The organism is Frigoribacterium faeni (assembly GCF_007988805.1).
Classification (GTDB): Bacteria; Actinomycetota; Actinomycetes; order Actinomycetales; family Microbacteriaceae; genus Frigoribacterium; species Frigoribacterium faeni.
Genome location: NZ_BJUV01000027.1, coordinates 1 through 40,990, shown reverse-complemented (window position 1 = coordinate 40,990; position 40,990 = coordinate 1). Strand labels below are relative to the sequence as shown.

Sequence of the window (40,990 nt, the reverse complement as noted above, 5' to 3'; positions counted from 1 at the left end):
GGGGCCGCACTCCCCAGTGCGGCTCCGCCAGGCCGTGATCGCTGACCGGCGATCGACGGCGCCCCCCGAAGGGCGCCGAGCGGCTGTGATCACTGTGCGGCCCCGACGCTCGAGATCGTCTCTCGCCGGGCCGATTCTCAGAAACTGCTTAAAAACGTGCGGTAATTGGATGAATCATTGCGCAATCCACCGGAACCACGTATATCTCAGGTAACGGGGAACATCCGCACGTCCGACACGTGCGTTCAGGTGCCTCCTCTCCTTAGTCAGGTGCCGCCATGGCCCGCTCGACGTCCACCCTCCCCCTCGCCCGTTCGGCGGTGGTGCTCGGCCTGGCCGCAGCGCTCACGCTGTCGACGGCCTTCTCGGCCCAGGCCGACACGATCATCGACGGGCCGGTGGACCTCGGCTCGGCCAGCACCTACGGCGTCCTCGCCGGTTCGACGGTCACCAACACCGGCACGAGCGTCGTCCGAGGCGACGTCGGCCTCAGCCCGGGGACGAGCGTGACCGGTTTCACCGGCGGGCCCGGGGTGATCGTCGGCGGCGTGCAGCACGTGAACGACGCCCCCGCCGCTCTCGCCAAGGCCGACCTGCGCACCGCCTACGGCGTCGCCGCGAGCCTCACCCCGCAGGAGAGCGGGATCACCGAGCTCAACGGCCGTTCGCTGAGCCCCGGGGTCTACTCCGGAGGCGCGGTGCAGCTCGCCGACACCGGCGCGCTGGCCTTCGCGGGCTCGGCCGACTCCGTCTGGGTGATCCAGGCCGCCAGCAGCCTGACCATCGGCTCCGCGACCCGCATGACCTTCTCGGGCGGCGCGAGCGCGTGCAACGTGTTCTGGCAGGTGGGCAGCTCGGCCACTCTCGGTGCGGCCGCCCAGTTCCAGGGCACGATCCTCGCGCAGCAGTCGATCACCGCCACGACCGGAGCCACCGTCGCCGGGCGTCTGCTCGCTCGCACCGGGGCCGTCACCCTCGACACGAACACCATCACGGTGCCCCAGAACTGCGCGCCTCCCGGCACCCCGTCGGGGACGACGTCGCCCACCATCACCTCGGGCACCCCCTCCGACGGCACCGTCGGCACGCCCTACTCGTACGAGGTGACGGCGACCGGCAACCCGGCCCCGACCTTCACGGTCACCGACGGCACCCTGCCCGCCGGCTTGGCCCTCGACTCCGACTCGGGCATCATCTCGGGCACGCCGACCACTCCCGGCGACACGACCGTGACCATCACGGCCGACAACGGCGCCGCCCCCTCCGACAGCGAGACCTACACGATCGGCGTGACCGACGTCGCGGTCGTGCCCACGCCCGGACCGACGCCCGCGCCGACGCCCGCTCCGACGCCCGCTCCCACCCCCGCGCCGTCGGACTCGCCCACCCCGGCACCGTCCGACTCGCCCACCCCGGCGCCCTCGGACTCGCCGACCGCGACGCCCACGCCGTCCGACTCGCCGACTCCGTCCGCGACGACTCCGATCTTCCCGGCCGGTGACGACTTCGGCGGCAACGGCAACGGCAACGGCAACGGCAACGGCGGCGGCAACGGCGGCGGCACCTCCGGCTCGGACTCCTCCGGTGCGCTGGCCTTCACCGGCAGCGAGTCGAGCGGTCCGCTCCTGGCCGGCGGGCTCGTCCTGCTCGCGGGTGTGGCCCTGGTGGTCGTCGGCGCGGTCCGTCGACGACGTGCGCTCCTCACCGAGAAGTGACCCGAACCTCCTGACGGCCACCTTCGTGTGCTTCGATGGTGACCTGCGGATGTTCAGACACGACTGACGGATGCTCGCGGACCGATTCGAGAGGTCCCTCATGAGCGACGCACCGGCAGCACCCGCCCTCCTCCCCGACGACGACTTCGTCTTCGAGGCCGACACCTCGTCGGGGAGGGTGGTCGCCGCCATCTACGCGATGCAGGACGCCGCCGCGCTGTTCCAGGCCAGGCTCAGGGCCCGGGTCGACATCGGCGCGAACGAGCTGGTGGCGGTGCAGTACCTCGCCCGGCTCGAGATGCAGGGCATCCAGGGTCGTCCCAAGGGGTTGGCCGCGGTGCTCGGAGTGACGAGTTCGGCCGCGTCGATCATCGTGACGCGGCTGGTGTCGCGCGGATACGTCACGCGCGAGGCGAACCCGCACGACGGCCGTGGCCAGGTGCTGGCCCTGACGCGGGCGCTGCACGACGACGTCCGGCGCGCGACCGGAGGGGGGAGGCTCGGAGCCCTCGGTCAGGTCACGGGCCTGTCGGAGCGCGAGTCGAACCGCGTCGTCCGACTGCTCGGGCAGGTGACGTCGGGGTACGCCGACTCGGCGGTCGGCCCGACGGCCTAGCGTCCTATCCGTCCTGCGGACGCGAGCATCCGCTGAGGTTTCGCCCGGAGGCGTAGCCGTGGCGCGCCTCCCTCGCTATGGTTAGGGTCACCTAACCGACTCATGGAACGGAGGGGCCCGCGATGTCCGTCGTCATCCCCTTCTCGCAGGCCCTGCGGGAGCGCACCTCGGCGTCGAGCGCCACCGGCGACATCGGCTGCACGTTCATGGCCGACCTGATGACCGGGCGCGGCACCCGCGACGACTACGTCCAGATGCTCGCCCAGCACTTCTTCGTCTACGAGGCGCTCGAGGAGGCGGCCGAGCGGTTCGCCGGCGACGAGGTCGCGGCACCCTTCCTCTCACCGGCCCTCACCCGGCTGCCCGCGATCACCTCCGACCTGGCCTTCCTGCTGGGCGACGACTGGCGGTCGCGGATCGAGCCGCTCGCCGTGACGAGCGACTATCGCGCCCGCATCCGGTCGGCGTCCGAGTGGGTCGGCGGCTTCATCGCGCACCACTACACGCGCTACCTCGGCGACCTGTCGGGCGGCCAGCTGATCCGCGGCATCATGCAGCGTCGGTTCGGCTTCGACACGAACGGCGTCGGGTTCTTCCTGTTCGCCGAGATCGCCGAGCCGAAGGAGTTCAAGTCGACCTACCGTCGGCAGCTCGACGCCGTCGACTGGAGTCCGGAGGCGCGTGAGAGCGTGCTCGACGAGGTGGCCGTCGCCTACCGCTTCAGCACCGAGCTGTTCGTCGAGCTCGCCGCCGCGAAGGCGGCGGCGTCCGCCGCCGCGTGATCGCGCCGCTCGCGCTCAGGCCCCGTCGCCCGCCATCGCCGTCGCGTCGGCGGCCGCCCGGATCGCCGGCACGCGCGTGGCCTGGCTCATGAACCGCCGCACGTCGAGGTCGACGATGATGTCGGCCGGCCGGAGGGGCCGAGAGAGGTAGAGGCCCTCGAGCGAGGTGATCCGGCTGAGGGCGACGTAGGTCTGCCCGGCGCTGAACACCCGCGAGCCGAGGTCGACGATGGCGCTGTCGTAGGTCTTGCCCTGGGACTTGTGGATCGTGACGGCCCAGGCCAGCCGCAGCGGGAACTGCGTGAACTCGGCCACGACGTCTTTGCGCAGCTGCTTGGTCGACTGGGAGTAGCTGTAGCTGTACTTCTCCCAGACGGCGGGCTGCACCTCGTGCTCCTCGCCGTCGACCTCGACGAACACGGTGTCGCGCACCTTCGTCACGGTGCCGGTGGTGCCATTGACCCAGCGCTGGTCGGAGTCGTTGCGCAGGAACATCACCCGGGCGCCCCGCTTGAGCTCGAGGGCCTCGTCGGCCGGGAAGGCCCGGCCGCCGAACTCGCCGCTGACCTCGGCCCGGGCGGTCAGCACCTTGCCCGGCAGCCGCTCGAGCTCGACCTTGTTGATGCGGTTGACGGTGTCGTTGCGGGTAGCGAGCGTGATCGCGTCGCCGTCGGCCGGCACGGGGCGGGCGCCGGCGGCGTTGAGGTGCCCGGCGATCTCGGCGGTGACGCGTCCGTGCCGGACGGCGTTGAGCATCTCCTTGAAGTCGCCCTCGGTCTGCCGGTGGATGAAGGCGAGCTCGTAGATGCGCAGCGCCGCGTCGTTCCAGACGTGGGCGTCGAAGAACCACATCGACCGGTAGTTGTCTCGGAAGTACGCGCGCTCCTCCGCGTCGCCCGGCACCGGCGGCAGCTGGTACGGGTCGCCGAAGAGCACCACCTGCACGCCGCCGAACGGCTCGGACCTGCGCTGCCGCGCCTGGCGGAGCGACCGGTCGATGGCGTCCATCAGGTCGGCGTTGACCATCGAGACCTCGTCGATCACCAGGGTGTCGATCGTGTTCAGCAGCTTGCGCAGCTCGGCGTTCTGGTCGATGTCGTGGTCGGCGATGAGCCCGATGGAGAGGCGGAAAAGGGAGTGGATGGTCTGCCCGCCGACGTTGAGCGCGGCGACCCCGGTGGGCGCGCAGATGACGACCTGCTTCTCGGTGTTCCAGGACAGGTGGTTCAGCAGGGTCGACTTGCCGGTGCCGGCCCGTCCGGTGACGAAGATGTGCTCGCGGGTGTTCTCGATGGCGTCGAACACGGCCTGCTGTTCGGCGGAGAGCGCGACGGACACGGAGGGGGCGACCTTTCGACGAGTCGGGAGGGGGAGGGCGAGGCGGTGACGGGCGCGTCCAATCTACCCGCGCCTCCTCGGATCCTCGGCGATCCGTGACCTCGGCCGACCTACACTGTGCAGATGTCTTCTGCTGTGGGGGAGAGAAGGGCCGCTCCACGCCGGTGGCCCTTAGTCGCCATCTGGGGAGGCGCGGCCGTCCTCGTCGTCGTCGCGTTCCTCGTGACCGTCGCCGCCCTCAACGCGACCGTCTACAGCGCGGGCGGCTTCGCGCGCGGCTACGTCGACGCCGTCGATCGCGGCGACGTCTCGAGCGCTCTCACGCTCGCCGGGGTCGAGGTCACCGACGACCTCGACGACAGCCTGCTCGACGTCCCCTCGCTGGGCGGGCTCGCCGACGTGCACCAGGTCTCCGAGCTCGAGCTCGGCGACGGCACCCGCACGGTGACCCTCGGCTACACGCTCGACGGGGTCGCGGGCGAGTCGCAGTTCGTGGTGCGCGAGGCCGGCACGCGGTTCGGGTTCTTCCGCCAGTGGAGCTTCGCTCAGTCGCCCACCGCCACGATCGACGTCACCCCGCGCAACGACCCGCGCTTCGAGGTCGACGGTCGCCGGGTGACGACGACCGGCGGCGACGTGACCACCCGGTTCACCGTGCTCGCCCCGTCGCGCTTCGAGCTCTCGCACGACAGCACCTATCTGCACGCCGAGCCGGTCGAGGTCAGCGCCGCGAGCGTCTCGTCGACGACGGCGGTGGCGGTCGACATCCGACCCCGGGCGTCGTTCGCCGAGGTGCTGCAGACGCAGCTCGACTCGCAGCTCGACCGGAGCTGCGTCACGCAGAAGGTGCTGCTGCCCGCGGGCTGCCCCTTCGGGCGCCAGGTCGACGACCGGGTGATCGGCGAGCCCGCCTGGTCGATGGTGACGCACCCCACGGTCGCCGTCGTGCCGTCCTCGACCCCCGGCCAGTGGCTCGTCGACGAGGCGCCGGGGACCGCCCATCTCGTGGTCGAGGCGCAGTCGCTCTTCGACGGCCGCGTCTACACGATCGACGAGGACGTCCCCTTCACCGTGAGCTACACGATGACGATCGCCCCCGACGACACCCTCAGCTTCCAGTAGCCGAGGAGGCGCGGGCCGGCTACCGGACGGACGCCCGGCGCAGGAACGCGAACGTCCCGCCGACCGACAGCACGATGAGCGCGGCGGCTCCGACGACGAGCCACCACGGTCGGAAGGCCGTAGTCAGCGCGTCGAACGACGGCACCGCGACGAGCAGGACCACGGCGAGCACGAGCACCGTCGCAAGACTGATGGCGAGCGGTCCGCGGGGCCCGAAGCGCAGCCAGGCGGCGCCGAAGACGCTGCCGATCGAGAGGCACAGCAGGCTGCTCACGGCGATCGTCGCGGCGAACGTCGCCGGGTCGCCCGCTCCGAGCAGACCGACGTCGAAGACGTAGAACCCGCCGAACCAGTGGTCGGTGAGCAGCTCGAGGCCGAGCAGCGCGGTGAAGACGGCGGTGAGGTAGAGCGAGGTCAGCAGGTGGGCGAGGGTCGTGCCGAGCGCGAAGTCACGGCGGGTGGTGCCGAGGGACGCGGCCAGGGGGAACGTCGACGCCACCGTCGAGACGCCGAGTGCGACGAAGTAGCCCGTCTGGGCCCAGGCGATGGCCGGGTTCAGACGCGCGCCGGCGGCGTAGTCCGCCGCGGTCGACCCACCCGCGGTGGCGCGTTGGATCGCGACCTGGATGACGATCGTCACGACGAACACGACGGCGGTGATGATCAGCGGCACGACGAGCACGTTGATCCGTCGGGCGAGGTGGAGGCGGGTGACCGCCGCCACCCTGCTCGACGTCGGCGTCGCGCCTCGTGCTGCTTCGGTCAACGGCAGGGCGGTCATGACCGGGCTCCTTCGCTGTCGGTGGTGGCAAGGGTGGTGTCCGCCCCCGCGTCGATCGGGTCGGGGTCGGCGTCCGCCCCGAGGGCTGCGACGACCTGCTGCAGGGTGACCCGCGAGAGCTCGACGCCGAGGCGGTCGGCGTCGGCGCGGACCGCCGCATCGGCCGCACCGTCGACCGTGGCCGTCATCAGACCGCCGATCGTGTGGGTCGACAGAGGTCGTCGGCCGGCCAGGAACCCCTGCACGGCGCGGGTGGTCCCGGCGACGGCGAAGGCCGAGGCGCGTGCCTCGTCGACGTCGCAGTCGAGGCGGACCCGACCTCGGTCGAGCACCACCACCTGCTCGAGCAGGGGCTCCATCTCGTCGATCAGATGGGTCGACAGCAGGATCGTCCGCGGGTGCTCGGCGTAGTCGGAGAGGAGGCGGTCGTAGAAGATCTGCCGCGCGGTCGCGTCGAGGCCCAGGTAGGGCTCGTCGAAGATCGTCAGGGGAGCGCGCGACGCCAGGCCCACGACGATCGAGACGGCCGAGGCCTGGCCTCGCGACATCTTCTTGATCGCGGTCCTCGGCGAGAGACGGAAGTCCGCGACGAGCGATGCGGCCAGCTCGGCATCCCACCCGCGGTGGAAGGCCGGTGCGGTCGAGAGCAGGTGCGTCAGACGGAAGTCGTCGGGGTAGCGCTGATCGTCCCGGATGAACGACGTCCGCGACAGCACCGTCGCGTCGTCGACCGGATCGTGTCCGAAGACGCGCACCGTGCCTCCCGACGGTCGCTCCTGACCGGCGATGTGGGCCATGACGGTGGTCTTGCCCGCGCCGTTGCGACCCAGGAGTCCGCAGACGGTGTTCTCGGCGACGGTGAACGTGACCCCGTCGAGGGCGAGGGTGGAGCCGTAGCGTCGGTGCAGATCGGTGATCTCGATCGCGGTGCTCATCAGGTGTTCTCCTGTTCGATCAGGCTCATGAGGGTCGGGAGGTCGATGCCGAGGGCTGCGGCCTCGCGCATCAGGGGGCGCACGTACCCGGCGGCGAAGGCGGCGCGCCGCTGCTCGCTCAGTCGATCGCGGGCGCCGGCGGCGACGAACATGCCGACGCCGCGACGCTTGTAGAGGATCCCGCGGTCGACGAGCAGGTTGACGGCCTTTCCGGCTGTGGCGGGGTTGATGCGGTAGAACGCGGCGAACTCGTTGGTCGAGGCCACCTGCTCGTCCTCGGGGTAGGTGCCGTCGAGCACACGCTGCTCGATCCGGTCGGCGAGCTGCTGGAAGATCGGAGTGGACTCGTCGAACATGCGCACCTCCTCACTGGTTCATTACTTGACTAATGAACCTAGGAGGTTCGTGTCGTGCTGTCAAGAGGGGCGGCAAGTCGTCTGCGGGCCTGGGCGCGGGCCCCGGTTCGCCAGCGGGCGGCGGTCGCGATGCAGGGGCGCGGCCCCGAGCCTGGGGCACGGCGCCAGGAAATGGGCACCGCGCCAGGAGAAAGCCTGGCGCTGTGCCCATCGCGTGGTGCTGTAGATCCGGCTCCGGCTGCGGCCCTGGCCGCGAAGCGAGTGGCGGGAGCGCCTGCGCACGGCCCTGCCGTCCGGCTCGACTACTGTCGTCGAGTCGTCACCCCCGTGACGCATCCCTCTTGTTGCTCTGGCAATCGACCGTGCGCGGCGCTTCCCCGGTGTCAACAATACATAGATCCTGCGAGAATGACAGAAGTCGAGCATGATCCGCTCGCGCCGCGTCGATCGCGTGCCCCCGACGTGGTGAGAGGAGGTGTGCATGTCCGTCCCCTCCTCCGAGTTCCGTGACTGGGCGCGCCTCGTCGGCCTCCCCACGGCCGCGCTGCCTCTCGCCCGCGCGCTCGGAGTGAGCCGCAGCACCCTCCAGGCGCAGCTGCTCCGGGGCCGGGTGCCCGAGGTCCAGGTGGTGACGGCCGCCCGCGCGGCCGGGGTCGCACCGGCGGCCGCGCTCACGGCCTTCGACCGGTACGCCGATCTCGCCGACCTGCCGATCGCTCCGTCGACCGCCGAGGTGCTCGCGCAGGTCGAGCTCGCCGACGCCCTCGTGGCTCTCGTCGGTCGCCAGATCGACGGCTCGCGCGAGGCGCTCGTCGGGGTGCACGAGTGGCGCGACCCGCCGCAGCCCGGGTCGGTCCGCAACTGGCTCGACGCGGTCGACCCGGGAGCCCTGCGCGCGACCCTCGCCGAACGCTGGCGGATCGCGCCCTCGAACCTGTCGGCGGCCATCACCTCGGCCCGCCTGCGCCCCTCGCAGCTGATCGAGATCAGCCGCATCGCGGGCACCTCGTGGACGGGCGGGCTCGCCGCCGCAGGAATTCTCACGCTGGAGGAGGCAGGATGGAGGCACGGTGCCAGACCCGAAGCCCTGGCACGCTTGTCCGACGTCGACCTGAACGACCTGGTCGCCGACCGCCTCTCCGCGGCGCAACGCGACGCCCGTCGCCTGGCCGCCGACCGGGACGCGGCGCACCGCATCCACGACACCCTGGGGTGACATGACCATCGCATTCTTCATCGTCGTCGTGCTGGCGGCGCTGGCTCTCACGCGCCTCCCCGGGGCCATCCGCGGACGGAACCCGCTCATCGCCGCATCGGCCGTCGCGATCGCGCTGGCCTTCGCGCTGATCACCGCGCCGGTCTACGAGGCCGTCGACCGCCTCCTGCCGATCGTGAACGCCACCGACCTCGTGGCGAAGCTGCTGCTCTTCACCGGTCTGCTGCTGGCCGGCACGCAGGTCGCCCGCGCCTACGACGCCCCGCGCACGCAGCGGCTCGTCTCGGGCTGGCCCGGCGTCGCCGTCTTCGCGGGGCTGTTCGTGGTCGAGGTCGTGGTCTTCGTCGTGGTCGACGCGGGCGCCCGGTCCGCGGACCTCGCGGCCGACCTCGACCAGCCGCTCGTCCGCCTGTACTCGACGGTGGCGACGGCCTACCCCGCCTACGTCTTCGCTCTGCTGCTGCCGCACGTCGCGCGCGGGCTGCGGAGCTCGCAGACGAGCACGCGGGTGACCTCGGCGTTCCTCACCGCGGGCGGGGTGCTCGCGCTGGTCCGTCTCGTGCTCGGGCTCGTCACCCTCGTGGCGCCCGGCGCCTACCCGGTGGGTCAGGTGGTCAGCGGCGTCGCGGCCGTGCTGGTCGCGGTCGGGCTCGCGACGGCGTTCTTCGCGCGGATCGCGCGCCGTCGTCATGACGCCGCTGAACCCGCCCGCTGAGGGCTCGCTGGGCGGTCTGCACCGCGTTCCGGTCACCGCACCGCTCCTAGTCGCGGTGCGGTGTCCGTTCCGCGGTGCGGTGCCCGTTCCGCGGTGCGGTGTGCGGCGCCACCGCGGCGCGGTCAGGCGAGCTCGAGCTGAGGCGCATCCGCCGGGCACGCGAACGCCGCCCGATACGCCCGCGGCGTCGTGCCGAGCACGCGCCCGAAGTGGTGCCGCAGCACCGCCGCCGACCCGAACCCGACCTCGTCGGCGATCGCGTCGAGCCCGAGGTTCGTGCTCTCGAGCAGCTGCTGCGACCGCAGGAGGCGCTGCGACGTCAACCAGGCGCCCGGCGTCGTCCCCAGCTCGGCCTTGAATCGGCGGGCGAAGGTCCGAGGCGACATGTGCGCCCGGGCGGCCAGCGCCTCCACGGGGAGGTCGCGGTCGAGATGCGCCAGCATCCAGTCGGTGAGCGGGGCGAGCGATGTCTCGACCTCGGTCGGCATCGGCCGCTCGATGAACTGGCTCTGCCCGCCGTCGCGGTGGGCCGGTACGACCATGCGCCGGGCGATCACGTTCGCGGCGGCCGCGCCGTGCACCCGTCGGACGAAGTGCAGGCACGCGTCGATGCCGGCCGCGGTGCCGGCGCTCGTGATGACGCGGCGGTCCTCGACGAAGAGCACGTCGGCGTCGACCTCGGTGGCCGGGAACTCCGACTGCAGCCGGTCACTGTAGCGCCAGTGCGTCGTCGACCGGCGGCCGTCGAGCACGCCGGCCTCGGCGAGGACGAACGCGCCGCTGCAGACGCTGATCAGCCAGGCGCCGCGTGCCTCGGCCTCGACGAGCAACGTGCGCACGGCGTCGGAGAGTCCGCCGGCCATGCCGTAGTTCCATAGCGCGGGCACGCAGATCACGTCGGCCTCGGCCGCCGCCTCGAGGCCGAGCTCGACGGTGATGCCGAAGCCCTGGTTCGTGCGGATCGTGCCGGGGGTCTCGGTCACGATGCGGTGGTCGAAGGCCGGCCCGCCGTCGTCGCTGCGGTCGAGGCCGAACACCTCGCAGAGCACCCCGAACTCGAACGGAGCGATGCCGTCGGCGACCAGGGTCGCGACGACCATCCGGGGGAGCGGAGTCGCGCCGGCGGCGGCACGCACCGGAGGGGTCATGGTCGACACGGCGGTCTCCTCGGTTCGGGATGCGGTGTTGGCAGTACTTCGTCGAACTGTGGCAACACTGCCACTCGTGGCGGGATCTGTCCACTCATAGATTCTCTGCCATGACCATCGTCCAGCTCGTCCTGATCCTGCTTCTCGCCGCGGTCGCCCTCGTGGGCGTCGTCGCGTCGATGCTCGCCGTCCTGCGGGACGGCTTCGGCCCCGTGCCCACCGACCCGAAGCGCGCGTCCGCCGACCGCGAGACGACGTCCGGCACCGAGGAGGCGCGGCTCCGATGATCGACGCCTCCCACCTCGACCGGCTGCTCACGCCCCCGACGCCCACCGCCGAGCGGGCTCTCGCCGTGGCGCGCGGGCAGGCCTCGCCGTCCCTCGTCGACCACAGCCTGCGGTCGTTCGCCTTCGCCGCGGCGCTCGGCGAGCAGGAGGGCCTCGCCGTCGACGGCGAGCTGCTCTGGGTGGCGGCGATGCTGCACGACGTCGGCCTCGCACCGCAGTTCGACAGTCACACCGTGGCGTTCGAGCGGTCGGGGGCGGAGGTCGCACGGGTCTTCACCGCGGGCGCCGGCTGGGATGTCGAGCGGCAGCAGCGGACCGCCGAGGTCATCGAGCGGCACATGTGGCCGACCGTGTCGGCGGAGCTCGACGTCGAGGGGCACCTGCTCGAGCGGGCGACGAGCCTCGACGTGAGCGGCGCGGCTCCGGGGGACTGGGACTCGTCGTTCGTCTCGGCCGTCGTCGCCCGGCTGCCCCGCGGACGCTTCGGCGACGTGTTCGCGACGCTCGCCGCCGAGCAGGCGCACCGCAAGCCGTCGAGCGAGGCGGGCCGGTCGGTGCGGGCCGGGCTGCCGGCCCGCGCCCGGGCCAATCCGCTCGACGAGCTGCCCGCGGCCTGACGCGCCCGTGCCCGCACCCTCGGCTGCACCGCACCGCGTCCCGTGCACCGCACCACGTCTAGTCCGGGTGCGCTAGACGGAACGCGGTGCGGTGGATGCGGCGCGGCCGCCGACGCGCCGCACCGCGTCCCGTGCACCGCACCACGTCTAGTCCGGGTGACCTGTACGGAACGCGGTGCGGTGGGTGCGGCGGGGCGTGCCGTGCACCGCACCGCGTCTCGTGCACTGCACCGCGTCTCGTGCACCGCACCGCGTTTTGGGCGTCGCACCGCGTGCCGTGCGCTGCAACGCGTCTAGTCCGGGTGTGCTGCACGGAACGCGGTGCGGTGAGCCCGGTGCGGCCGCTGACGCGCCGCACCGCTTCTCGTGCACGGCATCGCGTCTCGTGCGTCGCATCGGGTCTCGTGCGTCGCACCGCGTCGCGGGCGTCGCACCGCGTACCGTGCACTGCGCCGCGCCTAGTCCGGGTGCGCTGTACGGAACGCGGTGCGGTGAGCGCGGCGGGACGCCTCACGCGTGGCTCCGTGTGCCCCACCGCATCCCGTGCACTGCACTGCGTCGCGGGCGTCGCACCGCGTGGCGTGCGCTGCACCGCGTCTAGTCCGGGTGCGGTGTTCGGAACGCGGTGCGGTGAGTGCGGCGGGGCCGCCGATGCGTCGCACCGCGTCTCGTGCACTGCACCGCGTTTTGTACACGGCACGGCGTGCCGTGCGTCGCACCGCGTGGGGTGCGCGGTGCCGCGTCTAGTCCGGGTGCGCTGTACGGAACGCGGTGCGATGAGCCCGGCGCGACCCGCCCGGGCACTGGACGCGCGCCTCCTCGACGGGTACAATTCATGCAAACGTATGAATAAGTGAGACGGTCAGGAGTCCCATGTCACACCCCCTCGAGTTCGGCCTCGACACCTTCGGCGACGTCACCGAGCGCCCCGCCAGCGGCGACGGCGCCGGAACGCTGGTCACCCACGCCCAGGCCATCCGCGACCTCGTCGAGCAGGCCGTCCTCGCCGATCGCGTCGGACTCGACTTCATCGGCGTCGGCGAGCACCACCGCGTCGACTTCGCCGTCTCGGCCCCCGAGGTCGTGCTCGCCGCCATCGCCGCCCGCACCGAGCGGATCCGTCTCGGCTCGGCCGTCACCGTCCTCAGCTCCGACGACCCGGTGCGCGTGTACGAGCGCTTCGCCACCGTCGACGCCGTGTCGAACGGTCGCGCGGAGGTGATCCTCGGACGGGGTTCGTTCACCGAGTCGTTCCCGCTGTTCGGCCTCGACCTCCAGGACTACGAGAAGCTCTTCGAGGAGAAGATCGAGCTGTTCGCCGAGCTGCTGAAGGACGAGGCCGTGACCTGGCAGGGCAGCGTGCGCGGGTCGCTCAGCGACCAGTGGGTCTACCCGCGCCCCGAGTCCGGCACGCTGAAGACCTGGGTCGGCGTCGGCGGCTCGCCGCAGTCGGTGATCCGGGCCGCGCACTACGGGCTGCCGCTGTTCCTCGCGATCATCGGCGGTCAGCCGGCCCAGTTCGCGCCCTACGCCGACCTCTACCGTCGCGCGCTGACCGAGTTCGGCAAGCCCTCGCAGCCCATCGCCATGCACTCGCCCGGATTCATCGCCGAGACCGACGCCGAGGCCAAGGAGATCCTCTACCCGTACCAGGAGGAGCAGACCAATCAGCTCGGCCGTGAGCGCGGCTGGCCGCCCTACTCGCGCCCGCAGTACGAGCAGAGCGCGAACCCGACGGGAGCGCTCTACGTCGGCTCGCCCGAGACCGTCGCGCAGAAGATCGCGAAGAACCTCACGCTGCTCGGCGCGAGCCGGTTCGACCTGCGCTACAGCATGGGACGCCTGCCGCACGAGCACATGATGCGCAGCATCGAGCTCTACGGCACCGAGGTCGTGCCGCGCGTGCGCGAGCTGATGGCCTGACGCGTCACCGCCGCGCCGCGGACGCACCGAGCCGAGGAGGCGCGGGTCGAGAGGTCTCGACCCGCGCCTCCTCGGCTCCCTCCGTCGTCGACGGGAGTCAGCTCTTCTCGCAGGCGATGCCGTCCTTGTCGCGGTCGAGCTTCGCGTTGGCGTTGTAGAGCGCCGTGTCGGTCTTGACCGTGCCCTTGAGCTTGCGCTTCTCGACCGTGCCGTTCGACTTCGTGACCTTGTTCACCGTGACTCCCTTCTTGGCGATGCCGCCCGACCACGACTTCTGCACCTCGGTGCAGTTCGCGTAGGTCTTGGGAGCGGCGAAGGCGGGGGCGCCGCCGCCGAGCGTCAGGCCGGCGGCCACGGCGATCGCGACGAACGCGACTCGGGTGCGGGCGAAGGTGGTGGTCGACACGGGGATCCTCTCGGCGTGCTCGGGCAGCACCTGTCGAGGGTGTCTCATGAGTGCGGCGGCGGCCAGCCCCCCGATCGGGTCACGCGCGCCCGGGCGACAGGCGGGGTGAGAACCCGGGGTGAGAGCCCGGTGTCAGAGCCCGGTGTCAGTGCCCGCGGTCGGCGCGCGCCAGGGCCTCGAGGTTCTCGTTGTAGGCCTTCAGCTCGGCGTCGTCGTCGCGGTCGGCCTTGCGGTCCTTCCGCTTGGCCTCGCGGGTGTCGCTGCGGCTCCACATGATGGCCACCGCGATCGCGAGCGAGACCGTCGGGATCTCGCCGACGCTCCAGGCGATGCCGCCGGCGGCGTACTGGTCCGCCATCGGGGTGGCGCCCCAGGTGCGGCCCATCGCGCCGTACCAGTCGGCGAGGAACAGCCCCGTGCTCGTCATGATGCTGAGCCCGAAGAACGCGTGGAACGCCATCGTCGCCAGCAGCACGAGGAGCCGCATCGGGTAGGGCAGGCGGCCCTTGACCGGGTCGATGCCGATCATCGACTGCACGAACAGGTACCCGACGATCAGGAAGTGCACGATCATCCAGTAGTGGCCGAGGTGCGTCGTGGTCGCCCAGCTGAAGAGCGACGTGTAGTAGAAGACGAACAGCGAGCCGGCGAACAGGACCGCCGACACGATCGGGTTGCTGATGACGTGCGCGTAGCCCGAGTGCACGAGGATCATGATCCACTCGCGGGGCCCGCGCGTGCCGTCGGTCCGCTTGTGGATCGCCCGCAAGGCGAGCGTCACCGGCGCACCCGGGACCAGCAGCACCGGCACCACCATGCCGAGAGCCATGTGAGCGAGCATGTGCGCGCTGAACAGGTACTCCTCGTAGACGTTGGGTGCGCCGCAGGTGATGTAGAAGAGCACGACCATGCCGGCGATCCACGACACGGTGCGGCCGGCCGACCAGCGGTCGCCGCGACGGCGCAGTCGCGCGACGCCGGCCAGGTAGAAGAAGACGCCGAAGGCGCAGATCAGAGCCAAGAGCATGTCGGGGTTCCACTCGGTGATCCAGCGGATCGGGGTGAGCTCGGGCGGCAGCAGCTCCTCGGTGAGGATCTCGGCGGGGGTCGGGTCGGCGAGGTCGGTCGTCGCGACCTGCTCGACGGGGGTCGCCGTCCGTCCGAGGGCGGCGGCGACGCCGGAGGCGAGGCCCATGAAGGCGAGCTCGGCCGAGACGAACCACCAGAACAGGCGGGTCGTGGCCTTCGGGTGGGTGGCCATCCGGGCGACCAGGAACCTCCGCTGCACGACGCCGAAGAGCCCGAGCGCCACGAGCGCGAAGGTCTTGATCAGGACGAGGACGCCGTAGCCCGTCGTCAACGACGACCAGCTGCCGAGACGCAGGGCCGCGCTGCCCACGCCCGAGACCCCCACGACGACGAAGCACACGATGGCCAGGGTCGAGTAGCGCGCGAGCACGACGCCGAGCCGGCCGTTCTCGAGGGTGCTGCGCAGCAGCACCAGCGCCAGGAGCCCGCCGAGCCAGACGGAGGCGCCGACCAGGTGCAGGGCCAGGTTGGTGACGGCCGCGTCGTGGCCGCTCGCACCGGCGGCGTGACCCTGCTGCGCGATGGGGATCAGTCCGCCCATGGCGAGGAGCGTGACGCCGATCAGCAGCCAGATGTTGCGGACGACGAAGCACAGCACCGTGACCGCGGCGGCGATCAGCGTGGTGATCAGCCAGGCGTTGCCGAGCTCGGTGTCGGTGAGGAAGAACGCGAGGGTGCGGCCGAACTGGTCGTCGAAGGTGACGGCGACGTTGGCGACGCTGAGGAACGTGAAGAACGTGGTGACGGCCGAGGCCACGGCCCAGAAGCCGGCGGCGCCCGCCGCGATGTCGAGGGCGCGGTCGAACTCGGGCCGATCGCGGGCCAGGGCGAAGCAGGTGAGGGCCAGCGTGCCGATCGTCGCGGCGGCGCCGATGTTGTTCAGCATCTTGGCCATGGGCAGCCCGTACCGGACGACCTCGCCGGGGTCGACGACGAGCGGGGCGTCGGCCGCGCCGCCCAGCTTGAGGGCGACGAGCAGCGAGGCGAACGCCACCAGCACGAGCAGCGCGGGCCCGGTGATGCGGGTCAGTTTCGGCACGGGTTCCAGCCTAGGTCGGGTCGTCCGCCTGAACGGACGGATGGTTCGGCCCCGAGACACACGAAATGCCCCGAGACGCACGAAAGGCCCCGAGACGCACGAAAGGCCCCGAGACGCACGAGAGGCCCCGAGACGCACGAAAGGGGGTGGCGACCGAAGTCGACACCCCCTGGGGCTTCGTGAGAAGCGGAGGACTACTTGACAGCGGCCTTCAGCTTGCTGCCGGCGCTGACCTTGACGCTGTCGCTCGCAGCGATCTCGAGAGCCTCGCCCGTCTGCGGGTTGCGGCCGGTACGAGCGGCACGGTGCGTCTTCTCGAAGGCGATCCATCCGGGGATGGTGACCTTCGTGCCGTCGGCGACGGACTTCGAGACGACGGAGAAGAACGCGTCGACGACGCCGCTGACGGCGGCCTGGCTCTGGCCGGACTCGGAAGCGACAGCTGCGACGAGCTCGGTACGGTTCAGTGACTTGTCAGCCATGTAATTGTCCTCCTCGGACTTCGTTCGTAAGACGAGACGCGGCGTTCACCGTGTCCGTGCGGTACAGGCCAGAGACCCGAGGGCCCTGTGGAACCGCGTAAAACCTACCAGGAAGACTTCGTGATGCCCGGAAGCTCACCGCGGTGAGCCATGTCGCGGAAGCGGACACGGCTGATGCCGTAGGCCTTGAGGTGACCGCGGGGGCGGCCGTCGACCTGGTCGCGGTTGCGGAGACGGACCGGCGACGCGTCGCGGGGCAGCTTCTGCAGACCGAGACGAGCGGCCTCGCGGCTCTCGTCGGTGCCGTTCGGGTCGATGAGCGCCTTCTTGAGCTCGAGACGCTTCTCGGCGTAACGGGCGACGATGACGGCGCGCTGGTCGTTCTTGGCGATCTTGCTCTTCTTGGCCATGTTTAGCGCTCCTCGCGGAATTCGACGTGCTTGCGGATCACGGGGTCGTACTTCTTCAGCACGAGGCGATCGGGGTTGTTACGACGGTTCTTCTTGGTCACGTACGTGAAACCGGTGCCCGCCGTCGAGCGGAGCTTGATGATGGGACGGACGTCCTGCTGACGAGCCATTAGATCTTCTCCCCACGAGCGAGCAGGTCCTTCACGACCGACTCGATGCCACGAGCGTCGATGACCTTGATCCCCTTGGCGCTGAGCTGCAGGGTCACGTTACGACGAAGCGACGGCACGTAGTACGTCTTCTTCTGGATGTTCGGGTCGAAACGACGCTTGGTGCGTCGGTGCGAGTGCGAGATGTTGTGTCCGAAGCCGGGAACGGCTCCGGTCACCTGGCATGTTGCTGCCATGATGTTCCTCCGTAGATACCGTGAGAGCACGTCGTCCGCAGGACGACGACCCTCACCCAAGGTCACTTGTCGGCGCGCGTCACCCCGGTGAATCCGCCGGGCGGACTCGGTGATGCAGGGGATCGGCGCACATGAGCGCAGAGAGCACTCAACCAAACGAGAAGCTTACGCGACACGCCCGGGGACACGCAACCCGTGCCTCCTCGGCGTCACGGTGACGCAGCCCGGGAGGCGCGGGTCACTCCCGAGCGGGAGCCCGCGTCACCGCCGGGTCCCGTCCCGCGGCCACCTCGGCCGAGCACGCCGCGCAGCGCCCGAACACGTCGACGACGTGCTGCGCCTCGGTGAACCCGTGCGTCGCGGCGACGTGCTGCGCCCAGGTCTCGACCTCGTCGGCCTCGATCTCGACGGTCGTCCCGCAGGTGCGGCAGATCAGGTGGTGGTGGTGCGTGCCGGGGGTGCAGGCCCGGTAGAGGCTCTCGCCCTCCTGCTGCAGCGAGTCGGCCGAGCCGTCGGCGGCGAGGTCGGCGAGGGCGCGGTAGACGGTCGCGAGACCGATGCCGGTGTCGCGCAGGTGGGCGTGCAGCGACTGGGCGCTCACGAACCCCTCGCTCGTGCCGAGCGCCTCGCGCACCGCCTCGCGCTGCCACGTGTTGCGCCGCACTACCATCTCGTACCGCCGACCATCTCAGACCTCCTGCTTCGCGGCCAAGGGTACCCGGGCGCCTCGGGAGGGCCTGAGCGACCGCGCGTCGCGCCGCCGGCCGACGAGCCGGCAGATCAGCCAGATGGCGAACGAGATGGTGGTCACGTACGGGCTGATCGGCAGTCCGCCGCCCAGCGCCAGCAGGATGCCGCCGACCACGGAGACGACGGCGAAGACGACGCTGAGCACCGGCACGAGTCGGGGGTTGACGGTCAGGCGCAGAGCGGCCGCGGCGGGCGTGACGAGCAGCGACAGCACCAGCAGGGCGCCGACGATCTGCACCGAGACGGCCACCGCGAGCCCCAGCACGAGCATGAACACGATACCGAGCGAGCGAACGGGGATGCCCGCGGCCGCCGCGACGTCGGGGTCGACGCTCGCGAAGGTCAGGGGGCGCCAGACGACGAGCAGGGTGACGATCACGATCGCCGAGATCACCATCAGCGCGCCGAGCTGCGGGTTGTCGACGGCGACGATCTGGCCGGTCAGCAGCCCGAAGCGGTTGGCCGAGCGACCCTGGTACAGGGCGAGGCAGAGGATGCCGATGCCGAGGCCGAACGGCATGAGGACGGCGATGATCGAGTTGCGCTCCCGGGCCCGCGACCCGAGCAGCCCGATCAGCAGGGCGGCCACGACGCTGCCCGCCAGGGAGCCGGCGACGACGTTCGCGCCGAAGAGCAGCGCCGCCGACGCCCCCGCGAAGGAGAGCTCGCTGATGCCGTGCACGGCGAACGGCATGTTGCGTGTCAGCACGAACGGGCCGATCAGCCCGCCGACGAGACCGAGCACGGCGCCAGCGATGATGGAGTTCTTCACCAGCACGACGAGCTCGCCGAAGTCCTGGAACGAGAACAGCTGGGTCCACAGGTCGGTCATCGCTGCCCTCCGTCGGCGTCCGGCTCGAGGTGGTGGTCGTCGTGCCCGTGGCTGCCCACGATGACGATGCGTCCCATCGTGCGGATGACGTCGACGGGGGTCCCGTACAGCTCGCTGAGCACCGGGGCCTGCAGCACCTCGTCGGGTGTGCCGATGCGGAACGACCCGCCGGCGAGGTAGAGCACCCGGTCGACGACGTCGAGGATCGGATTGACGTCGTGGGTGACGAACACGACGGCGGCGTCGCGAGCGCGTCGCTGTCGGTCGAGCAGCTCGGTGACCCCGCGCTGGTGGCGCATATCGAGGGAGATCAGGGGTTCGTCGCAGAGCAGCAGGGCGGGATCGGCCGCGAGCGCCTGTCCGACGCGGGCGCGTTGCTGCTCACCGCCCGAGAGCGACGCGACGGGTGCGTCGGCGAACGACGTGGCGCCGACCTCGTCGACGAGGGCGTCGATCGCGGCGCGTTCGGCGGCGGACTCGCGCCGCAGGCCCCAGCGGTGGCCCGTGACGCCGAGGGCGATCATGTCGCGGGTGCGCAGCGGCGTGCCGGCCTCCATGAGTCGTTGCTGCGGGACGTAGCCGATGCGTCGGTGCCCGCGTCGCACGGGCCGGCCGAGGAACTCGATCGACCCCGTCGTGAGCTCCTGCTGCCCGAGGATCGTCCGCAGCATCGTCGTCTTGCCCGCGCCGTTGGGGCCGAGCACGGCGATGAACTCGCCCGGGGCGACGTCGAGGTCGAGTCCGGCCCAGAGGGTCCGGTCGCCGAAGCTCACGCCGGCGTCGCGCAGGCGCAGCACGGCGTCGCCGTCACGCCCGGCCGAGGAGGCGCGGGTCGCGACGGCGACGGAGTCGTCGGTCGGACCGGGGGTCACTTCTCGAGTGCCGCCGAGATCGCGTCGATGTTGCTCTGCTGCCACGAGATGTAATCATCCCCCTCCGGGAGGAGTTCCGTGACCGGCACGATCGCGACACCCGCGTCGGAGGCCGCGCTCTCGACCGCCTCGGTCTCGGGGCTCGAGGTCTGCTCGTTGTAGGCGAGCAGGTCGACCCGGCCGTCCGTGAAGAGCTTGAGCGTCTCGTTCAGCACGGCGGGCGAGACGTCGTCGCCCTCCTCGATGGCCTCCGAGAACGACGCCGGGGTCACGTTGACCAGGCCCATGTCGTCGAAGAGGTAGCCGGGCACGGGCTCGGTGTAGGCGACCGACTGGCCGTCGTGGGCCTGGTGGATCTGCTCGACCTGCGCCTCCAGGTCGGTGATCCGCTCGCCGAAGGCGGCGGCGTTCGCCGTGAACGCGTCGGCCTGGGCGGGGTCGACCTCGCCCAGCCGGTGCGCGATCTCGTCGGCCAGGGCGGCCATGCTCGGCAGGCTGTAGAAGACGTGCTCGTTGAAGGCGCCGTGGTCGTGGTCGTGCTCGTCCGTCTCGGCGTCGGCCGACCCGGTCGACTCGTCGGCGTGCTCGTCATCCGAGTGCGCGTCGCCCTCCGCGTCGGGGTCGAGGCCCGAGACGTCGACGGCGGTGACGACGGCGGCCGACGAGTCGCCGGCGCTGAGCATCGTGTCGACGAAGGCGTCGTAGCCGCCGCCGTTCTCGATCACGACGTCGGCCTTCGAGACGGCCAGCTGCGTGCGGGCGTCGGCCTCGTACGAGTGCGGGTCCTGCGAGGGGTCGCTGATGATGCTGGTCACGTCGACCGCGTCGCCCCCGACGGTCCGGGCGATGTCGCCGTAGACGTTCGTGGACGCGACCACCGAGATCGCGCCTCCGTCGTCGGCCCCGGCCGCGTCGTGGCTCGACGAGCAGCCGCTCAGCACGAGTGCCGCCGCGGCGGGCAGGGCGAGCAGGGGGAGGGCGCGAGACGTTCTCATGACCGCAACGCTATTGCTACTGATAATGATTGTCAAAACCGTGCGCCGACGTCGCGCATCCGAAAACCGGCGCCACACCCCGAGTGAACGGGGTGTGGCGCCGGTTACGAGGTGTCGCGAGGCTCAGTCGAGCAGCAGCGCCGGCTCCTCGATGACGCTCGCCACGTCGGCCACGAAGCGGCTGGCCACGTCGCCGTCGACGACCCGGTGGTCGAAGCTCGCGCCGATCGTGGTCACCATGCGGCTGCGCACCTCGCCGTCGACGACCCAGGGCTTCTGCTTGATGGTGCCGAGCGCGACGATCGCGACCTCGCCCGGGTTGAGGATCGGGGTGCCGGTGTCCATGCCGAAGACGCCGATGTTGGTGATGGTGATGGTGCCGTCCTGCATGTCGGCCGGCGTGGTCTTGCCGTCGCGAGCGGTCAGGGTCAGCTGCTCGAGGGCCTGGGCCAGCTCGAGGAGGCTCATCGACTGCGCCTCCTTCACATTCGGCACGATGAGCCCGCGGGGAGTGGCGGCGGCGATGCCGAGGTTGACGAAGTGCCGCACCAGGATCTCGCGATCGGTCCAGGCGCTGTTGACCATCGGGTTGCGGCGCACGGCCCAGATGATGGCCTTGGCCATGATCAGCAGCGGAGACACCTTGACGCCGGCGAACTGCGGAGACGTCTTGAGGCGCTTGACGAACTCCATGGTGCGGGTGGCGTCGACGTCGACGAACAGGCTGACGTGCGGGGCCGTGAACGCCGACGACGTCATGGCCGCCGCGATCGCCTTGCGGACGCCCTTGACCGGGATCCGCTCGATGCGCTCCTCGCCCCACTCGGGCGTCTCGATGTTGCGGAAGACGCTGGCCTGCTGCGCGTGGCGGATGACGTCGTCGCGCGTGACCTCGCCGGCCAGGCCCGTGGGCTGCACGATCGACAGGTCGACCTCGAGGTCCTTGGCCAGCTTGCGGATCGGCGGCTTGGCGATGATCGGCAGCGCCTGCGCGGCGGGGACCGACGTCGTCGGGCGACGGCGGGCCTGTTCGGCGACGCGCAGCTGACGGGCGTCGACCTCGGTCTGGGTCGGCTTGCGGCGACGGGTCGAGCCGGTGCCGCCGGCGGCGCCGTAGCCCACCAGCACGGCACCCGAGCCGCCGTCGCCGCCGTCGGCGTGCGACGACGCGACCGAGCCGGTGCCGCCGCTCGCCGCGACGGCGTCGGCCGACGGAGCCGGGGCGACGGGGGCGGCCGCCGGGGTGGTCGGAGCCGAGGAGGCGCCGGTCGCCACGACGGGGATCGATGCGGTGTCGAGACCCCGCGCCCGCTGCTCGGAGAGGGCCTCCTCGTTCTGCGAGATGATCTGCGCGGTCCGGGCGAGGCCGCCCGATTCGGAGGCCTCGGCCTCGGCGGCGCGGTCGGAGGGGGTGCGCGGGGCGCTGCCGTCGGCGATGGTGATGATCGGGGTGCCGACGTCGACCGTCTCACCCGAGGCGACGAGCACGCTCTCGACGACGCCGGCGTACGGCGACGGCAGCTCGACGAGCGACTTGGCGGTCTCGATCTCGACGAGCACCTGGTTGATCTGGACGGTGTCGCCGGGGGCGACCTTCCATTCGACGATCTCGGCCTCGGTCAGGCCCTCGCCGACGTCGGGCAGAGCGAATTCGCTGGTCATGACGGTCTCTCTCAGTACGCGAGGGCGCGGTCGACGGCCTCGAGCACGCGGTCGGCGTCGGGCAGGTACAGGGTCTCGAGCTTGGCGGGCGGGAAGGGCGTGTCGAACCCGCTGACGCGCAGCACGGGCGCCTCGAGCGAGTAGAACGCCTTCTCGGCGACGGTCGCGGCGATCTCGGAGCCGACGCTCACGAAGCCGGGCGCCTCCTGCGCGATCACGAGACGACCGGTCTTGCGGACCGACTCGAGGATGGGTCCGTAGTCGACCGGCGACAGCGAGCGGAGGTCGACGACCTCGGCGCTGATCCCCTCGGCGGCGGCGATCTCGGCGGCCTGCAGCAGGGCGCTGACCATGGCGCCGTGGCCGAGCAGGGTGACCTCGGTGCCCGTGCGGACGACGCGGCTGGCGTGCAGCGGCGCCTGCGGGTCGCTCCGGTCGACCTCGCCCTTGGGCCAGTACCGGCTCTTAGGCTCGAAGAACATGACCGGGTCGTTCGACCGGATGGCCTCCTGGATCATCCAGTAGGCGTCGTGCGCCGTGCTCGGGCTGACCACCCGGAGGCCGGCCGTGTGCGCGAAGTACGCCTCGGGGCTCTCCTGGTGGTGCTCGACGGCGCCGATGTGCCCGCCGTAGGGCACGCGGATGACGACGGGCATCTGCAGCGTGCCCTCGTGGCGGGCCGTCATCTTGGCCAGCTGCGAGGTGATCTGGTCGAAGCCGGGGTAGATGAAGCCGTCGAACTGGATCTCGACGACGGGGCGGAAGCCGCCCATCGCGAGCCCGATGGCGGTGCCGACGATGCCCGACTCGGCCAGCGGGGTGTCGATCACGCGGTTCGCGCCGAACTCGGCCTGCAGCCCCTCGGTCACGCGGAACACGCCGCCGAGGGTGCCGATGTCCTCGCCCATCAGCAGGACGCGGGGGTCGTCGGACATCGCCTTGCGCAGGCCGGCGTTGATCGCACGGCCGAGAGGCATGGTCTCCAGGGAGGCGCGGGTCGGCCCGGTCTCGGAGGTCGGGTTCAGGGCGGTGTCGGTCATGCTCGTCCTCCGTCGATGTCGGCCGTGCTCGCGTCGCCGGTCGCGGGGCCGAAGCTGTGCTCGTAGCCCGCCAGCCACTCGCGCTGCTCGCGCATCACGGGGTGCGGCTCGGAGTAGACGTGGTCGAACATGGACCCCGGGTCGGGTCGGGGCAGCTCGAGGGTGCGGCGACGGATGTCGGCGCCGAGGTCGTCGCCCTCGGCCTCGAGTCCGGCGAAGAAGGCGTCGCCCTCGCCCCGCGAGCGGAGGAACGCCTCGAAGCGCTCGATCGGGTCGCGGGCGATCCAGCTCTGCAGCTCGTCGTCGGTGCGGTACTTGGTGGGGTCGTCGGACGACGTGTGGGCGCCGATCCGGTAGGTCATCGCCTCGATGAAGCGGGGCCCGCCGCCGCTGCGCGCGGCGTCGAGGTCGCGACGGCTGACGGCGTAGCTGGCCAGCACGTCGTTGCCGTCGATCCGCGTGCCGGGGATCCCGAAGCCGCCCGCGCGGTTGACCAGCGGGGTGCGCGACTGCGTCGCCACGGGCACGCTGATCGCCCACTGGTTGTTCTGCAGGAAGAACAGCTCGGGGGTCTGGAAGCTCGCGGCGAAGACGAGCGCCTCGCTGACGTCGCCCTGGCTCGTGGCCCCGTCGCCGAAGAACGTGACGACGGCCTGGTCGACCTCGGGGTCGCCCGTGCCGCTGAGGCCGTCGAGGGTCAGGCCCATCGCGAATCCCGTGGCGTGCAGCGTCTGCGAGCCGATCACCAGCGTGTAGACGTGGAAGTTGCCGCGCTCGGCGGGGTTCCAGCCGCCGTGCGTGTGGCCGCGGAGCAGCCGCAGGATGTCGACCGGGTCGACGCCGCGGGCCAACGCCACGGCGTGCTCGCGGTACGACGGGAACAGGTGGTCGTGCGGTCGCGACGCGTGCGCGACGCCGACCTGCGCGCCCTCCTGGCCGTGGCTCGGCACCCAGAGGGCGAGCTGACCCTGGCGGGCGAGGGCGGCGGCCTCACGGTCGAAACGGCGGGTGAGCACCATGTCGCGGTGCATGGCGCGGAGCCGGTCGTCGCCGAGGGCGTCGACGTAGGGGCGGAGCTCGGCGGCGGCGTCGGACTCGACCAGCTCGCCCGCCGGAGTGAGCAGCTGGACGGTCGTGACGCCGTGGCCCGCATCGGTGGAAGACATGCGGACCAATCTACTCGCGGCTACATGCCGTCAGAGTGATGTGTTCTGCCGCACCTGCTGGGCCGCGTGCAGCAGTTTGTCGACCGACGAGGGCTCGCCGATCGTGATGCGGATCCCCTCGGGCGCGAAGGGCCGGACGATGATCCCGTGGTCGGCGAAGACGCCCGCCGCGGTGGCCGTCTGCTCGCCGGTGGGCAGCCAGACGAAGTTGCCCTGGGCGGCGGGGACGTCCCAGCCCTGGTCGACGAGGGCCTGCCTGACCTGGTCGCGCAGCATCGCGATGCGGTCGACCCGGGTCATCAGCTCGGACTCGTGCTCGAGCGAGGCGAGCGCGGCGGCCTGGCCCTGCTCGGTGACCGAGAGCGGGATGGCGGTCGCCCGGGCGGCGTCGAGCACCGAGGAGGCGCCGATCGCGTACCCGACGCGGAGTGCGGCCAGGCCGTACGCCTTCGAGAACGTGCGGAGCACGACGAGGTTCGGGTGCCGCTCCGTGAGCGACTCGCCGTCGACGGCGTCGGGGTCGGTGACGAACTCGGCGTAGGCCTCGTCGAGCACGACGAGGAGGTCGTCGGGCACGGCGGCCATGAAGGTCTCGAAGTCGTGCGTGGTGACGGTGGTGCCGGTCGGGTTGTTGGGGGAGCAGACGATCACGAGGCGCGTGCGCTCGGTGACGGCGGCGGCCATCGCCACGAGGTCGTGGCTGCCGTCGGCGCGGTTGGGCACCTGGACGCTGGTCGCGCCGGCGACGGTGACGAGCCCCGGGTAGGCCTCGAACGAGCGCCAGGCGTAGACGACCTCGTCGCCGGGGGCGGCGGCGGCCTGGATGAACTGCAGCAGGAGCGAGACGGATCCGGCGCCCACGTGCACCTCGTCGGTCGTGACGCCGTACTTGGCGGCCAGGGCCGCGCGCAGCTCCGAGGCGGTCGCGTCGGGGTAGCGGTTCACGGTGACGGCGCCGCGGAGGGCGTCGACGACGGCCGGCAACGGCTCGAACGGGTTCTCGTTCGACGACAGCTTGAACGCATCGGGCGACGCCTGCTTGCCCTGGCGGTACGGCGGCAGGGCGGCGATCTCGGGACGGAGTCGAACGGGAGTGGTCACCCGGCCACCCTAGGGGCTGCCACCCCCGGATGACGCGGCACCGCACCTCCTCGGGGGACTCCTTCCACTACCGCGGGAGGTCGCGGGTTCGGCATGATGGGGGCATGACCCGATTCATCGTGAGGCTGCTCGTCAACGCCGTGGCCCTCTGGCTGACCACCCTGATCGTGTCGGGGGTCAGCGTCGACGCCTACGGCACCGGCGGCACCACCGAGACCGTGCTCACCTACCTGCTGGTGGCGCTGATCTTCGGCATCGTGAACGGCGTCGTCGGAACGGTCATCCGCGTCGTCGCGTTCCCGCTCTACGTCCTCACGCTCGGGCTCGTCTCGCTGATCGTGAACGGGCTGCTGCTCGGCATCGTCGCCTGGATCTCCGGGCTGATCGGCTTCGGACTCGACATCGACGGATTCTGGTGGGGCGTGCTCGGCGCGCTCGTGCTGGCGATCCTCGCCTGGCTCATCGGCATCGTGATCCGCCCGATCGTCGAGTCCGGCGACCGTCGGCGGTGAACCGCTTCAGCGTCTGCTTCGTCTGCACCGGCAACATCTGCCGGTCGCCGATGGCCGAGACCGTGCTCCGGTCGATCGCCGACGCCGCCGGTCACGGTGACGACCTCGTCATCACCAGCGCCGGCACCGGCGACTGGCACGTCGGCGAAGGGGCCGACCCGCGCACCGTGACGGCCCTGGAGGCCCGCGGTTACGATGGCTCCCGGCACCGCGCGAAGCAGTTCGGGGCCGACGACTTCGCGCGTCACGACCTCGTCGTGGCGTTCGACCGCGGTCAGGAGCGCATCCTCCGGGCCTGGGCCTCGAACGACGCCGACCGGTCGAAGGTGCAGCTGCTGCTGAGCTTCGATCCGACCGTCGCCCCGCGCAACGGGGTCGAGGGCACCGACGTGCCCGACCCCTACTACTCCGACGCCGCCATGTTCGACACCGTGCTCGACCTGGTCGAGCAGTCGTGCACCGCCCTCTTCCGCCAGATCGAACCAGCACTCCGCAAGGGACCCTCATGACGTTGCCCCCTCAGCCCCTCAGCCCGCTCGACGGCCGGTACCGCGCCTCCGTCGGCTCGCTGGGAGACCACCTCAGCGAAGCCGGCCTCAACCGGGCCCGCGTGCACGTCGAGGTCGAGTGGCTGATCGCGCAGACCGACCGATCGGCGTTCGGCTCGACCCCGCTCGACGACGAGCGGAAGCGCGCGCTGCGGGCCATCGTGACCGACTTCGGACAGGACGCCATCGACGAGCTCGCCGGGCTCGAGGCGACCACCCGCCACGACGTCAAGGCCGTCGAGTACTACGTCCGCGCCCGCCTCACCGACCTCGGGCTCGACTCGATCGCCGAGCTGACGCACTTCGCCTGCACCAGCGAGGACATCAACAACCTCTCGTACGCCGTCACCGTCAAGGCCGCCGTCACCGACGTCTGGCTGCCCGCCTTCGACGCGGTGCTGGCCGCGCTGTCGACCTGGGCGCACGACGCCCGCGACGTCCCGATGCTCGCGCACACCCACGGGCAGCCCGCCACCCCGACCACGGTCGGCAAGGAGTTCGCGGTCTTCGTGCACCGTCTGCAGCGCCTCCGCGCGCAGATCGTCGGGACCGAGTACCTGGGCAAGTTCAGCGGCGCGACCGGGACCTTCTCGGCGCACGTCGTCGCGGACCCCTCGCTCGACTGGCCCGCGACGTCGCAGGCCTTCGTCGAGGGCGCGCTCGGCCTCACCTGGAACCCCCTCACGACGCAGATCGAGTCGCACGACTGGCAGGCCGAGCTCTACTCGCGCATCGCCCACGCGAACCGCGTGCTGCACAACCTCGCCACCGACGTGTGGTCGTACATCTCGATGGGCTACTTCACCCAGATCCCGCAGGCCGGGGCGACCGGCTCGTCGACGATGCCGCACAAGATCAACCCGATCCGGTTCGAGAACGCCGAGGCCAATCTCGAGCTCTCCTGCGCGCTGCTCGACTCGCTGGCCTCGACGCTCGTCACCTCGCGTCAGCAGCGCGACCTGACCGACTCGTCCACGCAGCGCAACATCGGCGTCGCCTTCGGCCACTCGATGCTCGCCCTCGACAACCTGCGCCGCGGGCTCGGCGAGATCGCGGTCGGCACCGTCGCCCTCGAGGCCGACCTCGACTCCAACTGGGAGGTGCTCGGCGAGGCCATCCAGACGGTGATCCGCGCCGAGGTCGTCGCCGGTCGCTCGTCGATCGCCGACCCGTACGCGATGCTGAAGGAGCTCACCCGCGGCAAGCGCGTCACCCGGGCCGACCTCGTCGCGTTCGTCGAGGGGCTCGACATCGGCGACGACGCCAAGCGCCGCCTCACCGCGCTCACGCCCGCCACCTACACGGGCATCGCGTCGGAGCTCGTCGACCGCCTGGCCTGACCCCAGGGGGACGGAGCCGAGGAGGCGCGGGTCGGCGCGCTGCGCCGGCCCCGGTCAGTGCCCGCGCGGCTTGTCGGACTCGTCGAGCTCGTGCTGCTCGTCGTCGTTGGGCTTGGCCGCGAGGGCCAGCATCGCGATGACGACGAGGGCGACGATGAACCCGATGCAGAGGAAGATCAGGGCCAGGTCGAGCTCGCGGGTGGTGAGCAGGACGACCACCCCGATGAACAGGGCGAAGACCGCGCTGAGTCCGAGGAACTCGGCGGGCCGGACTCGTTCGCGCCAGCTGGGTTGGGTCATCTCTGGGGTACTCCGTCTGTGCTGCCGATGTCGGTGGGGGTGGCGGCCGGGTCGGTCGTCGTGGTCTGCCACTTGAGCGAGAGCCCGGCGATCACCAGGAACACGCCGATGAGCGCGCCGTACGCCCCGAGCAGGCCGACCAGGACGGTCGACGACGTCAGCACGCCGTCGATCTCCTCGATGCCGCCGAGCTGCTGGGAGTAGTCGGGCGGGACGACGAGGAACACCAGGCCGAGCACGAGGGTGATCGCCCCGACGGTCGTCCAGTCGCGGGCGAGCGGTGAGCGGCCGCGGCGGCGGAGGCCGGCGACGAGCTCGAGGGCGCCTGTGACGAGGGCCCAGGCGATGACCAGGGCCACGAGCACGGGCAGGCCGCTCTGGGCGAAGACGAGCGCGAGCGCCCCGACGACGACGCCGACGACGCCCTGGACCACCTGCAGGGTGCGGCTCGACGGGTCGGAGCCGAGGCGGGCGACGGCGCCGAGCGCGAGGGCGAGGCCCATGAGCACGGTCGCGCCGCCGAAGACGAGGAGACCGATCCGCGGGGAGTGGTCGGGGGAGAACGTGATCACCACGCCCAGCACCAGGGCGGGCACCGCGCGCAGCAGGGGCACCGGCCAGTAGCGGGCGCTGCGAGCGGCGTCGAGGTGAGCGGACACGTGTCCTCTTTCAGGGGGTCGGGGAACCCGAGGAGTTTACCGCCCCTCCCCTGGCAGCCATCCGCCAGGACTCCCGACGGTCTCCCAGGCCCCGCCATTACGTTCGCACCATCTATCGGGCACACGCTCAAGTCACCCGGCTGCGAAGTCGACCACCGCGGGAGCCCCTTTGACCTCCATCGCACCATCCGCCGCCTCCGGCGTCACGACCGGCCGACTGGCCGACGCGGGCTTCCGGCCCACCGTGCCCGGCCAGGCGAGCAAGCCCACCAGCACCTACTCGGCCCTGCTGAAGAGCGTGCGCGAGGCCGGGCTGCTGAAGCGCCGCACCGGCTTCTACATCACCGTGTTCGTCGTGCTCGTGCTCTGCCTCGGCGGCGCCGCGACCGGGTTCGTCCTGCTCGGGTCGAGCTGGTTCCAGCTGCTGATCGCGGGGGCGCTCGGCATCATCCTGACGCAGTTCGCATTCCTGACCCACGAGGCCTCGCACCGTCAGGTCTTCGAGTCGGGCACCACGAACGACAAGGTCGGACGCGTCCTCGCCGCCGGCGTCGTCGGCATCAGCTACGCGTGGTGGATGACGAAGCACAGCCGTCACCACGCCAACCCGAACACCAAGGGCAAAGACCCCGACATCGCCTTCGACACCATCTCGTTCCTCGAGGAGGACGCCGCGAAGCAGCGTGGCGTGCTCGGCTTCATCACGCGCCGTCAGGGCTACTTCTTCTTCCCGCTGCTGCTCGGCGAGGGCGTCAACCTGCACGTCACGTCGTTCCGCACCCTGCTCGGCCGCGAGAAGGTCGAGGGCCGCGCGCTCGAGATCGTCCTCATCGCCACGCGCCTCGCGCTGTACTTCGGCGTCGTCTTCTGGTTCCTGCCGCTCGGCATGGCGTTCGCGTTCATCGGAGTGCAGATGGCCGTGTTCGGCCTCTACATGGGCTCGTCGTTCGCCCCGAACCACAAGGGCATGCCGATCATCCCCGAGGGCGCGAAGGTCGACTTCCTCAGCAAGCAGGTGCTCACCTCGCGCAACATCACCGGCCGTTTCTCCACCGCGTTCATGGGCGGGCTCAACTACCAGGTCGAGCACCACCTGTTCCCGAGCATGGCCCGGCCGCATCTCCGCGCCGCCAGCAGACTCGTCAAGCAGCACTGCGAGACGCACGACATCCCCTACACGCAGACGACCATCACGAAGTCGTACGCGATCGTGATCCGCTACCTCAACCGGGTCGGCCTCGCCGCACGCGACCCGTTCGACTGCCCCGCCGCACAGCAGCTGCGGCCTCGCTGATCCGGTCGGGGAGCCGTCAGCCGGCGTCCTCGTCGGCGGCGTCGTCCGCCAGGAAGTCCACGTAGCGCATCCGGGGGTCCGTCATCGGATCGGGCCGGGCGGCCAGGCGGTTCCGTTGACGCCGTGTGGCGACGTCGTCGACGGTCGAGGTCCGGGGCTTGCGGTAGCCGACGATGCGGACCGGCTCGGTGGCGGGATCGCTCCGATACATGCTCGACATGGTCACGCGCCTCCCGTCGCTCGCCCCCGGGTCGCGGTGGGGACGCCATCACTGTAGGCAGGGAAACGGCGCCGTCACACGGGCTTGCCAGCGCCCCTCTCCGGGGTCTAGCTTGTGCGCCCGCGCGGTCGTCGGGCGGTCAGGAGAGCGGAGCCGAGGAGGCCCGGGTCGCGATCACGACGCCGGCCAGGCCTCCAGCTGCCACCCGAGCCACGGGCTGAACGCGAACGGCGTGGCGGCCACGGCTCGACGCAGGTCGGCCGGGTCGACCCAGGCCCACTCGGCGACCTCGTCGGGCGACGGGTCGGGCACGCCGACCGCACGCGCGGTGAAGACCGGGCAGATCTCGTTCTCGACGACACCGGAGGCGTCGGTCGCGATGTACCGGAAGTCGGGCAGGATCACCTCGACGTCGCGCACCTCGATGCCCAGCTCCTGCGAGGCGCGCCGCAGCACGGCCTCGGCCGGGGTCTCGCCGGGGGCGGGGTGGCCGCAGTACGAGTTGGTCCACACCCCGGGCCAGGTCTTCTTCGACAGCGCACGACGGGTCACGAGCACGCGCCCGGCCTCGTCGACGACGTGACAGCTGAAGGCCAGGTGCAGGGGCGTCGCGGCCGTGTGCACGGTCGCCTTGGGGGTCGAGCCGATGGGCGAGCCGCTCTCGTCGAGCAGCACGACGAGCTCGTCGTGGGGGACGGCCGCCACGGGCGCGGCCGGGTCGAGAGGAGCGGGCTTCTCGGAAGTCATGAGCGGTAGTCTGCCTAGCGTGGACGGTGAACATCTTCGCGCGAGAACGCGAGAGAGACACGAACGTGTCGATGCCGTCCTCGACGGCTTCTTCAGCCTAGCCAAGCGGCGGGCCGAATCGGTCGGCTCCCGGTACGTCGACCTCTGGTCCGTGCTCGAGCGCAACAGCGCCGGCGGCAAGCGGTTCCGCCCCCGGATGGTCTTCACCGCCTACGACGCCCTGGGCGGCGACGACGACGACGCCGTCGCCGGTGTCGGAGCCGCCTTCGAGTTGCTGCACACCGCCCTGATCGTGCACGACGACGTCATCGACCGCGACTTCTCGCGCCGCGGCATCCCGAACGTCTCGGGCAGCTATCGCGACACCGCCACGACCGCGGGGCTGTCGACGCCCGCGGCCGAGCACCGCGGCATGTCGGCGGCCGTCATCGCGGGAGACCTCGCTCTGACCGGTGCGAGCCGCCTCCTGATGCAGGTGCGCTGCGGCGGCGGGGTCCAGGCGCGCCTCCTCGACATCCTCGACGAGGCCATCTTCGTCAGCGCCGGCGGCGAGATGGTCGACGTCGAGCTCTCGCTCTCGCCCGAGGTGCCCACCGTCGACGAGATCCTCGACATGGAGCGCGCCAAGACGGCCGTCTACTCGTTCGAGGCTCCGCTGCAGGCCGGCGCGGTGCTCGCGGGCGCGCCCGAGGCCGTGGTGCAGGCCGTGGGCGAGTTCGGCCGCGAGGTGGGCGTCGCCTACCAGGTCGTGGACGACCTCCTCGGCGTCTTCGGCACGGAGGAGAGCACCGGCAAGACCACGCTCGGCGACCTCCGCGAGGGCAAGCGCACGGTTCTCATCGCCCACGCCGCGACCACCGACGAGTGGTTCGCGATCCAGCCGTTCATCGGCAAGGCCGACCTCTCGGTCGACGAGGCCGCCCACGTCCGCGCCCGCCTCGAGTCGTGCGGCGCCCGCTCGTTCGCCGAGTCGCTCGTCGAGCAGCACGCCCGACGCGCCCTCGACGTGCTCGACGGCCCCGAGGTCACCGACACCCTGCGCGCGGCCCTCTCTCCGCTGGTCGCCACCGTGCTCGAGCGGGTCCGATGACCGGCCTGGCGCTCTACGACACGGTGGCCGACGAGACCGCGTCGGGGGTGATCCGTCGCTACTCGACCTCGTTCGGGCTGGCCTCGCGCCTCCTCGGCACCGAGGTGCGTCAGCACGTCGAGAACGTCTACGCCCTCGTGCGGGTCGCCGACGAGATCGTCGACGGGCCGGCCGCCGAGGCCGGGCTCGACGTCGAGGCCGCCGGTCGCTGCCTCGACGAGTTCGAGGCCGAGACCGAGCACGCGATCGAGACCGGCTTCAGCGCGAACCTCGTCGTGCACGCCTTCGCCCGCACGGCGCGCACCGCCGGCTTCGGCTCCGAGCTCACCCGGCCGTTCTTCGCCTCGATGCGCGCCGACCTCAGCGCCCGCGAGCACGACGACGAGTCGTTCGAGCGCTACGTCTACGGATCGGCCGAGGTCGTCGGCCTGATGTGCCTCCGGGCGTTCCTGCTCGGGCACGCGTTCCCCGCCACGACCGTGGCCGAGCTCGACGAGGGCGCCCGCCGTCTGGGCGCGGCGTTCCAGAAGGTCAACTTCCTCCGCGACCTCGCCGCCGACTTCGAGCAGCTGGGCCGCAGCTACTTCCCCGGGGTCGACGTCGGCTCGTTCGACGAGGCCACGAAGGCGCGACTGGTCGCCGACATCGACGACGACCTCCGGGTCGCCGGAGACATCATCCCGGTGCTGCCGTCGTCGTCGCGTCGCGCCGTCGCCCTGGCCCACGGCCTGTTCGCCGAGTTGAACCGCCGTCTCGAGGCGACCCCCGCCTCCTCGTTGATCCGCGCCCGTGTGCGCGTCCCCGATCCCGTCAAGGTGCGCATCGCGCTCGCCTCGGCGGCCGGGCGAACGGCCCGCATCCCCGACCGCCCCGCCGAGAGGACCTCGTGAGCACACCCTGGCTCGACCGCGCCACCGGAGACACCACCGTCGAGCGCCACGGTCGCCGGGCCGTCGTGATCGGCGGCGGCATCAGCGGCCTCGCGTCGGCCGCGCTGCTCGCCCGTGAGGGGCACGACGTCACCCTGCTCGAGAAGAACGACGCCGTCGGCGGTCGCGCCGGATCGTGGAGCCACGACGGCTTCCGCTTCGACCTCGGTCCGAGCTGGTACCTGATGCCCGAGGTCTTCGACCACTTCTTCAGACTGATGGGCACCTCGTCCGACGAGCAGCTCGACCTGATCGAGCTCGACCCCGGGTACCGCGTGCTCTTCGAGCCCGCCGCCGACGGCACGTCCGACGCCCCCATCGACGTGCCGCGCGGCCTCGAGGAGAACATCGCCCTGTTCGAGTCGATCGAGCCGGGCAGCGGCGACCGGATGCGCGGCTACCTCCGATCGGCTCGCGACACCTACGAGATGGCCAAGCAGCGGTTCCTCTACACGAGCTTCGAGAGCGTCGGGCCGCTGCTGCGCGGCGACGTCGTCGTGCGGCTGCCGAAGCTCGCGCGTCTGCTGCTGCAGGATCTCGACTCGTTCGCGTCGCGCACCGTCAAGGAGCCGCGCCTCCGGCAGATCCTCGGCTACCCCGCGGTGTTCCTCGGGTCGTCGCCGTTCCGCACGCCGAGCATGTACCACCTGATGAGCACCCTCGACCTCGACGACGGCGTGCTCTACCCGCGCGGCGGCCTCATCGCGGTGATCGACGCCATCGAGCGCGTCGCCCGCGAGGCCGGCGTGCGCATCGAGACCGAGGCCACGGTCACCCGCGTCATCACCTCGGTCGGCCCCGACCACCGCGCCGCGGGGGGGACGGCCGGGAAGGGCGCCCTCGCGACCGGCGTCGAGTACGCCGACGGTCGCGGCGCGGTGCAGCGGCTGGACGCCGACGTGGTCGTCGGCGCGGCCGATCTGCACCACATGGAGACGCAGCTGCTGCCGACGGGGCTGCGCACCTACGACGAGTCCTACTGGTCGAAGCGCGACCCGGGGCCGAGCGCCCTGCTGATGTACCTCGGCGTCGAGGGCGAGGTGCCCGAGCTCGAGCATCACACGCTGCTGTTCGCGAACGACTGGCACGAGAACTTCGACCGCATCTTCGGGTCCGACAAGCGCATCCCCGACCCGCCCTCGCTCTACGTCTGCAAGCCGAGCACCGTCGATCCGTCCACCGCGCCCGAGGGGCACACGAACCTCTTCGTGCTCGTCCCGCTGCCAGCCGACCCGGCTCTCGGCCGGGGCGACGGCGACGGCGACGGCGACACGCTGATCGAGCGGCTCGCCGACCTCGTGATCGACCAGATCGCGAGCTGGGCGGGCGTGCCCGACCTGGCCGAGCGCATCGTGCTGCGCCGCACCCGCGGCCCGCGCGACTTCGTCGACGACGTCAACGCGTGGAGCGGCAGCATGCTCGGCCCGGCCCACACCCTCGACCAGAGCGCGATGTTCCGAGCCGGCAACACGTCCGAGCACGTGCAGAACCTGTTCTACGTCGGCGGTTCGGTGCGACCCGGCATCGGTCTGCCGATGTGCCTGATCAGCGCCGAGATCCTGCTCAAGAACCTGCGCGGCGACCGCAGCACCGAGCCGCTGCCGGAGCCCGCCGCCTGATGGGCGTGCTGTACCTCGTCGCCCTGGGCATCTCGCTATTCGGCATGGCGATGCTCGACCGGCGCTTCACGCTGTTCTTCTGGCGCGACGCCCCGCGGGCGTTCGTCACCCTGCTGGTCGGCGTGGTGTTCTTCCTGATCTGGGACATCGTCGGCATCGACACGGGCGTGTTCTTCCGAGGCGAGACGTCGTTCATGACGGGCGTCCAGATCGCCCCCGAGCTGCCGCTCGAGGAGGTCTTCTTCCTCACGCTGCTCTGCTACCTGACGATGAACCTGCTGGCGGGGACGCGCCTGATCGTCGACCGCCGGGCCGCCCGCTCCGGCGCGTCCGGCGCGTCCGGCGCGTCCGGGTCGTCCTCCGTCGACGACGGGAGAGCCTCGTGACCTACTGGGCGATCAACGCGGTGTTCCTCGCGCTCGTGGCCGTGGTCGCGGGGGCCGCCGCGGTGACGGCGTGGTTCCGTGGTCGAGCCGCGCGCGCCTCCTCGGCCGCGCGCGCCTCCTCGGCCGACCGCTCGGCACGGGCCCGGGCCGCCGGGCTCGCGACCGTCGTGCTGCTGGTCATGACCGCCGTCTTCGACAACATCATGATCGGCGTCGGCCTCGTCGACTACGCTCCCGACCGGATCAGCGGCGTGACGATCGGCATCGCCCCGCTCGAGGACTTCGCCTACTCCCTCGCCGCCCTCGTGCTGCTGCCCTCGGTGTGGGTGCTGCTCGGCGGACCGCGCACGCCGAAGGCCACCGCCGAGGAGGCGCGCCCATGAGAACGCTCACCGCCCTGTTCTGGTCGTCCCGGCCCCTCAGCTGGATCAACACCGCGTTCCCGTTCGCGGCGGCGTACATCCTGGCGACGGCGAGCACGCCGCAGGACGGCTGGTACGCCTACGCCCCGTTGTCGGGTGAGACGTTCCACCCGGATCTCGGCTTCGACTTCTCGGGCGTCCCGTGGCTGATCGCCGTCGTCGGCATCCTCTACTTCCTGGTGCCGTACAACCTCGCGATGTACGGCATCAACGACGTCTTCGACTACGAGAGCGACCTGCGCAACCCGCGCAAGGGCGGGGTCGAGGGCGCGCTGCTCGACCGCAGCCTGCACCGCACGACGCTCTGGGCGGCCGTGGTGACCAACGTGCCGTTCCTGGTGCTCCTCGTCGTGGTGGGCAGCCCGCTCAGCTGGCTCGTGCTCGCGATCAGCGTCTTCGCCGTGATCGCCTACTCGGCGCCCGGGCTCCGCTTCAAGGAGCGCCCCTTCGTCGACTCGATCACGTCGAGCACGCACTTCGTCAGCCCCGCCGTCTACGGCCTCGCGCTGGCCGGGGCGACCGTCACGCCGCAGCTCGTCGCGCTGCTCGCGGCGTTCTTCCTCTGGGGGATGGCCAGCCACGCGTTCGGCGCCGTGCAGGACGTCATCGCGGACCGCGAGGGCGGCATCGCCTCGATCGCGACGGTGATCGGCGCGAAGGCGACCGTGCGCTTCTCGGTCGTGGCGTACCTCCTCGCCGGCGTGCTCATGACGTTCACCGACTTCCCCGGGCCGATCGCCGCGGTGATCCCCGTGGTCTACGCGATCAGCTGCGCGCCCTGGTGGAACGTCGCGGACGCGGACGCCGAGGCGGTGAACCGGGGCTGGAAGCGGTTCCTGACCCTGAACTTCCTGTCGGGATTCGTCACGACGATGCTGCTGATCTGGTGGGTGGCCCTGGCCTGACCCGGCCCGCGCCGGCCCGCGCCGGCCCGCGCCCGGCCCGTGCCCGGCCCGTCGAATGGCGGACGCGCCTCCTGTCGTTCACCTTCGTGACAGGTGGCGGCCCTATCTTCGGCGATGTGAGTCCCCGCTTCGGCCGATCCGCCGCCTCCCTGCGCCGTGCCCGTGCCTGGAACGACGCCGGCCACCGGATCGAGGAGCGGTGGGCGGTCATCCGCCGGCACCCGCAGTCGATCTGGTGGGCCTTCTGGCTGCTGCACGGAGCGGTGCTGGTCGCGCTGACCCCGTTGATCCTGGCCGGCGACGTCGAGGGCGACCTGCCCCTCTACCGATCGTGGGCGAGCGGCGCCCTGGCCGACGGCCGGTGGCCCGTGCTCGACTTCGACTGGGTGTACCCGGCCGGCGCCCTCGGGCCGATCGTGCTCTCGAACGTGCTCGGCGAGTCGCTGTACCAGCTCGTCTGGCTCGTCCTGCTGACGGCGGCGAATGCCGGCGGGCTCTGGCTGCTGACCGACCGGGGCCGCCGCACCGTCGACGCGACCGCCGCCTGGTGGTGGCTGCTCGTCCTGTTCCTGCTCAGCCCCGTGGGGTTCCTGCGTCTCGAGGGGTTCAGCGCGCCGATGGTCGTGTCCGGCCTGCTGCTGCTCGCGACCCGTCCGCGGGTGGCGGGGCTGCTGCTCGCCGCCGCCACCTGGATCAAGGTCTGGCCGGCCGCCGTCATCGCCGCGGTGATCGCCGCGTCGCGGCAGCGCGGTGCGGTCGTCCGCGCGGGCCTGGTCACCAGCGCCGTCGTCGTCGGTCTGGTGCTCGTCGGCGGCGGAGCCTCGCACGTCGGCAGCTTCGTCACCATGCAGTCCGGGCGGGGGCTGCAGGTGGAGGCGCCGCTCGCGACGCCCTGGCTCTGGATGGCGATGCTCGGCGTGCCCGGTGCGTCGGTCTACGAGAACGTCGGCCTGGCGACGAACGAGGTCATGGGGCCCGGGGTATCCGGGGTGATCAACGGCAGCACGGCGCTGATGATGATCGTGCTGGCGGCGCTCGCGGTGCTGGTCGCCGTCGCCGCCGGCGGGCTCCCCGGCCTGCGTCGCCGCGCGGGCGCGGGCGCGGGTCCGGTCGCCGTCGACCAGACGGGCATCGTGCTGCTCGGCGCCCTGACGCTGACGACGACCTTCGTGGTGCTGAACAAGGTCGGGTCGCCGCAGTACATGCTCTGGATCGCGCCGGTGGTCGCGGTCGGCCTGGCGCTCCGCCCCGAGGAGTTCCGCGTGCCGGCCGTGCTGACGGCCTGGGCGGCCGGGCTCACCACCCTCGTGTTCCCGATCCTCTACCTGCCGCTGCTCGACCTCAACCCGTTCGCCGTCGTCGTGCTCGGCGCCCGCAACGCGGTCGTCGTCGTGCTCTTCGGCTGGTGCGTCCTGCGGGTGGTCGCGGCGGCCATGTCGGCGCTGGGACTGGCCGGGCGCGGAGCGCTGCCGGCCACCGTGGCCGCGGGGGTGCGCTCCGGCTCGGTGCGCTGACGAGGTCCGGTCGCCCGGGTCGAACGAGCCCGACGCGACTCATGGCCGTGAATCTGGGCCTCCTGCGCCGCGTCGTGCCAGCGTGGAGAGTCCAGAGCACCAGAACGAGCATCTAGGAGCACTCATGAAAGGCAAGATCCTCTTCGTCGCAGGGGCGGCCGTCGGGTACGTCCTCGGAGCCCGCGCGGGCCGTGGCGCCTACGTCAAGATCAAGGACCAGGCCGAGAGCCTGTGGGAGAACCCCACGGTCCAGAAGACCGTCCACCAGGCGGAGGACTTCGTCAAGGACAACGCCCCCGTCGTCGGCAAGAAGCTGCAGGAGGCCGCCGGCGACGCCGCATCCGCCGCCGGAAGCAAGGCCAAGTCCGTCGCCGGCAAGGCGAGTGGCAAGGCGTCGTCGGCCGCCGAGGACGCCACCGCTGCCGCGCGCACGGCCGCCGACAAGGTCCGCGACTCGGGTTCGGACTCCGGAGACTCGTCCGCCGTCGGCACCGACGACGGCGAGGCCGACACGGGCGACCGCGCCAACGGAACCTCGAAGCTCCCGGGAGTGAACGTCGGTGAGTGACCTCAGAGCCCCTGAAGAGAGCACCAGGAAGTCGCTCGGGTCGCTGCTCGGCAGCCTGCCCGAGCTGATCTCGCGTCTCATCCGCGGCGAGATCGCGCTGGCCAAGACCGAGCTCGTCGCCAAGCTCAAAGAGGTCGGGGTCGGCGCCGGTCTGCTGGTCGGAGCGGCCCTGTTCGGGTTCTTCCTGCTGGCCGTCCTGATCACCGCCGGGGTGCTCGGTCTCGCGACCGTGGTCGCACCGTGGCTCGCCGCGCTGATCGTGGCCGCGGTGCTGCTGGTCGTCACGGCCGTGCTCGCCCTGCTCGGCGTCTCGGCGCTGAAGAAGGGCGTGCCGCCCACGCCCGAGAAGACCGTGGCCAGCGTCAAGGCCGACGTCTCCGCACTGAAGGGCCAGGGAACCTATGACTCCGCGACGCACTGACCCGAAGCCGGATCCCGAGCGCGAGCTCGCCGAGGCACGAGCCGAGGAGGCACGGGTCGAGGCCGCGGACGCCTCGCCCGACGACACGGCCTCGAACGAGAAGAAGGGCCCACGGCCCGGCGCGAGCATCCCCGAGATCGAGTTGGACATCGCCCGGACCCGCGAGGAGTTCGCGGCGACGCTCGACGCCATCGAGGACAAGCTCAGCGTGCCCGCGCACGCTCGTCGGCTGAAGGCCGGCGTCAAGAAGCGCTTCGCCGACGACCCCAAGCCGGTCGTCGCGGCCGCCGCGGCCGGTGCCGCCGGCGTCGCCGCGATCGTGGCCGGGGTGGTCAAGGCCGCGCGGCGCTGACCGTCGCTCGACGGCGTGCGGCTCACGGAGCCGACCGCCTCGGCGCGGTGCCGGGCCCGATCGGCCGGCACCGCGCCTCCTGGGCTCACCTCCCTCCCCCTCCACGACAGGACACCCGATGGCTCAGAAGAGCACCGAGCGCGAGCAGCAGGCTCCCGACGAGAACGACCAGCGCAAGCCGCAGGAGCTGACGGACGTCACGAAGCGATCGTGGGGCTACGTCCTCGGCAAGACGCTGCGCGAGTTCGGCCGGGACCAGTGCACCGACCTCGCGGCCGGCCTCACCTACTACGCGGTCCTCGCGATCTTCCCGGCGCTGCTGGCGATCGTCTCGCTGCTCGGCGTCGTGGGGCAGGCCGGATCCACGTCGGACACGATCCTGCAGCTGGTCCGCGACCTCGGCAGCGGACAGGTCGCCGACCTGCTCGAGGGACCGATCACGTCCCTGACCGAGTCTCCCGCGGCCGGCGTCGCCCTGATCGTCGGTGTGCTCGGCGCCCTGTGGTCGGCGTCCGGCTACGTCGGCGGCTTCGGCCGGGCGATGAACCGCATCTACGGCATCGACGAGGGGCGTCCGATCTGGAAGCTCCGCCCCACGATGCTCGGCGTGACCGCGTTCACCGTCGTGCTGATCGTCGTGGCCGCCCTGATCCTGGTGCTGAGCGGACCCGTCGCCCGTACCGTCGGAGACCTGATCGGTCTCGGCGACTCGGCCGTCTTCGTCTGGAACGTCGTCAAGTGGCCCGTGCTCGGCGTGATCGCGATCGTGATCGTCGCCGTGCTCTACTACTGGTCGCCCAACATCAAGCAGCCGAAGTTCAAGTGGATGAGCCTCGGGTCGCTGGTGGCCCTGGTCATCTGGCTGATCGCCTCGGTGGGCTTCGGCTTCTACGTCGCGAACTTCTCGAACTACAACGCCACCTACGGGTCGCTCGGCGCCGTGATCGTGTTCCTGCTCTGGCTCTGGATCACGAACAACGCCCTGCTGTTCGGGGCCGAATTCGACGCCGAGCTCGAGCGCGGACGCGAGCTGCAGGCCGGCATGAAGGCCGAGCGGGACATCCTGCTGCCGCCGCGCGACACGGCCCAGACCGAGAAGAAGGCCGCGGCCCTCGCGAAGGACGAGCTCGAGGGGCTGCGCCTGCGTCAGGCCGCCGCGGCGGAGATCCGCCGCAACGGCGATGAGGTGCCGGAGGCCGACGGCGACGGCGGCTCCGCCCCGTCGGCGGACCACCCCGAGCCCGACAAGCGCTGACCCCGCCCCCGGCTGCGCCCGGGCTGCGCCCGCCCCGCCCTGGGCTGCGCTCGTCCCGCGTCACACCCCGAATCCCGCGCTACACCCCGACGGAAGCGGGTGTAGCGC

Annotated in this window: 47 protein-coding genes; 24 read left to right on the top strand and 23 right to left on the bottom strand. The window is 71.4% G+C overall.

Going from position 1 to position 40,990, the window contains the following annotated elements; all coding sequences use genetic code 11:
* Positions 1-278 precede the first annotated feature (278 nt).
* The 3 genes from FFA01_RS12185 (at position 279) to FFA01_RS12175 (ending at position 3,113) form a co-directional block, all read left to right on the top strand.
* Positions 279-1,715, top strand: coding sequence for an ice-binding family protein (locus FFA01_RS12185; protein WP_146856455.1), 1,437 nt, complete (start codon positions 279-281; stop codon positions 1,713-1,715).
* Between the two features lie 100 nt (positions 1,716-1,815).
* The gene (locus FFA01_RS12180; protein WP_167627369.1) at positions 1,816-2,331 is read left to right on the top strand and encodes a MarR family winged helix-turn-helix transcriptional regulator; all 516 of its coding nucleotides are present in this window, start codon (positions 1,816-1,818) and stop codon (positions 2,329-2,331) included.
* 122 nt (positions 2,332-2,453) lie between these two features.
* Entirely contained in the window at positions 2,454-3,113 is a 660-nt protein-coding gene (locus FFA01_RS12175) for a biliverdin-producing heme oxygenase (RefSeq protein WP_146856453.1), read from the top strand.
* Positions 3,114-3,128: 15 nt separating this feature from the next.
* Here FFA01_RS12175 and FFA01_RS12170 read toward each other — a convergent pair whose 3' ends face one another.
* A complete protein-coding gene (locus FFA01_RS12170) occupies positions 3,129-4,451 on the bottom strand; it encodes an ATP-dependent DNA helicase (RefSeq protein WP_146856452.1) in 1,323 nt (440 codons plus the stop codon).
* A 123-nt stretch (positions 4,452-4,574) separates the two neighbouring features.
* Here FFA01_RS12170 and FFA01_RS12165 point away from each other — a divergent pair, with 123 nt between their 5' ends.
* Entirely contained in the window at positions 4,575-5,573 is a 999-nt protein-coding gene (locus FFA01_RS12165; RefSeq protein ID WP_146856451.1) for a hypothetical protein, read from the top strand.
* 19 nt (positions 5,574-5,592) lie between these two features.
* On the opposite strand, the gene FFA01_RS12160 is transcribed toward FFA01_RS12165, so the two are convergent.
* The 3 genes from FFA01_RS12160 to FFA01_RS12150 are packed head-to-tail and all read right to left on the bottom strand — an operon-like array spanning position 5,593 to position 7,645.
* A complete protein-coding gene (locus FFA01_RS12160) occupies positions 5,593-6,354 on the bottom strand; it encodes a hypothetical protein (protein ID WP_146856450.1) in 762 nt (253 codons plus the stop codon).
* Positions 6,351-7,289 (bottom strand): ABC transporter ATP-binding protein, encoded by a 939-nt coding sequence (locus FFA01_RS12155; RefSeq protein ID WP_146856449.1) that lies wholly within the window; start codon positions 7,287-7,289, stop codon positions 6,351-6,353. The genes FFA01_RS12160 and FFA01_RS12155 overlap by 4 nt, the downstream gene beginning before the upstream one ends.
* Positions 7,289-7,645 (bottom strand): GntR family transcriptional regulator, encoded by a 357-nt coding sequence (locus FFA01_RS12150; protein ID WP_146856448.1) that lies wholly within the window; start codon positions 7,643-7,645, stop codon positions 7,289-7,291. The genes FFA01_RS12155 and FFA01_RS12150 overlap by 1 nt, the downstream gene beginning before the upstream one ends.
* A 481-nt stretch (positions 7,646-8,126) precedes the next feature.
* Here FFA01_RS12150 and FFA01_RS12145 point away from each other — a divergent pair, with 481 nt between their 5' ends.
* Positions 8,127-8,861, top strand: coding sequence for a hypothetical protein (locus FFA01_RS12145; RefSeq protein ID WP_146856447.1), 735 nt, complete (start codon positions 8,127-8,129; stop codon positions 8,859-8,861).
* 1 nt (position 8,862) lies between these two features.
* Positions 8,863-9,576 (top strand): hypothetical protein, encoded by a 714-nt coding sequence (locus FFA01_RS12140; protein WP_146856446.1) that lies wholly within the window; start codon positions 8,863-8,865, stop codon positions 9,574-9,576.
* Between the two features lie 122 nt (positions 9,577-9,698).
* On the opposite strand, the gene FFA01_RS12135 is transcribed toward FFA01_RS12140, so the two are convergent.
* Entirely contained in the window at positions 9,699-10,724 is a 1,026-nt protein-coding gene (locus tag FFA01_RS12135; RefSeq protein WP_371859209.1) for a GlxA family transcriptional regulator, read from the bottom strand.
* Positions 10,725-10,834: 110 nt separating this feature from the next.
* Between FFA01_RS12135 and FFA01_RS15965 the strand changes: the two genes are divergently transcribed.
* The 3 genes from FFA01_RS15965 (at position 10,835) to FFA01_RS12125 (ending at position 13,551) form a co-directional block, all read left to right on the top strand.
* The gene (locus FFA01_RS15965; RefSeq protein ID WP_167627368.1) at positions 10,835-11,011 is read left to right on the top strand and encodes a hypothetical protein; all 177 of its coding nucleotides are present in this window, start codon (positions 10,835-10,837) and stop codon (positions 11,009-11,011) included.
* On the top strand, positions 11,008-11,628 hold the full coding sequence (locus FFA01_RS12130; RefSeq protein WP_146856445.1) for an HD domain-containing protein: 621 nt from the start codon (positions 11,008-11,010) through the stop codon (positions 11,626-11,628). Before FFA01_RS15965 ends, FFA01_RS12130 begins: the two co-directional genes overlap by 4 nt.
* A gap of 873 nt (positions 11,629-12,501) precedes the next feature.
* Positions 12,502-13,551 carry an LLM class flavin-dependent oxidoreductase gene (locus tag FFA01_RS12125; RefSeq protein ID WP_146856444.1) on the top strand — a complete coding sequence of 350 codons (1,050 nt, stop codon included), beginning with the start codon at positions 12,502-12,504 and terminating at the stop codon, positions 13,549-13,551.
* A gap of 97 nt (positions 13,552-13,648) precedes the next feature.
* Here FFA01_RS12125 and FFA01_RS12120 read toward each other — a convergent pair whose 3' ends face one another.
* From FFA01_RS12120 to hisC, 14 genes are all read right to left on the bottom strand, one after another.
* Complete coding sequence (locus tag FFA01_RS12120) at positions 13,649-13,957, bottom strand: excalibur calcium-binding domain-containing protein (protein ID WP_244289827.1); 309 nt, start codon at positions 13,955-13,957, stop codon at positions 13,649-13,651.
* Between the two features lie 145 nt (positions 13,958-14,102).
* A complete protein-coding gene (locus FFA01_RS12115; RefSeq protein WP_208720917.1) occupies positions 14,103-16,085 on the bottom strand; it encodes a bifunctional copper resistance protein CopD/cytochrome c oxidase assembly protein in 1,983 nt (660 codons plus the stop codon).
* 194 nt (positions 16,086-16,279) lie between these two features.
* Positions 16,280-16,567 carry an HU family DNA-binding protein gene (locus tag FFA01_RS12110; protein WP_043595940.1) on the bottom strand — a complete coding sequence of 96 codons (288 nt, stop codon included), beginning with the start codon at positions 16,565-16,567 and terminating at the stop codon, positions 16,280-16,282.
* A gap of 104 nt (positions 16,568-16,671) precedes the next feature.
* Positions 16,672-16,977, bottom strand: a complete 306-nt coding sequence (gene rpsN / locus FFA01_RS12105) for a 30S ribosomal protein S14 (RefSeq protein WP_146856442.1) — start codon at positions 16,975-16,977, stop codon at positions 16,672-16,674.
* A 2-nt stretch (positions 16,978-16,979) separates the two neighbouring features.
* Complete coding sequence (gene rpmG / locus FFA01_RS12100) at positions 16,980-17,147, bottom strand: 50S ribosomal protein L33 (protein WP_043595944.1); 168 nt, start codon at positions 17,145-17,147, stop codon at positions 16,980-16,982.
* Positions 17,147-17,383: a 50S ribosomal protein L28 gene (gene rpmB / locus FFA01_RS12095; RefSeq protein ID WP_043595945.1), complete on the bottom strand. Its 237-nt coding sequence runs from the start codon at positions 17,381-17,383 to the stop codon at positions 17,147-17,149. Before rpmB ends, rpmG begins: the two co-directional genes overlap by 1 nt.
* 238 nt (positions 17,384-17,621) lie before the next feature.
* Positions 17,622-18,053 carry a Fur family transcriptional regulator gene (locus tag FFA01_RS12090; RefSeq protein WP_146856441.1) on the bottom strand — a complete coding sequence of 144 codons (432 nt, stop codon included), beginning with the start codon at positions 18,051-18,053 and terminating at the stop codon, positions 17,622-17,624.
* A gap of 18 nt (positions 18,054-18,071) precedes the next feature.
* Entirely contained in the window at positions 18,072-18,965 is an 894-nt protein-coding gene (locus tag FFA01_RS12085) for a metal ABC transporter permease (protein WP_146856440.1), read from the bottom strand.
* Entirely contained in the window at positions 18,962-19,762 is an 801-nt protein-coding gene (locus FFA01_RS12080) for a metal ABC transporter ATP-binding protein (protein ID WP_146856458.1), read from the bottom strand. Before FFA01_RS12080 ends, FFA01_RS12085 begins: the two co-directional genes overlap by 4 nt.
* Before the next feature lie 71 nt (positions 19,763-19,833).
* A complete protein-coding gene (locus FFA01_RS12075) occupies positions 19,834-20,832 on the bottom strand; it encodes a metal ABC transporter solute-binding protein, Zn/Mn family (RefSeq protein WP_146856439.1) in 999 nt (332 codons plus the stop codon).
* Between the two features lie 123 nt (positions 20,833-20,955).
* Positions 20,956-22,494: a dihydrolipoamide acetyltransferase family protein gene (locus FFA01_RS12070; protein WP_146856438.1), complete on the bottom strand. Its 1,539-nt coding sequence runs from the start codon at positions 22,492-22,494 to the stop codon at positions 20,956-20,958.
* A gap of 11 nt (positions 22,495-22,505) precedes the next feature.
* The gene (locus FFA01_RS12065; protein WP_182501191.1) at positions 22,506-23,471 is read right to left on the bottom strand and encodes an alpha-ketoacid dehydrogenase subunit beta; all 966 of its coding nucleotides are present in this window, start codon (positions 23,469-23,471) and stop codon (positions 22,506-22,508) included.
* Positions 23,472-23,530: 59 nt separating this feature from the next.
* Positions 23,531-24,700: a thiamine pyrophosphate-dependent dehydrogenase E1 component subunit alpha gene (locus FFA01_RS12060; protein WP_146856436.1), complete on the bottom strand. Its 1,170-nt coding sequence runs from the start codon at positions 24,698-24,700 to the stop codon at positions 23,531-23,533.
* Positions 24,701-24,730: 30 nt separating this feature from the next.
* Positions 24,731-25,801 carry a histidinol-phosphate transaminase gene (gene hisC, locus FFA01_RS12055; protein WP_146856435.1) on the bottom strand — a complete coding sequence of 357 codons (1,071 nt, stop codon included), beginning with the start codon at positions 25,799-25,801 and terminating at the stop codon, positions 24,731-24,733.
* A gap of 104 nt (positions 25,802-25,905) precedes the next feature.
* Between hisC and FFA01_RS12050 the strand changes: the two genes are divergently transcribed.
* Genes FFA01_RS12050 through purB form a run of 3 tightly spaced genes read left to right on the top strand, consistent with a single transcriptional unit; the run spans position 25,906 to position 28,201 of the window.
* Positions 25,906-26,313 carry a phage holin family protein gene (locus FFA01_RS12050; protein ID WP_146856434.1) on the top strand — a complete coding sequence of 136 codons (408 nt, stop codon included), beginning with the start codon at positions 25,906-25,908 and terminating at the stop codon, positions 26,311-26,313.
* Positions 26,314-26,363: 50 nt separating this feature from the next.
* A complete protein-coding gene (locus FFA01_RS12045; protein ID WP_146856457.1) occupies positions 26,364-26,822 on the top strand; it encodes a low molecular weight protein-tyrosine-phosphatase in 459 nt (152 codons plus the stop codon).
* On the top strand, positions 26,819-28,201 hold the full coding sequence (gene purB / locus FFA01_RS12040; protein ID WP_146856433.1) for an adenylosuccinate lyase: 1,383 nt from the start codon (positions 26,819-26,821) through the stop codon (positions 28,199-28,201). Before FFA01_RS12045 ends, purB begins: the two co-directional genes overlap by 4 nt.
* Before the next feature lie 54 nt (positions 28,202-28,255).
* Here purB and FFA01_RS12035 read toward each other — a convergent pair whose 3' ends face one another.
* Together FFA01_RS12035 and FFA01_RS12030 are read right to left on the bottom strand one after the other, a co-directional pair.
* Positions 28,256-28,501, bottom strand: a complete 246-nt coding sequence (locus FFA01_RS12035) for a hypothetical protein (protein WP_146856432.1) — start codon at positions 28,499-28,501, stop codon at positions 28,256-28,258.
* The gene (locus tag FFA01_RS12030; RefSeq protein ID WP_146856431.1) at positions 28,498-29,160 is read right to left on the bottom strand and encodes a DUF308 domain-containing protein; all 663 of its coding nucleotides are present in this window, start codon (positions 29,158-29,160) and stop codon (positions 28,498-28,500) included. Before FFA01_RS12030 ends, FFA01_RS12035 begins: the two co-directional genes overlap by 4 nt.
* A gap of 217 nt (positions 29,161-29,377) precedes the next feature.
* On the opposite strand from FFA01_RS12030, the gene FFA01_RS12025 reads away from it, so the two are divergent.
* Positions 29,378-30,454 (top strand): fatty acid desaturase family protein, encoded by a 1,077-nt coding sequence (locus FFA01_RS12025; RefSeq protein ID WP_146856456.1) that lies wholly within the window; start codon positions 29,378-29,380, stop codon positions 30,452-30,454.
* A gap of 16 nt (positions 30,455-30,470) precedes the next feature.
* Here the strand turns inward: FFA01_RS12025 and FFA01_RS12020 are convergent, their stop codons facing one another.
* Both FFA01_RS12020 and idi read right to left on the bottom strand, forming a co-directional pair.
* On the bottom strand, positions 30,471-30,674 hold the full coding sequence (locus tag FFA01_RS12020) for a hypothetical protein (RefSeq protein WP_146856430.1): 204 nt from the start codon (positions 30,672-30,674) through the stop codon (positions 30,471-30,473).
* Between the two features lie 174 nt (positions 30,675-30,848).
* A complete protein-coding gene (gene idi / locus FFA01_RS12015) occupies positions 30,849-31,421 on the bottom strand; it encodes an isopentenyl-diphosphate Delta-isomerase (protein ID WP_146856429.1) in 573 nt (190 codons plus the stop codon).
* 19 nt (positions 31,422-31,440) lie between these two features.
* On the opposite strand from idi, the gene FFA01_RS12010 reads away from it, so the two are divergent.
* The 11 genes from FFA01_RS12010 (at position 31,441) to FFA01_RS11965 (ending at position 40,882) form a co-directional block, all read left to right on the top strand.
* Positions 31,441-32,511, top strand: coding sequence for a polyprenyl synthetase family protein (locus FFA01_RS12010; protein ID WP_244289826.1), 1,071 nt, complete (start codon positions 31,441-31,443; stop codon positions 32,509-32,511).
* A complete protein-coding gene (locus tag FFA01_RS15960) occupies positions 32,508-33,401 on the top strand; it encodes a phytoene/squalene synthase family protein (RefSeq protein ID WP_167627366.1) in 894 nt (297 codons plus the stop codon). Before FFA01_RS12010 ends, FFA01_RS15960 begins: the two co-directional genes overlap by 4 nt.
* The gene (gene crtI / locus FFA01_RS12005) at positions 33,398-35,059 is read left to right on the top strand and encodes a phytoene desaturase family protein (protein ID WP_167627365.1); all 1,662 of its coding nucleotides are present in this window, start codon (positions 33,398-33,400) and stop codon (positions 35,057-35,059) included. Before FFA01_RS15960 ends, crtI begins: the two co-directional genes overlap by 4 nt.
* The gene (locus FFA01_RS12000) at positions 35,059-35,445 is read left to right on the top strand and encodes a lycopene cyclase domain-containing protein (protein WP_146856427.1); all 387 of its coding nucleotides are present in this window, start codon (positions 35,059-35,061) and stop codon (positions 35,443-35,445) included. The genes crtI and FFA01_RS12000 overlap by 1 nt, the downstream gene beginning before the upstream one ends.
* A complete protein-coding gene (locus FFA01_RS11995; protein ID WP_146856426.1) occupies positions 35,442-35,828 on the top strand; it encodes a lycopene cyclase domain-containing protein in 387 nt (128 codons plus the stop codon). Before FFA01_RS12000 ends, FFA01_RS11995 begins: the two co-directional genes overlap by 4 nt.
* Complete coding sequence (locus FFA01_RS11990) at positions 35,825-36,772, top strand: prenyltransferase (RefSeq protein ID WP_146856425.1); 948 nt, start codon at positions 35,825-35,827, stop codon at positions 36,770-36,772. Before FFA01_RS11995 ends, FFA01_RS11990 begins: the two co-directional genes overlap by 4 nt.
* Positions 36,773-36,888: 116 nt before the next feature.
* Positions 36,889-38,286, top strand: coding sequence for a glycosyltransferase 87 family protein (locus FFA01_RS11985; protein WP_167627364.1), 1,398 nt, complete (start codon positions 36,889-36,891; stop codon positions 38,284-38,286).
* A 124-nt stretch (positions 38,287-38,410) separates the two neighbouring features.
* The gene (locus tag FFA01_RS11980; RefSeq protein ID WP_182501172.1) at positions 38,411-38,854 is read left to right on the top strand and encodes a YtxH domain-containing protein; all 444 of its coding nucleotides are present in this window, start codon (positions 38,411-38,413) and stop codon (positions 38,852-38,854) included.
* A complete protein-coding gene (locus FFA01_RS11975) occupies positions 38,847-39,275 on the top strand; it encodes a phage holin family protein (protein WP_146856422.1) in 429 nt (142 codons plus the stop codon). The genes FFA01_RS11980 and FFA01_RS11975 overlap by 8 nt, the downstream gene beginning before the upstream one ends.
* Positions 39,256-39,627, top strand: coding sequence for a DUF3618 domain-containing protein (locus tag FFA01_RS11970; protein WP_146856420.1), 372 nt, complete (start codon positions 39,256-39,258; stop codon positions 39,625-39,627). Before FFA01_RS11975 ends, FFA01_RS11970 begins: the two co-directional genes overlap by 20 nt.
* A gap of 118 nt (positions 39,628-39,745) precedes the next feature.
* Positions 39,746-40,882: a YihY/virulence factor BrkB family protein gene (locus FFA01_RS11965; RefSeq protein WP_208720916.1), complete on the top strand. Its 1,137-nt coding sequence runs from the start codon at positions 39,746-39,748 to the stop codon at positions 40,880-40,882.
* Positions 40,883-40,990 lie beyond the last annotated feature (108 nt).

What these genes read in the sequence shown, in the direction of transcription:
- FFA01_RS12185 (WP_146856455.1), top strand. Translation starts at nt 279, where the DNA reads ATGGCCCGCTCGACGTCCACCCTCCCCCTCGCCCGTTCGGCGGTGGTG.
- FFA01_RS12180 (WP_167627369.1), top strand. Translation starts at nt 1,816, where the DNA reads ATGAGCGACGCACCGGCAGCACCCGCCCTCCTCCCCGACGACGACTTC.
- FFA01_RS12175 (WP_146856453.1), top strand. Translation starts at nt 2,454, where the DNA reads ATGTCCGTCGTCATCCCCTTCTCGCAGGCCCTGCGGGAGCGCACCTCG.
- FFA01_RS12165 (WP_146856451.1), top strand. Translation starts at nt 4,575, where the DNA reads ATGTCTTCTGCTGTGGGGGAGAGAAGGGCCGCTCCACGCCGGTGGCCC.
- FFA01_RS12160 (WP_146856450.1), bottom strand. Translation starts at nt 6,354, where the DNA reads ATGACCGCCCTGCCGTTGACCGAAGCAGCACGAGGCGCGACGCCGACG.
- FFA01_RS12155 (WP_146856449.1), bottom strand. Translation starts at nt 7,289, where the DNA reads ATGAGCACCGCGATCGAGATCACCGATCTGCACCGACGCTACGGCTCC.
- FFA01_RS12150 (WP_146856448.1), bottom strand. Translation starts at nt 7,645, where the DNA reads ATGTTCGACGAGTCCACTCCGATCTTCCAGCAGCTCGCCGACCGGATC.
- FFA01_RS12145 (WP_146856447.1), top strand. Translation starts at nt 8,127, where the DNA reads ATGTCCGTCCCCTCCTCCGAGTTCCGTGACTGGGCGCGCCTCGTCGGC.
- FFA01_RS12140 (WP_146856446.1), top strand. Translation starts at nt 8,863, where the DNA reads ATGACCATCGCATTCTTCATCGTCGTCGTGCTGGCGGCGCTGGCTCTC.
- FFA01_RS12135 (WP_371859209.1), bottom strand. Translation starts at nt 10,724, where the DNA reads ATGACCCCTCCGGTGCGTGCCGCCGCCGGCGCGACTCCGCTCCCCCGG.
- FFA01_RS15965 (WP_167627368.1), top strand. Translation starts at nt 10,835, where the DNA reads ATGACCATCGTCCAGCTCGTCCTGATCCTGCTTCTCGCCGCGGTCGCC.
- FFA01_RS12130 (WP_146856445.1), top strand. Translation starts at nt 11,008, where the DNA reads ATGATCGACGCCTCCCACCTCGACCGGCTGCTCACGCCCCCGACGCCC.
- FFA01_RS12125 (WP_146856444.1), top strand. Translation starts at nt 12,502, where the DNA reads ATGTCACACCCCCTCGAGTTCGGCCTCGACACCTTCGGCGACGTCACC.
- FFA01_RS12110 (WP_043595940.1), bottom strand. Translation starts at nt 16,567, where the DNA reads ATGGCTGACAAGTCACTGAACCGTACCGAGCTCGTCGCAGCTGTCGCT.
- rpsN (WP_146856442.1), bottom strand. Translation starts at nt 16,977, where the DNA reads ATGGCCAAGAAGAGCAAGATCGCCAAGAACGACCAGCGCGCCGTCATC.
- rpmG (WP_043595944.1), bottom strand. Translation starts at nt 17,147, where the DNA reads ATGGCTCGTCAGCAGGACGTCCGTCCCATCATCAAGCTCCGCTCGACG.
- rpmB (WP_043595945.1), bottom strand. Translation starts at nt 17,383, where the DNA reads ATGGCAGCAACATGCCAGGTGACCGGAGCCGTTCCCGGCTTCGGACAC.
- FFA01_RS12090 (WP_146856441.1), bottom strand. Translation starts at nt 18,053, where the DNA reads ATGGTAGTGCGGCGCAACACGTGGCAGCGCGAGGCGGTGCGCGAGGCG.
- FFA01_RS12085 (WP_146856440.1), bottom strand. Translation starts at nt 18,965, where the DNA reads ATGACCGACCTGTGGACCCAGCTGTTCTCGTTCCAGGACTTCGGCGAG.
- FFA01_RS12075 (WP_146856439.1), bottom strand. Translation starts at nt 20,832, where the DNA reads ATGAGAACGTCTCGCGCCCTCCCCCTGCTCGCCCTGCCCGCCGCGGCG.
- FFA01_RS12070 (WP_146856438.1), bottom strand. Translation starts at nt 22,494, where the DNA reads ATGACCAGCGAATTCGCTCTGCCCGACGTCGGCGAGGGCCTGACCGAG.
- FFA01_RS12065 (WP_182501191.1), bottom strand. Translation starts at nt 23,471, where the DNA reads ATGCCTCTCGGCCGTGCGATCAACGCCGGCCTGCGCAAGGCGATGTCC.
- FFA01_RS12060 (WP_146856436.1), bottom strand. Translation starts at nt 24,700, where the DNA reads ATGTCTTCCACCGATGCGGGCCACGGCGTCACGACCGTCCAGCTGCTC.
- FFA01_RS12050 (WP_146856434.1), top strand. Translation starts at nt 25,906, where the DNA reads ATGACCCGATTCATCGTGAGGCTGCTCGTCAACGCCGTGGCCCTCTGG.
- FFA01_RS12045 (WP_146856457.1), top strand. Translation starts at nt 26,364, where the DNA reads ATGGCCGAGACCGTGCTCCGGTCGATCGCCGACGCCGCCGGTCACGGT.
- purB (WP_146856433.1), top strand. Translation starts at nt 26,819, where the DNA reads ATGACGTTGCCCCCTCAGCCCCTCAGCCCGCTCGACGGCCGGTACCGC.
- FFA01_RS12035 (WP_146856432.1), bottom strand. Translation starts at nt 28,501, where the DNA reads ATGACCCAACCCAGCTGGCGCGAACGAGTCCGGCCCGCCGAGTTCCTC.
- FFA01_RS12020 (WP_146856430.1), bottom strand. Translation starts at nt 30,674, where the DNA reads ATGTCGAGCATGTATCGGAGCGATCCCGCCACCGAGCCGGTCCGCATC.
- idi (WP_146856429.1), bottom strand. Translation starts at nt 31,421, where the DNA reads ATGACTTCCGAGAAGCCCGCTCCTCTCGACCCGGCCGCGCCCGTGGCG.
- FFA01_RS15960 (WP_167627366.1), top strand. Translation starts at nt 32,508, where the DNA reads ATGACCGGCCTGGCGCTCTACGACACGGTGGCCGACGAGACCGCGTCG.
- FFA01_RS12000 (WP_146856427.1), top strand. Translation starts at nt 35,059, where the DNA reads ATGGGCGTGCTGTACCTCGTCGCCCTGGGCATCTCGCTATTCGGCATG.
- FFA01_RS11990 (WP_146856425.1), top strand. Translation starts at nt 35,825, where the DNA reads ATGAGAACGCTCACCGCCCTGTTCTGGTCGTCCCGGCCCCTCAGCTGG.
- FFA01_RS11980 (WP_182501172.1), top strand. Translation starts at nt 38,411, where the DNA reads ATGAAAGGCAAGATCCTCTTCGTCGCAGGGGCGGCCGTCGGGTACGTC.
- FFA01_RS11970 (WP_146856420.1), top strand. Translation starts at nt 39,256, where the DNA reads ATGACTCCGCGACGCACTGACCCGAAGCCGGATCCCGAGCGCGAGCTC.
- FFA01_RS11965 (WP_208720916.1), top strand. Translation starts at nt 39,746, where the DNA reads ATGGCTCAGAAGAGCACCGAGCGCGAGCAGCAGGCTCCCGACGAGAAC.